This window comes from Azospirillum sp. B21, from assembly GCF_008364825.1.
In the GTDB taxonomy this organism is placed as follows: domain Bacteria; phylum Pseudomonadota; class Alphaproteobacteria; order Azospirillales; family Azospirillaceae; genus Azospirillum.
Genome location: NZ_VTTO01000001.1, coordinates 440837 through 498241, shown reverse-complemented (window position 1 = coordinate 498241; position 57405 = coordinate 440837). Strand labels below are relative to the sequence as shown.

At 67.2% G+C, this 57405-nt stretch carries 48 protein-coding genes (1 of these 48 running past the window's edge); 28 read left to right on the top strand and 20 right to left on the bottom strand.

Going from position 1 to position 57405, the window contains the following annotated elements:
* The 3 genes from FZ983_RS35165 to oxlT all read left to right on the top strand — a co-directional run.
* Positions 1-98: the 3' end of a pseudouridine synthase gene (locus tag FZ983_RS35165; protein WP_149222009.1), read on the top strand. 1324 nt of this gene lie to the left of the window's left edge; 98 of the gene's 1422 nt are visible here — the last part of the coding sequence; the start codon falls outside the window, past its left edge; it ends in the stop codon at positions 96-98.
* On the top strand, positions 79-639 hold the full coding sequence (gene rsmD, locus FZ983_RS02375) for a 16S rRNA (guanine(966)-N(2))-methyltransferase RsmD (RefSeq protein ID WP_149222008.1): 561 nt from the start codon (positions 79-81) through the stop codon (positions 637-639). Before FZ983_RS35165 ends, rsmD begins: the two co-directional genes overlap by 20 nt.
* Before the next feature lie 661 nt (positions 640-1300).
* Positions 1301-2644: an oxalate/formate MFS antiporter gene (oxlT, locus tag FZ983_RS02370; RefSeq protein ID WP_149222007.1), complete on the top strand. Its 1344-nt coding sequence runs from the start codon at positions 1301-1303 to the stop codon at positions 2642-2644.
* 112 nt (positions 2645-2756) lie between these two features.
* Here the strand turns inward: oxlT and FZ983_RS02365 are convergent, their stop codons facing one another.
* A complete protein-coding gene (locus tag FZ983_RS02365) occupies positions 2757-2978 on the bottom strand; it encodes a hypothetical protein (RefSeq protein ID WP_149222006.1) in 222 nt (73 codons plus the stop codon).
* 355 nt (positions 2979-3333) lie between these two features.
* On the opposite strand from FZ983_RS02365, the gene FZ983_RS02360 reads away from it, so the two are divergent.
* The gene (locus FZ983_RS02360) at positions 3334-5019 is read left to right on the top strand and encodes an alpha-amylase family protein (protein WP_149222005.1); all 1686 of its coding nucleotides are present in this window, start codon (positions 3334-3336) and stop codon (positions 5017-5019) included.
* On the opposite strand, the gene FZ983_RS02355 is transcribed toward FZ983_RS02360, so the two are convergent.
* Positions 5016-5423 carry a helix-turn-helix domain-containing protein gene (locus tag FZ983_RS02355; RefSeq protein ID WP_149222004.1) on the bottom strand — a complete coding sequence of 136 codons (408 nt, stop codon included), beginning with the start codon at positions 5421-5423 and terminating at the stop codon, positions 5016-5018. The genes FZ983_RS02360 and FZ983_RS02355 overlap by 4 nt on opposite strands.
* 132 nt (positions 5424-5555) lie before the next feature.
* On the opposite strand from FZ983_RS02355, the gene FZ983_RS02350 reads away from it, so the two are divergent.
* Complete coding sequence (locus FZ983_RS02350) at positions 5556-6167, top strand: NAD(P)-dependent oxidoreductase (RefSeq protein ID WP_149222003.1); 612 nt, start codon at positions 5556-5558, stop codon at positions 6165-6167.
* A gap of 111 nt (positions 6168-6278) precedes the next feature.
* Here FZ983_RS02350 and FZ983_RS02345 read toward each other — a convergent pair whose 3' ends face one another.
* From FZ983_RS02345 to FZ983_RS02330, 4 genes are all read right to left on the bottom strand, one after another.
* Complete coding sequence (locus FZ983_RS02345) at positions 6279-7934, bottom strand: DUF262 domain-containing protein (RefSeq protein ID WP_188092229.1); 1656 nt, start codon at positions 7932-7934, stop codon at positions 6279-6281.
* A gap of 305 nt (positions 7935-8239) precedes the next feature.
* Complete coding sequence (gene mutL, locus FZ983_RS02340; RefSeq protein ID WP_149222001.1) at positions 8240-10138, bottom strand: DNA mismatch repair endonuclease MutL; 1899 nt, start codon at positions 10136-10138, stop codon at positions 8240-8242.
* A 60-nt stretch (positions 10139-10198) separates the two neighbouring features.
* Positions 10199-10564, bottom strand: a complete 366-nt coding sequence (locus FZ983_RS02335; RefSeq protein ID WP_149222000.1) for a hypothetical protein — start codon at positions 10562-10564, stop codon at positions 10199-10201.
* A gap of 214 nt (positions 10565-10778) precedes the next feature.
* Positions 10779-11219 carry a YccF domain-containing protein gene (locus FZ983_RS02330; RefSeq protein ID WP_149221999.1) on the bottom strand — a complete coding sequence of 147 codons (441 nt, stop codon included), beginning with the start codon at positions 11217-11219 and terminating at the stop codon, positions 10779-10781.
* A 187-nt stretch (positions 11220-11406) separates the two neighbouring features.
* On the opposite strand from FZ983_RS02330, the gene FZ983_RS02325 reads away from it, so the two are divergent.
* Both FZ983_RS02325 and FZ983_RS02320 read left to right on the top strand, forming a co-directional pair.
* Complete coding sequence (locus FZ983_RS02325; protein ID WP_247883536.1) at positions 11407-12039, top strand: hypothetical protein; 633 nt, start codon at positions 11407-11409, stop codon at positions 12037-12039.
* A gap of 234 nt (positions 12040-12273) precedes the next feature.
* Positions 12274-12987 (top strand): alpha/beta hydrolase, encoded by a 714-nt coding sequence (locus tag FZ983_RS02320; protein WP_149221998.1) that lies wholly within the window; start codon positions 12274-12276, stop codon positions 12985-12987.
* 137 nt (positions 12988-13124) lie between these two features.
* Here FZ983_RS02320 and FZ983_RS02315 read toward each other — a convergent pair whose 3' ends face one another.
* Positions 13125-13799, bottom strand: a complete 675-nt coding sequence (locus tag FZ983_RS02315) for a response regulator transcription factor (protein WP_149221997.1) — start codon at positions 13797-13799, stop codon at positions 13125-13127.
* A 303-nt stretch (positions 13800-14102) separates the two neighbouring features.
* Entirely contained in the window at positions 14103-14783 is a 681-nt protein-coding gene (locus FZ983_RS02310) for a response regulator transcription factor (protein ID WP_149221996.1), read from the bottom strand.
* A gap of 583 nt (positions 14784-15366) precedes the next feature.
* On the opposite strand from FZ983_RS02310, the gene FZ983_RS34575 reads away from it, so the two are divergent.
* The 11 genes from FZ983_RS34575 to FZ983_RS02250 all read left to right on the top strand — a co-directional run bounded on the left by FZ983_RS34575 (position 15367) and on the right by FZ983_RS02250 (position 32333).
* On the top strand, positions 15367-18810 hold the full coding sequence (locus tag FZ983_RS34575) for a UvrD-helicase domain-containing protein (RefSeq protein WP_247883535.1): 3444 nt from the start codon (positions 15367-15369) through the stop codon (positions 18808-18810).
* Between the two features lie 118 nt (positions 18811-18928).
* Positions 18929-20125 (top strand): hypothetical protein, encoded by a 1197-nt coding sequence (locus tag FZ983_RS02295; protein WP_149221995.1) that lies wholly within the window; start codon positions 18929-18931, stop codon positions 20123-20125.
* Between the two features lie 105 nt (positions 20126-20230).
* Positions 20231-21121, top strand: a complete 891-nt coding sequence (locus FZ983_RS02290) for a 50S ribosomal protein L11 methyltransferase (RefSeq protein ID WP_149221994.1) — start codon at positions 20231-20233, stop codon at positions 21119-21121.
* A gap of 80 nt (positions 21122-21201) precedes the next feature.
* Positions 21202-21675: a TerB family tellurite resistance protein gene (locus tag FZ983_RS02285; RefSeq protein WP_149221993.1), complete on the top strand. Its 474-nt coding sequence runs from the start codon at positions 21202-21204 to the stop codon at positions 21673-21675.
* A 254-nt stretch (positions 21676-21929) separates the two neighbouring features.
* On the top strand, positions 21930-23981 hold the full coding sequence (locus tag FZ983_RS02280) for a M24 family metallopeptidase (RefSeq protein ID WP_149221992.1): 2052 nt from the start codon (positions 21930-21932) through the stop codon (positions 23979-23981).
* A gap of 245 nt (positions 23982-24226) precedes the next feature.
* Positions 24227-24592, top strand: a complete 366-nt coding sequence (locus FZ983_RS02275; protein ID WP_012974572.1) for a chemotaxis response regulator CheY — start codon at positions 24227-24229, stop codon at positions 24590-24592.
* Between the two features lie 116 nt (positions 24593-24708).
* Positions 24709-25809, top strand: coding sequence for a protein phosphatase CheZ (locus FZ983_RS02270; protein ID WP_149221991.1), 1101 nt, complete (start codon positions 24709-24711; stop codon positions 25807-25809).
* Positions 25810-26019: 210 nt separating this feature from the next.
* The gene (locus tag FZ983_RS02265) at positions 26020-26745 is read left to right on the top strand and encodes a protein phosphatase CheZ (RefSeq protein WP_247883534.1); all 726 of its coding nucleotides are present in this window, start codon (positions 26020-26022) and stop codon (positions 26743-26745) included.
* Positions 26746-26899: 154 nt separating this feature from the next.
* Positions 26900-27715 (top strand): outer membrane protein assembly factor BamD, encoded by an 816-nt coding sequence (locus FZ983_RS02260; protein ID WP_149221989.1) that lies wholly within the window; start codon positions 26900-26902, stop codon positions 27713-27715.
* An 8-nt stretch (positions 27716-27723) separates the two neighbouring features.
* A complete protein-coding gene (gene recN / locus FZ983_RS02255; protein WP_149222444.1) occupies positions 27724-29400 on the top strand; it encodes a DNA repair protein RecN in 1677 nt (558 codons plus the stop codon).
* Positions 29401-29783: 383 nt separating this feature from the next.
* Positions 29784-32333: an HWE histidine kinase domain-containing protein gene (locus FZ983_RS02250; protein ID WP_149221988.1), complete on the top strand. Its 2550-nt coding sequence runs from the start codon at positions 29784-29786 to the stop codon at positions 32331-32333.
* Between the two features lie 132 nt (positions 32334-32465).
* Here FZ983_RS02250 and FZ983_RS02245 read toward each other — a convergent pair whose 3' ends face one another.
* From FZ983_RS02245 to FZ983_RS02235, 3 genes are read right to left on the bottom strand one after another with little or no spacing between them, the layout of a single operon-like run.
* A complete protein-coding gene (locus tag FZ983_RS02245) occupies positions 32466-33230 on the bottom strand; it encodes an RNA methyltransferase (RefSeq protein ID WP_149221987.1) in 765 nt (254 codons plus the stop codon).
* Between the two features lie 57 nt (positions 33231-33287).
* Positions 33288-33845, bottom strand: coding sequence for a GNAT family N-acetyltransferase (locus FZ983_RS02240; RefSeq protein WP_149221986.1), 558 nt, complete (start codon positions 33843-33845; stop codon positions 33288-33290).
* Positions 33842-35008 carry a murein transglycosylase A gene (locus tag FZ983_RS02235; protein WP_149221985.1) on the bottom strand — a complete coding sequence of 389 codons (1167 nt, stop codon included), beginning with the start codon at positions 35006-35008 and terminating at the stop codon, positions 33842-33844. The genes FZ983_RS02240 and FZ983_RS02235 overlap by 4 nt, the downstream gene beginning before the upstream one ends.
* A gap of 364 nt (positions 35009-35372) precedes the next feature.
* Between FZ983_RS02235 and FZ983_RS02230 the strand changes: the two genes are divergently transcribed.
* From FZ983_RS02230 to FZ983_RS02215, 4 genes are all read left to right on the top strand, one after another.
* Positions 35373-36770: an RsmB/NOP family class I SAM-dependent RNA methyltransferase gene (locus FZ983_RS02230; RefSeq protein ID WP_149221984.1), complete on the top strand. Its 1398-nt coding sequence runs from the start codon at positions 35373-35375 to the stop codon at positions 36768-36770.
* 310 nt (positions 36771-37080) lie between these two features.
* A complete protein-coding gene (locus FZ983_RS02225) occupies positions 37081-38589 on the top strand; it encodes a leucyl aminopeptidase (RefSeq protein WP_149221983.1) in 1509 nt (502 codons plus the stop codon).
* Positions 38590-38621: 32 nt separating this feature from the next.
* Complete coding sequence (locus FZ983_RS02220; protein ID WP_149221982.1) at positions 38622-39071, top strand: DNA polymerase III subunit chi; 450 nt, start codon at positions 38622-38624, stop codon at positions 39069-39071.
* 107 nt (positions 39072-39178) lie between these two features.
* The gene (locus FZ983_RS02215; RefSeq protein ID WP_149221981.1) at positions 39179-40396 is read left to right on the top strand and encodes an ATP-binding protein; all 1218 of its coding nucleotides are present in this window, start codon (positions 39179-39181) and stop codon (positions 40394-40396) included.
* Between the two features lie 156 nt (positions 40397-40552).
* Here the strand turns inward: FZ983_RS02215 and FZ983_RS02210 are convergent, their stop codons facing one another.
* Entirely contained in the window at positions 40553-41320 is a 768-nt protein-coding gene (locus FZ983_RS02210; protein WP_149221980.1) for a class II glutamine amidotransferase, read from the bottom strand.
* Positions 41321-41469: 149 nt separating this feature from the next.
* Positions 41470-42525 (bottom strand): DUF2125 domain-containing protein, encoded by a 1056-nt coding sequence (locus FZ983_RS02205; RefSeq protein ID WP_149221979.1) that lies wholly within the window; start codon positions 42523-42525, stop codon positions 41470-41472.
* 102 nt (positions 42526-42627) lie between these two features.
* On the opposite strand from FZ983_RS02205, the gene FZ983_RS02200 reads away from it, so the two are divergent.
* The 3 genes from FZ983_RS02200 (at position 42628) to FZ983_RS02190 (ending at position 47100) form a co-directional block, all read left to right on the top strand.
* Positions 42628-43233, top strand: a complete 606-nt coding sequence (locus FZ983_RS02200; protein WP_149221978.1) for a gamma-glutamylcyclotransferase — start codon at positions 42628-42630, stop codon at positions 43231-43233.
* Positions 43234-43414: 181 nt separating this feature from the next.
* A complete protein-coding gene (locus FZ983_RS02195; protein ID WP_149221977.1) occupies positions 43415-45094 on the top strand; it encodes a cache domain-containing protein in 1680 nt (559 codons plus the stop codon).
* 44 nt (positions 45095-45138) lie between these two features.
* Positions 45139-47100, top strand: coding sequence for a M1 family aminopeptidase (locus tag FZ983_RS02190; RefSeq protein ID WP_149221976.1), 1962 nt, complete (start codon positions 45139-45141; stop codon positions 47098-47100).
* Between the two features lie 210 nt (positions 47101-47310).
* Here FZ983_RS02190 and FZ983_RS02185 read toward each other — a convergent pair whose 3' ends face one another.
* The 4 genes from FZ983_RS02185 to pdeM form a co-directional block, all read right to left on the bottom strand.
* A complete protein-coding gene (locus FZ983_RS02185; RefSeq protein ID WP_149221975.1) occupies positions 47311-48501 on the bottom strand; it encodes a GTP-binding protein in 1191 nt (396 codons plus the stop codon).
* The gene (locus FZ983_RS02180) at positions 48471-48941 is read right to left on the bottom strand and encodes a Fur family transcriptional regulator (protein ID WP_149221974.1); all 471 of its coding nucleotides are present in this window, start codon (positions 48939-48941) and stop codon (positions 48471-48473) included. The genes FZ983_RS02185 and FZ983_RS02180 overlap by 31 nt, the downstream gene beginning before the upstream one ends.
* 280 nt (positions 48942-49221) lie before the next feature.
* On the bottom strand, positions 49222-50703 hold the full coding sequence (locus tag FZ983_RS02175; protein WP_149221973.1) for a deoxyribodipyrimidine photo-lyase: 1482 nt from the start codon (positions 50701-50703) through the stop codon (positions 49222-49224).
* 67 nt (positions 50704-50770) lie between these two features.
* A complete protein-coding gene (gene pdeM / locus FZ983_RS02170; RefSeq protein WP_149221972.1) occupies positions 50771-51508 on the bottom strand; it encodes a ligase-associated DNA damage response endonuclease PdeM in 738 nt (245 codons plus the stop codon).
* A gap of 124 nt (positions 51509-51632) precedes the next feature.
* Between pdeM and FZ983_RS02165 the strand changes: the two genes are divergently transcribed.
* A complete protein-coding gene (locus FZ983_RS02165; RefSeq protein WP_085089807.1) occupies positions 51633-52016 on the top strand; it encodes a 2Fe-2S iron-sulfur cluster-binding protein in 384 nt (127 codons plus the stop codon).
* A gap of 23 nt (positions 52017-52039) precedes the next feature.
* On the opposite strand, the gene FZ983_RS02160 is transcribed toward FZ983_RS02165, so the two are convergent.
* The 3 genes from FZ983_RS02160 to rpsU all read right to left on the bottom strand — a co-directional run bounded on the left by FZ983_RS02160 (position 52040) and on the right by rpsU (position 55839).
* Positions 52040-54541: a ligase-associated DNA damage response DEXH box helicase gene (locus FZ983_RS02160; protein WP_149221971.1), complete on the bottom strand. Its 2502-nt coding sequence runs from the start codon at positions 54539-54541 to the stop codon at positions 52040-52042.
* A gap of 55 nt (positions 54542-54596) precedes the next feature.
* A complete protein-coding gene (gene panB / locus FZ983_RS02155; RefSeq protein WP_149221970.1) occupies positions 54597-55430 on the bottom strand; it encodes a 3-methyl-2-oxobutanoate hydroxymethyltransferase in 834 nt (277 codons plus the stop codon).
* 205 nt (positions 55431-55635) lie between these two features.
* Positions 55636-55839 carry a 30S ribosomal protein S21 gene (gene rpsU, locus FZ983_RS02150; protein ID WP_012974546.1) on the bottom strand — a complete coding sequence of 68 codons (204 nt, stop codon included), beginning with the start codon at positions 55837-55839 and terminating at the stop codon, positions 55636-55638.
* A 204-nt stretch (positions 55840-56043) separates the two neighbouring features.
* Here rpsU and def point away from each other — a divergent pair, with 204 nt between their 5' ends.
* Both def and FZ983_RS02140 read left to right on the top strand, forming a co-directional pair.
* Positions 56044-56595, top strand: a complete 552-nt coding sequence (gene def, locus FZ983_RS02145; RefSeq protein WP_149221969.1) for a peptide deformylase — start codon at positions 56044-56046, stop codon at positions 56593-56595.
* A gap of 24 nt (positions 56596-56619) precedes the next feature.
* Positions 56620-57315, top strand: coding sequence for a COQ9 family protein (locus tag FZ983_RS02140; protein ID WP_149221968.1), 696 nt, complete (start codon positions 56620-56622; stop codon positions 57313-57315).
* The last annotated feature ends 90 nt before the right edge of the window (positions 57316-57405 follow it).

Here is a 57405-nt window from a genome sequence, read left to right as displayed (position 1 = left end):
CGCCAAAGGGTGGACCGAAGGCCGGCGGCGCCGGCGACAGGTCGGGCGGCGGTGCCGGCGGACGGACGGAGCGCCCGCGTGCGGATCGTCGGCGGTAAGCACCGCGGCCGCAGTCTGGTGGCGCCGGGCGGGCGTGACACCCGCCCCACCACCGACCGCACCCGGCAAGCCATCTTCAACATCCTGGCCCATGCCGACTGGGCGCCCGAGTTCGAGGGCGCCGCGGTCGTCGATGCCTTTTGCGGAACCGGTGCGCTGGGGCTGGAGGCCCTGTCGCGCGGGGCCGCCTGGTGCGGTTTCCTCGACATGGGCCGGCCGGCGCTGGACGCCGTGCGCGCCAATGTCGATGCCCTGCGCGAGACCGACAATGCATGGATCCTGCGCGCCGACGCAACCAAGCCGCCGCCGGCCCCGCGGTCCTGCATGCTGGCCTTCCTCGATCCGCCCTATGGCCAGGATCTGGCGCCGCGTGCGCTGGACGGGTTGTTGAAGGCCGGCTGGCTGGCCGACGGCGCTCTTGCCGTGGTCGAGGTGGCCGACCGTGATCCCCTGCCTCTGTCCGACGCCTTCATCGCCGTCGATGAGCGCCGCTACGGCGATACCCGCGTCGCTTTCCTGACGGTCCGCCGCGCGGCCTGACCTCCGCCAGGGCGGCTTTTTCTTTTCCCGCCCGGCTGCCCGCCTCGCCTTCCCCAAGCCTGAGTTTCATTTTTCGCGCCCGCGGCCGATGGCCGGGTCGGGCGAACGCCGCGCAATCCAAGGCGGTTCCCGGTGTTTTTCCATCATACGGAAAGCCCGAATGGACTGTTGAGTTCCAAAACAATCCGAGTAAAAGATTATGTGTCGCCGATGCGGTTCCTCTATGGAAACGGCGGCATCTATCTATCTCCTAAGACTGCACACCCTCGTTCGAGGGGGCCGTGCAGGTACCGGCACGGCTTCTTTTTACAGGATGTGCGTCGCACTGAGTGATCGGACACAAGAACCGATGTGGACCGGACATTCTGAGCGGCACAAGGCGTAAGTTTTACTTGGACAGTACGTGTGCATACGGCGTCGGACCGTTCGTCCGGGTCTTTCTGTCCCCGGTTTTGGCATACCAGATTACATATCTGGCATGCCAAAACCGGGACAATCGAACTCCGAGCGATTGTCGGCATCCGCGCCGAGTTCCGGAATGGAACCGTCAGCAAGAGCGGTCCGTCCGGGTCATTCCGCAATCGTGATTGGTGTGCCGGTCCCCGGGAGAGGGGCCGTACCACCGGCTCAGGCAAGATCATTGGGAGGCACGATGGCTCATATGAATTCACAACCGGCGGCGGCAAAGGCGCCGGTATCCGATACAGTCCGCTGGATGCAGATCGTCGTCGGCATCGTTTGCATGGTGGCTGCGGCCAACATCCAGTACGCCTGGACGCTGTTCGTCCCGGAAATCCAGGCGACCCACGGCTGGACGCGCGCTTCGATCCAGACCGCCTTCACCATCTTCGTCGTCGTGCAGACCTGGCTGACGCCGATCGAGGGCTACTTCATCGACAAGTACGGCCCCCGCGTGATCGTCGGCGCCGGCGGCTTCTTCACCGGCCTGTCCTGGGTCATCGACAGCTATGCCGGCTCGCTCAGCATGTTGTATGTCGGCTCGGCCATCGGCGGCATCGGCGTCGGCTGCGTCTATGCGACCTGCGTCAACAACGCGCTGAAGTGGTTCCCGGAAAAGCGCGGTCTGGCGGTCGGCCTGACGGCGGGCGGCTATGGCGCCGGCTCTGCTCTCACCATCCTGCCGATTTCCGCGATGATCCACAGCAGCGGCTATCAGACCACCTTCTTCTGGTTCGGCCTGCTGCAGGGCGCGATCATCATCGCCGCCGCCTTCTTCCTGCGCATGCCGCAGAAGGAGCACGTCAAGGCCTCCACCAAGGTCGCCCAGACCCGCCGCGACTACACGCTGGGCGAAGCCATCCGCACCCCGGTGTTCTGGGTGATGTGGGCGATGTTCATCGGCACCGTCACCGGCGGCCTGATGGCTGTGGCCCAGCTGGGCGTCATCGCCCACGATCTGGGCGTGAAGGAAGCGCCGGTCAGTGTCCTCGGCATCACCATGGCGGCTCTGCCCTTCGCCCTGATGCTGGACCGCGTGATGAACGGCATCTCCCGTCCGCTGTTCGGCTTCATCTCGGATCACATCGGCCGTGAGGCGACCATGTTCGTCGCCTTCACCCTGGAAGGCCTGGGCATCATCATGCTCAGCAAGTTCGGCCACGACCCGATGATGTTCCTGATCCTCAGCGGCATGGTCTTCCTGGCCTGGGGTGAAGTGTACAGCCTGTTCAGCGCCACCTCGGCCGACACCTTCGGCACCAAGCATGCCGGCAAGATCTACGGCGTCCTCTACTGCGCCAAGGGTGTCGCCGCCCTGCTGGTCCCGCTGGGCAACCTGCTGATGGAAGCCACCGGCACCTGGGCGACCGTGCTGTACGTCACCGCCACCATGGACCTCACCGCCGCGGCCTGTGCGCTGCTGGTCCTCAAGCCGATGTTGGCCCGCCACCATGCCCGCAACGAAGAACTGGCACGTCGGGAGGAGCAGAGCGCAGCCGCCCGCACGGTCCCGGTCGGGGCGGCAGCGGGTACCGCCAACGGCTGAAGGGCCGAAGGCCAGGAGCACAAGCGTAAGGGATCGGCCTGAGGGGTCGACTTAGGAGAAGAAAAAGACAGGCGACGGGCCGGGGACGCGACGAGCGATCCCGGCCCGTCCGTCATTCAAGCCAGAAGGGACGATCCTCGCCCTTTTCGGTCCCGGGCTTCTTCTGGGGCGTTTGCTGGAAGCGGTCGGAGGTGAACAGGATGGTCTCCTCCTCGGTCTCCTCCTTCTCCGGCTCGATCACGGTGAAGCCGCCCCAGCCGCTGGCAGCCATGTAGACGGCGTGGCCGATCATGCCGGTCAGCGCGAGGAACAGAAGGGCCTGGGTCTCGATCATGGCGGGGCATCCTTATCGTAAGGGAGGGGCTAGGGGAGGGCCAAGGTAGGGGGGTTCGACAAGGGACAACAGCGCATGACGCCGAAAAGCATCGGTCGCGGACGATGGCGTCCAACGGCCAAGCCAGGGCCATGCTGTAACGCAACATAAGCAAACTGGCATACCTTCGCAAAAAGTTTTGCATACCAGATACCGGATGCCTGACCTGCAACTTTGCCGCAGTGCTACCGCCCCAAATGGTCAGTCCCTTCCGCAACATTGCCCCGCAACCAAAGTGGCCTTGCCGCTGTTGCCCGCCTGTCGATCCCGGATCGGGACGGCGATCGCCACCGGCACGAGGCGGGACGGAACGGCCATGATCGGGGACCTCTGGTACAAGAATGCGGTGATCTACAATCTGTCGCTGTCGACCTTCATGGACGCCAGCGGCGACGGCATCGGCGATTTCCAGGGGCTGCTGCGCCGGCTGGACTATCTGCACGGGCTGGGCGTGACCTGCATTTGGCTGGGGCCGTTCCAGACCTCGCCGATGAAGGACGACGGCTATGACGTCGCCGACTACTACACGGTTGATCCGCGATACGGCACGCTGGGCGACTTCGTGGAGTTCACCCATGCCTGCGAGCAGCGCGGCATCCGGGTGATCATCGATCTGGTGATCAACCATACCTCCGACGAGCATCCCTGGTTCAAGGCGGCCCGCAGCGATCCGAACAGCAAGTATCGCGACTGGTATGTCTGGTCGGACAAGAAGCCGGCGAATGCCGACACCGGCATGGTCTTTCCCGGCGTGCAGAAATCGACCTGGACCTATGACCGCGAGGCGAAGGCCTGGTACTTCCACCGCTTCTACAAATTCCAGCCCGACCTGAACACCGCCAACCCGGAGGTGCATACCGAGCTGCTGAAGATCATGGGTTTCTGGATCCAACTGGGCGTCGCCGGATTCCGCATGGACGCCGTACCCTTCATCATCGCGGAGAAGGGGGCGGACGTGACCAAGCCGCGGGAACAGTTCGGCATGCTGCGCAGCTTCCGTGAATTCGTGCAGTGGCGCCGCGGCGATGCCGTTCTGCTGGCGGAGGCGAACATCCTGCCGGAGGACGACCTGGAGTATTTCGGCGCCGACGGTGACCGCTGCCACATGGTGTTCAATTTCCAGGTCAACCAGAACCTGTTCTATGCGCTGGCCACCGCCGACACCGCGCCGCTGGTGAAGGCTCTGAAGGTGACGAAGCCGCGCCCGGCCACCGCCCAATGGGGCTGCTTCCTGCGCAACCATGACGAACTGGATCTCGGCCGCCTGACCGAGGAGCAGCGTCAGGCCGTTTTCACCGCCTTCGGGCCTGACAAATGCATGCAGCTCTACGACCGCGGCATCCGGCGGCGGCTGGCGCCGATGCTGCACGACGACCGGCGGCGGATCGAGCTGGCCTACAGCCTGATGTTCACCCTGCCGGGGACGCCGGTCATCCGCTATGGCGACGAGATCGGCATGGGCGACGACCTGTCGCTGCCGGAACGCAACTGCGCGCGCACGCCGATGCAATGGTCGGACGAACCGCATGGCGGCTTCACCAAGTCGGATGAACCGGAAATCCCGGTGATCACCGGCGGCGTCTTCGGCTATGAGCGGGTCAACGCCGCGGTGCAGCGCCGCGACCCCGAATCGATGCTGAACTGGACCGAACGCATCATCCGCATGCGCAAGGAATGCCCCGAGATCGGGTGGGGCGACTTTCAAATCCTGAAGACCGGCCGGCCGGAGGTGCTGGCGCTGCGCTATGACTGGCGCAACAACGGGGTGGTGGTCCTGCACAACCTGTCGGACAAGCCCTGCGAGATCGTGCTGGACGTTGAGGGCCACGGCGAGACCTGCCGGCTGGTCAACCTGTTGTCGGAGGACCACAGCGAGCCCGACGGCGAGGGCCGCCACCATCTGGTGCTGGAGGCCTACGGCTATCGCTGGTTCCGTGTCGGCGGGCTGGACTACCTGCTGCGGCGGACGGAGGCGGAGGAAAAGCCGGACAAACCGGTTTAAGCGACGTCCAGCCGGGCCGGGGCGTCGCTCTCGTCCCGGTCATAGGCGGCGCGCGATTCCAGCACCTGGGCGATGTGGGTCTCGGCCCACACCCGCAGCGGCACCAGCGTTTCGGCCAGCGTGGCCCCCAGCGGGGTGATGGCGTATTCGACGGTGACCGGCACGGTGGCGAACACCTTGCGGCTGACCAGCCCGTCACGCTCCAGGCTTTTCAGGGTCTGCGACAGCATCTTCTGCGAGATGCCCTCGATCTCCCGGCGCAGCTGGTTGAAGCGCATCGGTCCGCCTTCCAGCAATCCCAGGATCAGCACCGTCCATTTGTCGGCGATGCGGTCGAGCGCCTGCCGCGTCGGGCAGCCGGAGGCATAGGCGTTGCCATCCTGATCGGTTGCGCAGTGATGCATGGGTCATCCCCCGACGGAAAGCCGCCCGCGGTTACGCGCAGGTGACCATGTAACGAAAAGGTGCCTTCTTTACACCAGATTTCCAAAGCGGCATCAAGTCACCATTGGAAACCTAGTGAGAGGACACCCGCCATGAACGTCGCCATCATCGGCGCTGCCGGCCGCGCAGGCAGCCGCATCCAGGCCGAACTGCTCCGCCGCGGCCACACCGTCACTGCCATCGTCCGCGATCCGTCCAAGGTCGCCGCCGCCCCCGGCCTGACGGTGAAGACCGGCGACGCCAACGACGCCGAGACGCTGGCCCCGCTGCTGGCCGGCCATGACGCGGTGGTCAGCGCCGTGATGTTCCTGATGGGCGACGCCGACAGCCTGATCGGCGCGGTGAAGGCGTCGGGCGCGCCGCGCTATCTGGTGGTCGGCGGCGCCGGCAGCCTGGAGGTAGCGCCGGGCGTGCGCGTGCTCGACCTGCCGGAATTCCCCGAGGCCTACCGCGCCGAAGCCACCAAGGGCGCCGAGTTCCTCGACCGCCTGAAGGCCGAGTCCGACCTCAATTGGACCTTCCTGTCGCCGTCGGCCGAGTTCGTTCTGGGCGAGCGGACCGGCAAGTTCCGGGTGGGTGACGACGCGCTGCTGGCGGACGCGAGCGGCCGCAGCTGGATTTCCTACGAGGACTTCGCCGTGGCGCTGGTCGACGAGATCGAGACGCCGAAGCACGAGCGCAAGCGGTTCACGGTGGGGTACTGAGGGGAGGCGTCAGAGGCGGAGCGACAGCAGGGGCGCCAGTTTGGCAAGCACCTGCTGGAGCTCGACCTCAAAAACTTGGTAATTGATAGGTGATTCTGAGTATTTAAAAGCTTAGCTTTCCTCTTGAGCTTCTTCTTCTTTTTGCTGATTTAGCATTCCATCTGCGGATGGCACCAGTGATGCGATATGATTGCTTAAAACGGCCCTTCTGCTTCTTTTAAACATTTCAATATTGTTTTCGAGGAGAGAATCCAAGCATTGTTCATCCATTAAATGTGTACGCAAGATTTCGAGCAACCCTTCTCTACCGTGCACTGTTTCAAGTGCGCCAAAGTATTTAGACGGGTGTTGATTTGACTTTTCTGAATTAGAAGTGATGAGGGTCCGGTTTAGAATCGAATTGTCGTTGAATCCTGCCCGAGGAAAGATGTGATCGTCTTGAAGTTTAGTTAGGTCGTGAGTGGCCTGCTTTCCGCTTTTGAAGTCAGATGCGCCATATAGCAAAATCTGGCACAGGATACCTCTGTATGTAGCGCTAGATTTAGATGTCACGAATAGGTCTACTGATTGATGGTTGAACTTTCTGATGAACTCCGGAGCGGGTGATCTCTCCGACAGCCAGTCTCGCATGCGTGTGCAATCACTGAATGTTGTAGAATTTACTGCTTCATTGTATCGATTACCAAAAACGGAAGCCCAGTACCATTCCGACACTTTTGCATAGTCAGGAGCTGTTCCTCTCGTGCCATTCTCTAGGTGCCAAAGAATAACGGCTAGAGGGATTATAATGGTTTTGAATGGTGCAAACCTCTTGAAGTCAGCTGCTCCAAACCCTCCTGATGTCGACGTAATCATCCGATAAGCTTGATCAAGGCACTCGCAAGCGTCTTTCCAATCTTCTGAAAATGTGTCTGAACTGAGGTGAAGTATGTTTGATTTTGTTATCTCTTTTCCTTGCATAAGGCATATAGTTCTCAGAATGAATTCTGATGGTATGCCAACATCGTCCTGCGCAAATAAATATGACTCTTGAGACGCCTCAACCAAATCTCGTAACTTAATATCCTTTCTGATCAGGCGAGCTGTTAATAGGTCCGTAATATTCAGCGGCATGCCAGTTCTATTAATTCTTTCAAATATTTCAACTACCTTATCTATCGGTGTGCCACGCTTAAGCTCGACCATCTGAATTTTAAATTGATTAAAATTATTTACAATATTGAAGATCTCAGTGAATTTTTCAGCCCATTTGCTTTTGTTAACGCGCGCCATTAGTGTTGATGCGTCGGGGAACTCTCTAAAATGTATGTAGTCCTCGCCAGAATAACGTGCTGCATCACGTTTGTTCGTGACTGCATACCCGATAACAGCATCGTCCCATTTTTTCAGAAGCGCATTCGGAATGTGTAGAACAAAACGATAGGGGCTTTTTCTCCCAAACAAAGGAAGATCTGGTTCATAGAGCGCGTAGAAAATAGCGGAGCATCTTTGCTGACCGTCAAGTAACAGTTTTACTATTGATCGTGCCTCTACGGTAGGAAACCTACTCTCAACCCCATATATCAACCGAATAGCAAAATCTGTTGTCTCAACTAAATCATCCATGTAGAGCATGGTTCCAACGTAATAATCAGCTAAAGCTGATATCAGCAAATCCTTGATGTCTTCTACTTTCCAAACAAAATCTCTTTGGAAGTCTGGAAGGACAACGCGCCCATTAACTACGTCTTCCATTAAGCTAGAAATCGAAGGGCTTTGGATATCCAATTTCATCTCCTTAGGAAATTTTTGTAATACTGCTTATGCTCAGTCGTGCTTGACTTGTGCTTCATCAACTAATGAAGGCGCTGCCTTCACTATAGCTCTGTGATCGACAGGCCGCTATGCGAAAGGGCTATGAGAAGTGCAGCTTTTCTTCCTTTTAAGTAAAACCAAAAATAATTGTTCGGTATGATTTCCGTCTTTCGTCATTAATCATGAAAATGCAACAATGTGCGGTGAGTTTTCAGGTGTTGTGCAATAGAAGTTACCAAATATATATTTATATATCGCTATTTTTCATTTTCTGATTTCTACCTCCGCCCAAACAGCCTCTCAATATCCGCCAGCTTCAACTCCACATAGGTCGGCCGCCCGTGGTTGCACTGCCCGCTGTGCGGGGTCGCTTCCATCTGGCGCAGCAGGGCGTTCATCTCGTCCACGCTCAGAGTGCGGCCGGCGCGGACGCTGCCGTGGCAGGCCATGGTCGCGCAGACCTCCTCCAACCGCTCCTTCAGCGACAAGGCGTCGCCCAGTTCGGACAGTTCCTCGGCAAGGTCGCGGATCAGGTTCTTTACGTCGGACTGGCCGAGAAGGGCCGGAACCTCGCGCACCATCACGCAGCCATGGCCGAAGCCCTCGATCACCAGACCGAGTTCGGCCAGCTCGGCGCTGCGGGCCAGCAGGCGGTTGGCGGAGGGCTCGTCCAGCTCGATCAGTTCGGGGATCAGCAGGGCCTGACGCTTCACGCCGCCTTCCAGCAGGGCGGCCTTCATCCGTTCATAGACCAGCCGCTCATGGGCGGCGTGCTGGTCGACGATGACGATGCCCTCGCGGGTCTGCGCCACGATGTAGGTGGTGTGGACCTGCGCCCGCGCCGCGCCCAACGGATGGCTGTCGGGGGGAGGCTCCGGCTTGTGGGCGCGGTATTCCGGCGGGCGGGCCGAGGGGGCGAAGCCGTTGCCGAAGCCGCTGAGACGGCCCTGCAGCGGCGGCAGCCCCGTCTGGGTCGGCGCCTGGAAGGCGGCGGAACGCTCCGCCAGTCCGCGCGGCACGGTGGCCGGCGTGTAGGAGCCGCCCCAGCTGTTGCCCGAACCGCCGCCGGAGCGGCCGTAGGGCAGGGGGGAGGGGGTGAAGCCGCTGTCGGTCTCGCCGGACTGCTCGGGCCTCAGGGCGCCCAGCGTAGCGAGGCCGACGGTGGTGGAGGCGCGGTGGCCGGCCTCGGCCAGCGCGTGCTTCAGCGATCCGACGATCAGGCCGCGCACCAGACCCTGGTCGCGGAAGCGCACCTCGGCCTTGGCCGGGTGGACGTTCACGTCGACCTCCTGCGGGTCGATGTCCAGGAACAGCGCCAGCATCGGGTGGCGGTCGCGCGGCAGGAAATCGGCATAGGCGGCGCGCACCGCGCCGACCATCAGCTTGTCGCGCACCGGGCGGCCGTTGACGAACAGGTGCTGGTGCTTGGCGGTTGGGCGGTGCAGGGTCGGCAGGCCGATCCAGCCGGCCAGCGTCACGCCCTCGCGCGCCGCCGTCACTGGAACGGCGTTCTCCTGGAAATCGCGGCCCATCAGCGCGCCCAGCCGGGTCAGCCGGGCGTCGAGCAGGTCGCCCTGCGCCGCGCTCAGCCGCAATCCGCCGCGTCCGCCGTCGCTGAGCGTGAAGGCGACGCCGGGATGGGCCATCGCCAAACGTTCCAGGCAATCGGCGATGTGGTCGTATTCGGTGCGCGAGGCCTTGAGGAACTTCAGCCGGGCCGGTACGGCGGCGAACAGGTCGCGCACCTCGATCCTCGTGCCCTGGGCCAGCGCCGCCGGCTGCGGCGACCCCTTGGCGCCGGCATCGACCGTCAGGCTCCAGGCGCTGTCGGCGCCGCGGGCGCGGCTGGTGATGGTCAGGCAGCTGACGGCGCCGATGGAGGGCAGCGCCTCCCCCCGGAAGCCGAGGGAGCGGATGTCGAGCAGATCGTCGCCCGGCAGCTTGGAGGTGGCATGGCGTTCGACCGCCAGCACCAGCTCGTCCGCGGTCATGCCGCAGCCGTCGTCGGTGACGGCGATCAGCGACTTGCCGCCGTCGCGCGCGACCACGTCGATGCGGGTCGCGCCGGCGTCGATGGCGTTCTCCACCAGCTCCTTCACGGCGGCGGCGGGACGTTCGACCACCTCGCCGGCGGCGATGCGGTTGACGAGCGTTTCAGGGAGGAGACGGATCGGCATGCCCATAGATATAGTGGCAGCCGGCGCCCGGCACCACCATCTTCGGGCATATTCGCGCGCTTACAGGCCCTTCAGGGCCTTCATGTACTCGATCAGCTTGCGTTCGTAGAAGGGCTGGGGCGACTGGAAGCGGGCGACGAGGCCGGCCTCCTCCGTCAGCTTCACCACCATGCCGATGCAGGAAACATCCACCGGATCGCCGCCAAGGTCGAATTGCAGGCGGAAATCGAACTTCTGCTTGGCGATCAGGTCGCCGTCATAGGGGCGGATGCGAAAGGAGCCGAGGACGAATTCCTCCGGCACATACTCGTGGTGGTCGATGACGATGGTCGGCGGAGCGGACGGGCGCTCCTTCTGCGGCCCGGCGCTGGGTTTCGCGTCGCCGGTCGCCTTGTTGCCCCCGGAAAAGATCGACAGCCAAGACATGAAGAGCGATGTCCCCTCGTTCCGGAAGCCTGAAACCACGCCGACATATTTCCACAGTTTCGGGGGCATATCCTTTAGTAACGGTTAATGACCCAGGCATCGGTTACGGCGGCGTAACTTTGCCGCCGTCAAAACGACCATACCGCATATGGAACGCGGGAACGGTAGGGGGGCGTCCTGCCGCGACGTTCGCCCCCGGCCGATCGGCGGACCGTCAGATCCGGCCCAGCATGCGGCGGCGGTCGGCGTCGTCGGCCGGCACGATTTCGGTCCCGACCGGCCAGAGCGCCAGCAGGGCCAGCTTCAGATGCGCCCAGGCGAAGGGCAGGCCGATGATGGTGATGGCGAGACCCACCGCGGCGATCAGATGGCCGGCGGCCAGCCACCAACCGGCCAGCACGAACCACACCACGTTGCCGATGAAGCCCAGGGCGCCGGTGCCCATGTCTTCGCGTCCGCGGAACTCATCCCGGCGTACGGCGGTTTGTCCAAAGGGAAGCAAGGTGTACTGGGCGATGGTCAGGGCGGACCGGGCCCAGGGCAGGCCGATGATGGACAGGGCCATCAGGACCGCGGCCAGAAGCCAGCCGAGCGCCATCCAGATGCCGCCCGTGATCAACCACAGCGCATTGAGGAGAAGACTGAGCAGAGGCATGACACGAACCCTCCCTTTCGCCGCAGATGTGGGGACGGTCCCGGCCGTGGACCAGAGGGGCGGCTTTCGATTGCGAAACCAGCCGCAACGATGGGGCACCCCGTCCGGCGACGCGAAAGAGGGGGAGGTTCATGCAATCCATGCCTTGAACCGGATCCGCAGGGTCCACAGATCCGGTAGAGGCATCATGACGACGCGTCCGGACGGGTCCTCCGCCGACAGCACCGCCGGCGGGCCGCCCGTTTTCCGGACCATACGGATCGGAGGCCGCATGAACGAGGCTTTGAACACCGACCCCGGCGCCGATGCGCCGAACATGCCGCGCGAGGGCGAATCGCTGTCGCCGGTGGTCGCCGCCATCCTCGGCACCGCCGTCGCGGCGGCAACCAAGCGCGGCAGCGGCGGCGACGTCGTCCGCGGGCTGATCGCCGGCCTGCGCGTCCTGCGCGCCACCGTCGAGGAAGAGGCCGGGTACACCATGGCCGCCGCGGTCGACAACGCCATCCGCACCCGCCTGCTGGCCGACAACCTGTCGCGCCTGCGCGTCAGCGGGGAAAAGCCGACGGCCATCCCGCTGCCCGATCCCGGGCCGGGCACCAGCGCCGCCGCCGCCATCTTCGAAAGCGCGGCCGAGTCCTGCCTGACCGTCAACGCCCACGCCGAGGACAACGGGCCGCTGGAGCATGCCGTCTTCGCCTTCACCGCGCAGTTGCTGCAACAGCTGGGCGGGGCGCCGGAATGGCGGAGCCTGGCGGGCGAACTGCGCCGCCCGATGGCGGTGGCGCCGGACGGCGAGGAGATGGAGGTGACGCTGCATTGAGCAGCGTTCGACAGCACCGGCCAAAAAAGCAGCACCGGCAAGTAATGGAATTTGGTTTGCTTTTGAGCCGTTTCGGCGGCGGCTGAAACCTTTTGCGGGCAAGGTGGCTCTTGGGGCCGCTTTAAGGGTTTTGCCCGATTTATCGTACGGGACGACTTGCGTTCGGCTTCGTTAGGGTTGGCTTCGGCGGTGGGAACGTCCCATCGCGGAACGCCAGCACCGGGGAACCCGAACGTGTTCTTTCACACCCAGCCCTCCACCGTCCGCACCGGACGGGCAGAGTCCGTCCGCTTCGCGGTGAATGGCCCGACGTCGGACCGGATGGATGCCGGCATCGGTGTTGGCACGGCCGGCGACCGCACGGCGGACCGGGCGGGCGATCCGATGGGCCGGCGGGTGATCTTCCTTCATCCCGGCAAGGGGGCCTGGTGGCGCCTGCTCGACCATGTCCCGTCGGGGCAGGAATGGCTGACCTTGCCCGCCTCCGCCTCAGCGCGGCTGTCGTCGATGCTGGTGGAGCGGGGCGGCCGGCGACCGGTGCTGGTGGCGAGCGCGGTGACGGCGCCGCTCGCCATCGTGGCGGCGCTGGATTTTCCGGATCAGGTCGGCGGCGTGATGATCGTCGACGATGTCGGGGCCGATTCGCCGCTGCGGCGGCGCTGGAATGCCCTGTCCGCCTGTTTCGGCCGGGCGCGGCCCATGGACCTGACCGACCGCCTCGGCGAGTTGGAGGCGGAACTGCCGGCGGTTCGGGTGCCGGTGACCCTGATGCAGGGAAGCGAACCGGCGGAGCTGTTCGCCCGCCTGGAAAGCCGGCTGACCGGCTGCCGGACGCTGACCGTCGTCGCGGTGCCCGATGCCGTTGCCATCCGCCCGCGCACCCATGCCGCCGAACTGCGCGGCGCTTTGCTGGCCCTGGTCTCCGCGGTGGAGCGGGCGCAGCGGTAGGGACCGCGCCCAATGATGCATGTTTGTCGGCCGTCATTCCCGCGAAGGCGGGAATCCAGCCGACTCAGCAACTGAATTGCGGAGTTTCCCGGATCCTCGCCTTCTCAGGCATGACCGTGGAAGTAACGCTTAAAAGTTTAAAGGCTCTGCGCCGTCAGTGCGGCCTGCGTGCGGTTGCGCACGCCCAGATGCCGCAGGATGGCGGTGACGTGGACCTTCACCGTGCCTTCCGTCAGCCCCAGCTCATGGGCGATCTGCTTGTTGGACTTGCCGTCGCGCAGACGGGCCAGAACGTCGCGCTGGCGCGGTGTCAGCTGGTCGCCGCCGTTGCCGTTGCCCAGCGCCGCGGACTCGTCCGTCTGGTCGCCGGCAGAGCCGCCGCCATAGCCGCCCTGCATCTGATCGACGCGGTCGCCGCCGCGGATCGCCTGTTCGGGAAGATAGATGCCGCCGGCAAGCACCAGTTGCAGCGCGCCCAGCAGCACCTTGGCGCTGGAGGATTTCGGGATGTAGCCGGCCGCACCGTTCTCCAGCGCGGCCAGAAGGTCGGAGCGCTTCTCCGATCCCGACACCACCACCAGCAGGGCCTTGGGCAGGCTGACATGGATGTCGCCCAGCGCCGAGAATCCGGTCCAGCCCGGCATCCCGAGATCAAGCAGGATCAGGTCGAAGGGTCTCGTTCCGTCGCAGAGCGCCCGCACCTCGTCATAGGTGCTGGCCTCGAAAAAGGTCATGTCGGCGTCGAATTGCGCCAGCAGGCGGCGCAGACCGTCTCGGAACAACAGGTGATCGTCGGCGATCAGCACGTTCATCGCGGGCATTTCCAGGAAGGTTGCGGCGATGGCACACCGGGATGGCGTCATCGGCCCGGACGTTCACATAGGCACGGTCATTCTGACGCTGTAGTTCGCTTTTCGTCTTAGACCGCTTCCTCTATGCCCGCGCCTTTCGCGTCCGAAACGGGGGCGTCAATCGCCGCACGATACCGGAATCGGAAACGGCGCCGCGCCGCCCCGCCGACCGCCGACCCCGGATGGAAGGGGCGGGCGGCCAGGACGGATAGCGGGCGAGACCTTGCGAAACGCTGGACTAGGATGAGGATCCGACGGCGGCTGTCAGACCGTGGCGGCGACGCCGGTCTCGGCGGCCTGGTCGCCGATGCCGTTGTTCAGCGCCCAGATGGCGGCCTGGGTGCGGTTGGACGCGTTGATCTTGCGCAGCAGGCTCTTCAGGTGAACCTTCACGGTGGCTTCCGTGATGCTCAGGTGGTTGGCGATCATCTTGTTGCTGTTGCCGTTCAGCAGGCAGCGCAGGATCTGCACCTCACGCTGGGACAGGCCCTTGCGGCGGGTCGGCAGCTCGGCGCCCATGTCCTCGGTGCGGCCGTTGACCAGCAGTTCGGCCAGATGGGTCGGGAACACCTTCTCGCCCATCATCACCAGCTTCAGCGACTGCATCAGCGCCTCGCAGGCGATGTCCTTCAGCAGGTAGCCGCCGGCGCCGGCGCCCAGCGCGGCAGACAGCCGGCGGGTTTCCAGGTCGTTGGTCAGAATGACGATCCGGATCGAAGGATGGCCCTCGCGCAACGTGCGCATCGCCTCGACTTCCTCGTCGGCACCGCTCGGCAGATCGATCAGGATCAGGTCGGGGGTGGTGCCGCTGCCGAGCGCCGTCAGACCCTCGCGCAGGCTGCCGGCCTCGCCGACGACGTTGAAAGGCGTGCCCTCGAAAAGGCGCTTCATGCCTTCACGGAAAAGCTTGTTGGCATCGATGAGGAAAACGTTGATGGCATCCATGGTCTCAGCCCGCCTTTTGTTCCGTTCCGATCAAAGTGGCGCCGATTGGCGCTTCCGAGGCATCCCCGACCGCTCGCTCTCGCGTCCGGCCCGCTCCCCCCTCAGGGTGTGGGGTGCCTCGTTGTGATCCATAGATACCCCCGATTTGCGCGGCGCAAAATTTCGCTTAGGTAAATTTCGCGTCGAGCAATGGGCATATGCCGTAAGACCGGATAAGACAAGATGCGGACATAATTCGAACTTTGATGGTCGGGCGGAATAACGGCCTGTGACAGAAAAGGGGAAATCGTTAACCACGGGCCTCTGACTTGGTCATGTTTCTCAGTTGCAATATGGTGGGACTTCGACCCCGGCCGGCATAGGCCGCGCGAGGATTGCGCCCCTGCCCGATGGTTGGAGTCCTATGTCCTGAACGCCCGCCCTTCGGCCTAGGTTCGGTCGCGCAACCGCGCAATCCCGAATGGGAGACGCGGTCTGTCGCAGGGTTCGTGCCGGGGCGCTCTGTGCTATATACGTTCCAACCGCAAGACAGCATTCCCATGCTTGAGCCGATTTTTCTTCTTTTCCCCAAGCCGGGCCGCCCATGTCAGACGCGTACGACGACGATCCGTTGAGCCATGCCGCTCCCCCCGCCGCCGCTTCGGCCACGGGCTTTCCAAGCGCGGCGCAGCGCTTCGCCTATCTGGACGGGCTGAACCCGACCCAGCGGGCGGCGGTGGAGGCGCTGGACGGGCCGGTGCTGGTCCTGGCGGGCGCCGGCACCGGCAAGACGCGGGTGCTGACCACCCGGCTGGCCCATCTGCTGATGACGCGCCGCGCCGCCGCTTTCCAGATCCTGGCTGTCACCTTCACCAACAAGGCCGCCCGCGAGATGCGCGAGCGTGTCGCCCATCTGGTGGGGATCGAGCCGGAAGGCTGGTGGCTCGGCACCTTCCATGCGCTGGCCGCGCGCATTCTGCGCCGCCATGCCGAACTGGTCGGGCTGAAGTCGAACTTCACCATCCTCGATACCGACGATCAGGTGCGGCTGATCAAGCAGCTTCTGGCGGCCGAGAACATCGATTCCAAGAAATGGCCGCCCCGGCAGGTTCTTGGCGCCATCGAACGCTGGAAGGACCGCGGCCTGACCCCCGACCGTCTCGCCGACGCCGACGGCGGCGATGTGGCCGGCGGCCGCGTGGTGGCGATCTACCGTGCCTATCAGGAGCGCCTGCGCACGCTCAACGCCTGCGACTTCGGCGACCTGCTGCTGCACAACCTCGCCATCTTCCAGAACCATCCCGACGTTCTGGCGGAGTATCACCGAAAGTTCAAATATCTTCTGGTGGACGAGTATCAGGACACCAACGTCGCGCAGTATCTGTGGCTGAGGATACTGTCCCAGGCCCACAAGAATATTTGCTGCGTCGGTGACGAGGACCAGTGCCTGATCGCGGGCACGCCGGTCACCATGGCCGATGGCAGCCGGCGGCCCGTCGAAGAGATCCGGGCCGGTGATGCCGTCCTGTCGAACTACGGCAGTGGCGACCTCCGGCCGGCCCTGGTCGCGCGGACCCATGCCAAGGAGTATCGCGGCGAGGTGGTGGTCATCCGCACCAGCGCCGGGCGCCGCATCGTCAGCACGCCGGAGCACGTCCATTTCGCCGGCTATCGGCTGGGGCTGACGCCTCAGACCTATTTCACCTACCTGATGCACAAGGAGGGGATCGGCTGGCGGCTCGGGACGTCGCAGGTCTATACCGCCGGACAGGTCAAGCCGATGGTCGGGTTCATGCAGCGCCTGCTCCAGGAGCGGGCCGATGCGCTGTGGATCGTCGCGACGCATGCCAGCGAGAACGATGCGCGGGCCGACGAATACATAACCTCGTTGCGGTATCGGATTCCGACCCTGCCGTTCGTCCCGCGCAAGGGCAGGTCGGAGAACGGGCTGGTTCAGGATGCCGGCTATCTGTCGAAGGTCTTTGCGTCCTTCGACACCGATGCGAGCGCCGCGCGCCTTCTGGCCGACCGCGGTCTGCCGGCGGATCATCCGCACCACCGCCCGCGCTCGCGCAATGCCAGCCGGCGCAATGTCGTGGTGACGCTCTGCGGCGACCGGCGCGGTGCGACGCCGATGCACCGGATTTCCATCGTCGGCAATGACGAACCGGGGAGCATTGCGCTGAAGGAACTCGGCTTCAGCGTGCGCGGTGCGAAGGCGGGCTCCGACAGCTGGCGCGTGGAAACGGCAAACAAGGATTACGGTCAGTTGATGGGCGAGGCGGAGCGGATCCGCAGCGCATTCGGTTCGGCGAACCTGATCCGCGTGGCGCGGCTGGGGACCAACCAGGGCGATGTGACGGAAGCGAACTCCCTTCCGTTCACGCCGGCCGCTTCGGTGCTTCCGGGCATGGCGATGTTCGCGGAGGATGGCAGCTACGATATCGTCGCCTCGGTGGAGCGGCAGTTCCACGAAGGGACGGTCCACGATCTGGATATCGAGTCGACGCACAACTTCTCCGCCGACGGCATCTTCACCCACAACTCGATCTACGCCTGGCGCGGTGCGGAGATCGGCAACATCCTGCGCTTCGAGACCGACTTCCCCGGCGCGACCATCATCAAGCTGGAACAGAACTACCGTTCCACCGGCCACATCCTGGCGGCGGCATCCGGCCTGATCGCCAACAACCAGGGCAGGCTGGGCAAGACGCTGTGGACCGAAGCCGACGGTGGCGAGCCGGTCAAGGTCAAGGCGGTGTGGGACGGCGAGGAGGAGGCGCGCTGGGTCGGCGAGGAGATCGAGGCGCTGCAGCGCAAGGGCACGTCCCTGGCGCAGATCGCAGTGCTGGTCCGCGCCGGCTTCCAGACCCGCGAGTTCGAAGAACGCTTCATCACGCTCGGCCTGCCTTACAAGGTGCTGGGCGGGCCGCGTTTCTACGAGCGGCAGGAAATCCGCGACGCGATGGCCTATTTCCGCGTGGTCAATTCCGGCGACGACGATCTCGCCTTCGAACGCATCGTCAACCTGCCCAAGCGCGGCGTCGGCCCGGCGGCGATGCAGACCCTCTACACCGCGGCGCGGGCGCAAGGCATCTCGCTGACCGAGGCCGGCTGGGCGCTGACCGAGACGGACGAGCTGAAGCCGAAGCTGCGCGCCACCCTGCGCGGGCTTCTGCAGGATTTCTTCCGCTGGCGGACACTGATGGCGACGGTGCCGCACACCGAACTTGCCCGCACCATCCTGGACGAGTCCGGCTATACCCGCATGTGGCAGGAGGACAAGACGCCCGAGGCCCCCGGCCGGCTGGAGAACCTGAAGGAACTGATCACCGCCATGGCGGAGTTCGAGAACCTGCCGGGCTTCCTGGAACATGTCGCGCTGGTGATGGAGAATGCCGAGGCCGCCGGGATCGAGCAGGTCACGGTGATGACGCTGCACGGGGCCAAGGGGCTGGAGTTCGACCATGTCTTCCTGCCGGGCTGGGAGGAGGGCGTGTTCCCCAACCAGCGCGCGCTGGACGAGACCGGCATCGCCGGGCTGGAGGAGGAGCGGCGGCTGGCCTATGTCGGCCTGACCCGCGCGCGCCGCCGCGCCTATGTCAGCCATGCCGCCAACCGTAGGCTCTATGGCAACTGGGTCAGCGCCGTGCCGTCCCGCTTCGTCGAGGAAATCCCGCAGGACAATGTCGAGACAGAGGCCGCCAACGGCCTGTTCGCCGGCAGCGGCGGGCGCGGCAGCTTCGGCGGAGGCTTCGGCGGCGGGGCGGGTGGCTATGGCGGGAGCGCCGGGGGCTTCCAGTTCCGCGGCTCCACCCGGCAGGCGCCGGCGCCCAAGACGATCACGCTGGACCAGGGCGCCTATGCCGTGGCGCCGCGGCCGCGACCCGATGCGCCCTTCGCCAAGGGCGCGCGCGTCTTCCATCAAAAATTCGGTTACGGCACCGTCGTCGCCGTGTCGGAGGACAAGCTGGAGATCGATTTCGACCATTCCGGTGCCAAGAAGGTGATGGACAGCTTCGTCGTGCCTGCCGACAAGGCGAGCTGAGGGGGGCGGGCAGAAAGAAGGCGGTTGACGGTTTGCCGCACTGTGACGGCCGTCACAGCCGCGGCCTCCGCCGCCGGCCAGTATTGCAGCATTGCAACGGAGCCGGAGGTCTTCCGCCGTGTTCGGAACGGGCAGCGTCAGTTACGAGGTGCAGAGCCGCCGCGAGGGACGCTGGCTCATCGAAGGCGCCTATACCGATCAGGAGGCCGCCTTGTCGGCCGCCCGCTCCCAGCTGGCCGCCTCCGGGGTGGAGGAGGCGAAGGTGGTGAAGTTCCGCACCATCGCCGGCCTGTCTCTGGAAACGGTGATCCTGCACAAGACCGCGCCCCAGGCCGCGCGCAAGGGCCTGACCCTGGGCGGCACGGCGGAAGGGGCGCCGCTCTGCCGCAAGCCGGACGATTTGCGCGGTTTCGAAAGCCGGGTGGTCATCGGCAGGCTGCTGCGCCCCTATCTGGACGCCCAGCGCATCACCCCGACCGAACTGCTGCATTCCTGGCCACTGTTCCGCCGCCTGGAGGAGCAGGGCGCGCTGCTGGGTGCCGCCATCCATGCGGTGGCCCGCCACCATGCCGATCTCCACGGCGTGTCGCATGCCGCCCGCGCCCGCGAACTGCGGCAGATGGTGGAGGCGGTCGTCGCCACCGCCCGCGATGCGCTGGCCGAACGGCGCCGGCTGCCGCGCTTCGATGCCGCCGACCTGCCCGGCACCAGCAACAGGATCGAGGAGTCGGTGGGGGAGGCGGGGCATGATACGCTGTTCCTGATCCTGCTATGCCAGCAGCTGGAAGGCGGCGGACCGCTGGCCGGCAAGCTGGAACTGCTGCTGGCGATGATCGACGACGATGTGTGGCCGCGGCATCTTGACCTGCTGGACGCGGTGATCGCCGACATCATGGGCTCCGCCGACACGATGAAGGACCTGCTGGGTGCGCAGCCCAGCCTGCATGCCGGGCTCTGCGCGCTGGCCGACGCGCTGTTCGACCGCGATCCCGACCCGGCGCTGGCGCCCATGGCCGCGTCGCTGCGCCAGGTCTGCCGCCTCGCCCTGCAGGGCCGCGCGCCGCAGAGCCGGGCCGTCCTGCTGGAGCGGCTGCGCCAGAGTGTTGTCGGCGACCAGCCGCTCGACCGGCGCGACGCGAAGGCGGAAGGGGTGCTGACCCGCGACCTTGCCGACCGGCTGAAGGGGGCGGACGGCGCGCTGCTCGGCGGGGCGGCGATGGAGAAGGCGTTGGAGCGCCGCCTGGTGCGCCACCGTCAGTCGGTCCTGCGCGCCCAGGGCATGCACGACATCGCCGACCGGCTGTCGGGGCGGTAGAAGCGCACGGATAAGGGTTCCCCATTATCTGGAATCCTTGGTCTCTTTCCGGCTTGATGCTAAAAACGCCGCTTCTTCTCGCGTCGTCGTCGGAAAGCCCCTGTCATGTCGCAAACCCCGCTCTGGCGCATCGCGCTGGTCGTCCCCGAAGCCCATGCGCCCGCTTTCGCCGAGGCGGTGGGCGACCATGCCGATGCGGTGTCGACCTTCGAACTGGAGGAGGGCGGCAACTGGCTGGTCGAGGCGACGCTGTACGGCGCCCCGGACGAGGCGCGGCTGCAGTCGCGCGTCGCCGTGCTGGCCAAGGCGCTGGGGATCGATGAGCCGCGGCTGGCGATCGAAAACCTGCCCCCCATCGACTGGGTTTCGCACAGCTACCAGGGCTTCCCGCCGATTCGCGCCGGCCGCTTCTTCGTCCACGGCTCCCACCATGAGGGCATCGTGCCGGCCGGCAGCATCCCGCTTCTGGTGGACGCCGCCACCGCCTTCGGCACGGGCGAGCATGGGTCGACCAACGGCTGCCTGCAGGCGCTCGACCGGCTGTCGCGCCATCTGAAGCTGCCGCGCGGCGGCCGGCGCGGCGCGCTCGACATGGGCTGCGGCTCCGGCATCCTGGCGCTGGCGGTTGCCAAGCGCTGGCGCGTGCCGGTGACCGCCGTCGACATCGATGCGGAGGCCGTGCGCGTCACCCGCATCAACGCGGCGCTGAACGGGCAGAAGGGCATGATCCGCGCCCAGGGCGGCGACGGCTACCACACCCGCATCGTCGGCCGGCACAAGCCATACACCCTGATCACCGCCAACATCCTGGCTCGTCCGCTGTCGCGCATGGCGCCGCAGCTGCGCCGCCACCTGAAGAAAGGTGGCTATGCGGTGCTGGCCGGCCTGCTGAACCGGCAGGAGCGCCACGTCATCCAGGCCCACCGCAACCAGGGCCTTCGGCTTGTCGCGCGCATCCCGGTCGGGGAATGGACCACTCTTGTGGTGAAGCGTTAATCCAGCGGCCGTTGGAACCAAAGGGCCGGGTTGCGACTTCCCCTAGGGACGATGTTCCGACATTCACCTGGGGAGCCACCATGCTGAACCGCATCCGGTCCTTGTTCGCAGGCGACGACGACGGCACCGAGCCGGGCGAGGACGCCCTGCAGGCCGCCGCCGCCGCCCTGATGGTCGAGGCCGCGCGCACCGACGACACCATCACCCAGGCGGAGCGCGACCGCATCATCTCCGTCGCGCAACGCCACTTCCACCTGAACGAGGAGGAGGCGCAGGACCTGCTGTCCGCCGCCGTGTTCGACACCGAGGACGTGTCGCCTTACCACCACTATGTCAGCATCATCATGAACCGCTGCCCGCCCGGCCGTCGTGTCTGGATCATCGAGATGCTGTGGGAGGTCGCCTACGCCGACGGCGTGCTGAACGACCTGGAGGCCAGCCTGCTGCGCCGCATCGGCGGCCTGCTGCATGTGTCCGACATCGAGCGCGGCGAGGCCCGCAAGCGCGTGCTGGAGCGGCTGGGGCTGCCGGACGATGCGGGGTTGCCGGTTTAGAGACGAATTCTTGTGAGGTAGACCCCCACCCTAACCCTCCCCCGCTGGGCAGGGGAGGGGATTAAGTGCTGATGCCGGAAGGTGGCGGCAGTCCCTCCCCCGCCCAGCGGGGGAGGATAGGTGGGGGTCTAACTCCGCATCTCCAAACCTGCCCCCCATCCCAACCGGCATAGCCGCCACCCCGCCGCTTGCGCATGCCCGGCCGGGTGCCTAGCCTGGGGCCACAGGCTTCACCCTTCCGAGGAACACGTTCCGTGTCCAGCGCGACTCCCTCCGGCGCTTATCGTGGCGACGACGCCCTTGCGACCCTGTTGACCGAGGCCGGGACCGGCCGCTCCCCCGCGGATGTCCGCGCGCTGCTGGCCGGCGTGCTGGCGGCGCCGGAGGGGGAGGACCCGGCGGCGTGGCTGGTGCTGGTGGGCGAGACCCTGCCGCCGGCCTTGGCCGAACAGCTCCAGGCGCTGAAGGCGGTGCTGGCGGCGGAGGTACCGCCCGCGCGGCCCGGTCCGGCGCAGCGGCTGGCCGATCTGCGCGCCGCGCTGAAGCGCCGGGAACTCGACGGCTTCATCGTTCCGCGCGGCGACGAGCATCAGGGCGAATATGTGCCGCCGCGCGCCCAGCGGCTGGGCTGGCTGACCGGCTTCACCGGTTCCGCCGGCAACGCGGTGGTGACATCCGACCGCGCCGCGATCTTCGTCGACGGCCGCTACACCCTGCAGGTCCGCAGCGAGGTGGCGTCCGACCTGTATGAATACAAGCATCTCGTCGAAGATCCGCTGACCGACTGGATCGTCGCGGCATTGCCGGAAGGCGGGCGTTTCGGCTTCGATCCCTGGCTGCACACCATCGGCTGGGTGGAGAAGACCCGCGCCGCTCTGGAACGCGCCGGCATCCTGCTGATCGCCTGCGAGGACAATCCGCTCGATTCGGTGTGGCAGGGCCAGCCGCCGGCCCCTCTCACCCCCGTGGTGCCGCAGGACGAGGCGTTGGCCGGCGAAAGCTCCGCCGACAAGCGGGCCCGGCTGGCCGACGAGCTGGGGCAGTCGGGGATCGCCGCCGCGGTGCTGACCCAGCCGGACAGCATCGCCTGGTTGCTGAACATCCGCGGTGCCGATGTGCCCTGCACGCCGCTGCCGCTTTCCTTCGCGATTCTGTCGGCCGATGCGTCGGTGGACCTGTTCCTCGATCCGCGCAAGCTGGCACCGCAGACCCGCGCCCATTTGGGCAATCAGGTGCGGGTGCGGCCGGTTGAGGAGTTCGGGCCGGCGCTGGACGCTGTCGCCCGCGGCTCCGCCCGCGTGCTGGCCGACCCGACCTGCACCTCGGCCTGGATCGTCGACCGGCTGCATCTGGCGGGTGCGAAGGTGGAGCGCGACGGCGATCCCTGCGCCTTGCCCAAGGCCTGCAAGAATCCGGCGGAACTGGCCGGCACCCGCGCCGCCCACACCCGCGACGGCGCCGCCATCGTCCGTTTCCTGCACTGGTTCTCCGAAGAGGCGCCGAAGGGCGGGCTGACCGAGTTGGCGGTGGTGGAGCGGCTGCTGGCCTTTCGGCGGGAGAGTGAGCGGTTCCGTGGCGTCAGCTTCGACACCATCGCCGGGGCCGGTCCGAACGGCGCCATCGTCCATTACCGCGTGACGCCGGAGACCGACCGCCGGCTGGAGCCGGGCAGCCTGTTCCTGCTGGACAGCGGCGCGCAGTATCTGGACGGCACCACCGACGTCACCCGCACGCTGGCGGTCGGCGAGCTTGATCCGGCACTGGCCGCGGAGATGCGCGACCGCTTTACCCGCGTGCTGAAGGGCCACATCGCGCTGTCCACCGCACGCTTTCCGCGCGGCACCACCGGTTCGCAGCTGGATGCGCTGGCGCGTCTGCCGCTGTGGCAGGCGGGGCTGGATTACGACCACGGCACCGGCCACGGCGTCGGCAGCTTCCTGTCGGTGCATGAGGGGCCGCAGCGCATTTCCAAGGTCGGCAACACGGTGGCCCTGCAGCCGGGCATGATCCTGTCCAACGAGCCAGGCTATTACAAGACCGGCGCCTACGGCATCCGCATCGAGAACCTGATCGTCGTACAGCCGGTGGAGCCGCAGGGCGCGCTTGCCGGCGCGGAGCGCCCGATTCTGCAGTTCGAGCCGCTGACCCTGGTGCCGATTGACCGCTCGGCAATCGAGCGCGCGCTGCTGTCCGATGCGGAGACCGCCTGGATCGATGCCTACCATGCGCGGGTGCGCGAGTCGCTGTCTCCTCTGCTGGACGAGGAGGTCCGCCGCTGGCTCGCCGGGGCGACGGCGCCGCTGTGATGGGAGCCGGCGGCTGTATCAAATCATGGCGAAGTGCTGGGGACAGCCCTGATTCGGCAAGATGGTGTCGCGCGTGGTAACACGTTCTTTACCAGGCTGATGCAGTGTGTCCCAAGGGGATGACTTTTGGCGGCAGTTAGGGCACTACAGTCGGCATCACTTCCCGGATTACGGCGCAGCCCCCGCGCCGGGTGGGCGTAACGGCCGGTCAGACACCGGCAACGGATTATTGCGGAGACGTCTAGATGAAGATCCTCGTCGTCGATGATTACGCCACCATGCGGCGCATCGTGCGGAACCTGTTGACCCAGATCGGCTACACCGACATCGACGAGGCCGGCGACGGTGTGTCGGCGCTGGCGAAGCTGCGTGAGAGCAAGTTCGGCCTCATCATTTCCGACTGGAACATGGAGCCGATGACCGGCCTCCAGCTGCTGAAGGAAATCCGCGCCGACGCGAAGCTGGCGGCGACGCCCTTCATCATGGTCACCGCCGAAAGCAAGACCGAGAACGTGATCGCCGCCAAGCAGGCCGGCGTGAACAACTACATCGTCAAGCCTTTCAACGCCGACACGCTGAAGCAGAAGATCCAGGCCGTCATCGGCGGCTGAGCCCCGCAAGGGGCGATCGAAGCGTATCGTGACCGGTCCGGGTGGGCGGCGGCACATGCCGCCCGGCGCCCGGTCCTTGGGGCGGCTGGCGAATCCAGTTTGGGGAGTGGACCGGTTTGGAGCAGCTTCCGCAGCTGTCCGATGAGGAGTTCGAGCAGATCGAGGACGCCATCGCCCGATCGGCGAAGGGAAGGGCGTTCCTGCGGCGGCTCCACCGGCGGTCCCTCGGGGCCGCGACGGAGGAAGTGCGCGCGATGCTCCAGGAGTTCCGCGACTCCTGGAACCGGCAGAACGATGCGGTGGAGGCCGGCAAGCATGTCGGCGTCCTGCGCCGCGAGCTGATGGAAATGGCGGCGTCGATCGAACAGGCGCGGCGGGAGGTTGCGGCACTGCGGCCCCCCGACGGGTCGGGCGACAAGATCCTCTCCGCCACGAACGAACTCGATGCCATCGTCATCTCGACCGAACGCGCATCCTTCGAAATCCTGAATGCGGCCGAACGGCTGATGGATCTGGCGGGCAAGCTGCGCGCGAGCGGGGCCGATCCGACGATGTGCGGCGAGATCGACACGCAGGTGAACGACATCTTCACCGCCTGTTCCTTCCAGGATCTGACCGGCCAGCGCACCAGCAAGGTGGTCAACGCGCTCCGCTACATCGAGCAGCGCGTCATGGCCATGATCAGCATCTGGGGCGAGGATGGGCTGGCCGGCATCGTCGTCAAGGAAGAGCAGACCGACAGCCGGCCGGACGCGCATCTGCTGAACGGTCCGCAGTTGGACGGCCACGGCGTCAGCCAAGCCGATGTCGACAGCATGTTCGACAGCCCGGTTGCCGCGCCGGTGCCCGCACCCGCGCCACCTCCGCCCCCGCCGCCGGCCCCGGCGAAGGCGAGCCAAGCCGACATCGACAGCATGTTCGACGCGCCGGCACCTGCTGCCGCACCGGTACAGTCGAGCCAGGCCGACATCGACAGCATGTTCGACGCGCCGGCGCCCGCCGCCGCACCGGTACAGTCGAGCCAGGCCGACATCGACAGCATGTTCGACAGCCCGGCTCCGGCGCCCGCTCCGGCGAAGAAACCGGTGCCGAAGCCGCCCGGCGCGGCGCCGAAGGCCAAGGCCGCTCCCAAGCCCGCCGCACCGCCCCCGCCGCCCGCGGCGGCGGAGCCACCGGCGCCGCTCGATCAGGCGGCCATCGACGCTCTCTTCGGATAGGGCGGGGAAGCCGCGCCGGCCCGTCCGGACGATCTCTTCCCTTTAGGTTTCCCCCGATTGACCCGCCCGGCAGGCCGATGGCCCCATGCGGCGCGGTTGACGGCTCCAGAACGCAGACCCGCTACGCAACCAGACATTCCACCACCCGACATATTCACCACCCAGGCCACAGGCGGCCGTTTCCGAGAGGCGGGACCGAGGATGAAGCAGATGACCAAGCCCTTCATGGCCGAGCTTCAGAAGGCCCGCAAATCCGGGCACCCGTTCCAGGCGCTGATCGAAGACGGTGCCGCCGCAGCGGCGCTGCCGGTGCCGGCCCAGGTGGTCCAGGCCGACAACACCGAGGTGCTGCGCGCCATCGGCGACCTGGGCGCCAAGCTGGACCGCTTCCTGACCATGGACGCGGCGCAGATCGACCAGATCCAGGTGGAGATTGCCGACATCTCCGGCCGCATCAAGGCGACCAAGGTGGAGATGGCGGCCATCCGCCACCCGCTGGCCGGCGACGACAAGTTCCAGCAGGCCAGCCAGGAACTGAGCGCCGTCGTCGCCGCGACGGAGGCCGCGACCAACACCATCATGGCCTGCGCCGAAGAGCTGGAAGAGGTGGTGTCGGAGCTGAAGTCGTCCCTGCCGGAGGGCTATCACAACGACCGCGTCAACGACATGGTCGACGTGATCGTCCGCATCTACGAGGCCTGCAACTTTCAGGATCTGACCGGCCAGCGCATCACCAAGGTCGTCCGCGCCATGTCCTTCATCGAGGAGCGCGTCGACGCCATGATGGGCCTGTGGAACAAGCGGGAGTTCGAGGCGATGCCGCTGCCGCCGTCCGTCACGAAGAAGGACGAGGACCTGGACCTGCACGGCCCGGCCGAAGCGACCCCCGACAGCGGCAACATCAGCCAGGCCGACATCGACGCGCTGTTCGGGTAAGCGAATCAAGGCCCTTCTCCCCGCGAGGGGAGAGGGGCTTGACCGTATTTGCGCCCTCAAATCCGATTGCCCGGCCCACCCCCGCGTTACCGCTTGCGGCGCCCTCACCCCGGCGTGCTATACAGGGGCAACTTCGAAAGCGCCCAAGACGACGATGCTTCCTCGCCCGTACCGCCTGCCGCTGACGGCCATCCTTCTGTCCGCCGCCCTGACCGCCTGCTCCTCCACCAAGGAGGACGCGTATGTCGAACGTCCGGCCGACCAGCTTCTGTCGGAAGCCGACGCGGCGATGCGCGAGGAGTCCTTCAAGAAGGCCGCAAAGCTCTACGACGAGGTGGAGCGCCAGCATCCCTATTCGGATTCGGCCAGCAAGGCGCAGCTTCTTGCCGCCTACGCCCACTATCAGGATCTGAAGTACGACGACGCCATCCTGGCGCTCGACCGCTTCATCCAGCTTCATCCGGGCAGCCCGGATGTCGACTACGCCTATTACATGCGGGCGCTGTGCTATTACGAGCAGATCACCGATGTGCGCCGCGACCAGCGGATGACCCGGCAGGCGCTCGACGCCCTGTCGGAGGTGGTGCGCCGTTTCCCGGACAGCAAATATGCCCGCGACGCCAAGCTGAAGATCGACCTGACCAACGACCACCTTGCCGGCAAGGAAATGGAGGTCGGTCGCTTCTATCTGCGTCAGCATCAGTACACCGCCGCGATCAACCGCTTCCGTGTCGTCGTTGAAAACTACCAGACCACGTCCCATGTGGCGGAGGCGCTGCACCGGCTGGTGGAGTGCTATCTGGCGCTGGGCGTGACCGACGAGGCGAAGGCCGCCGCGGCCGTGCTTGGCCACAACTTTCCCGGCAGCGAATGGTACACGGACAGCTACGCACTGCTGGTGGACGCCAATCTGCGTCCCGAGCGAAACGAGAAGTCGTGGATCAGCAAAGCCTGGAACTCCCTGTTCTAGGCCGCTCCATGCTCGTGTCGCTGACGATCCGGGACGTTGTCCTGATCGAGCGGCTGAGCCTGTCCTTCCGCAAGGGCCTGTGCGCCCTGACCGGCGAGACCGGCGCCGGAAAGTCGATCCTGCTCGACGCGCTGGGGCTTGCCCTCGGCGCGCGGGCCGATTCCGGTCTGGTGCGCCATGGCGCCGATCAGGCCTCCGTCACCGCGGAATTCGAGCTGTCCGGCGACCACCCCGCCTTCGCCATCCTGAAGGAACAGGGGTTGGACGCCGATTCCGGTGACGGCTCGCTGGTGATCCGCCGCACCGTCAACACCGACGGGCGCAGCCGCGCCTGGGTCAACGACCAGCCGGTCGGCGTCGGCCTGCTGAAGTCGCTCGGCGCCGAACTGGTCGAGGTCCATGGGCAATTCGACACCCACGGCCTGCTGAACCCGCAGACCCACCGTAGCGTGCTGGACGCTTATGCCGGACTGTCGGCCCAAGCGGCGCAGGTCGCAGCTGCCCACCGCGCCTGGAGGCAGGTCGAGGACGCGCGCCATTCAGCCGCCGCCGACATCGCCCGCGCCCGCTCCGAAGAGGAATATCTCCGCCACGCCGTGGCCGAGTTGGACGCGCTCGCCCCGAAGGCCGGCGAGGAGGAGGAACTGTCGGAGACCCGCGCGGTGCTGATGCACCGGGAAAAGCTGGTCGACGGCATGAACGCCGCCTATGCGGAGCTTTCGGGCGACCGCGGTGTCGAACGGGCGCTGTCCTCCGCCATCCGCACGCTGAGCCGCATCGCCGACCGGGCCGGCGGCACGCTGGACCCAGTGATCGCAGCGCTCGACCGTGCCGCGACCGAGGCGGGGGAAGCCATCGCCGCCCTGCAGGCCGTCTCCAGCGGCGTCGACATGGATCCGCGGGCGCTGGAAAAGCTGGAGGAGCGGCTGTTCGCGCTCCGCGCCGCCGCCCGCAAGCATGGCGTGGATGTCGACGCCTTGGCGCCTCTGCGCGAGGAGATGGCAGGCCGCCTGCTGCTGATCGAGGATCAGGGCGACCTGCTGGCCAAGCTGGCGAAGGAGGCGGAGCAGGCCCGCACCACCTTCCACAAGGCTGCCGAGGCGCTGAGCGCCGCCCGCCGCGAGGCCGCCGGCAGGCTGGACGTCGCGGTTGCCGGCGAGCTGGCACCGCTGAAGATGGAAAAGGCCAAGTTCCGTACGCTGGTCGAGCCGCTCGACGAGGCGGAATGGAACGCGTCCGGCATCGACCGCGTCGCCTTCCAGGTCGCGACCAACCCCGGATCCCCGCCGGGTGCGCTGAACAAGATCGCGTCGGGCGGCGAGCTGGCGCGCTTCATGCTGGCGCTGAAGGTGGTGCTGGCCCAGACCTCCACCGTCGGCACGCTGGTGTTCGACGAGGTTGACACCGGCATCGGCGGCGCCGTCGCCGCGGCGGTTGGCGAGCGGCTGGAAACGCTGGGCCATGGCCTGCAGGTGCTGGTCGTCACCCACAGCCCGCAGGTCGCGGCGCGTGGCGCCGTGCACCTGAAGGTCCAGAAGTCGCAGAAGGGCGAGCAGGTCACCACCGGCGTCGCCGAACTGGATGGCGACGAGCGGCGTGAGGAGATCGCCCGCATGCTGTCTGGCGCCACCGTCACCGCAGAAGCCCGCGCGGCGGCAGACAGCCTGATCGCCGGCCGCGGCTGATCCTCTTTTTCCAGTCCGATCATCCGCAAGCCGGGAGTCCGCCGTCAGGCCTGGACTCCCGGCTTGCTTCCTTGCGCATCCTCTCCGTCGTACCGGCGAACAGTTGCGGCGCTGACGATCCGTGGTTGTGGGTGAGTGTCCGGAAATCCGAATTGCAATTCGCAGAATGACTGTTTGCTGGGCAAAATCATGCGCAGTACGCTTCACAAATTATCCTATGTTAAGTTAACGCGCCTTAATAAGAACATAGGAATAGCCATTTTGGAGCGTTGCGGCGCTCCATTGTCCTGCCTAAATTGTTGTCCACATCCCTTGGCAGGGCGTGACAAACGCCACTGGTCTAGCTTCCGCTCGAGGTCGCGTTTGTCAGAAGTCTTTGCTCGATGAGCGGCCCGGTTCCTTCGGGGTCTGTCGACCTCACCGATTGTGACCGGGAGCCCATCCACCAGCTGGGTCTCATCCAGCCCACTGGTTTCCTGATCGCCGTAACGGCCGATTGGATCGTCCTGCACGCCTCCGCCAACACCGGCCGCTGGCTGGGGGTGGAGCCCGAGGATTTGCTCGGCACGCCGCTGTCGCGCGCGGTCAACGCGGACGCACTGCACACCATCCGCGGCAGGCTGCAGGTCGCCCATATCAACGGCAGCGTCGAACGTGCCTTCGGCGTTCATCTGTCGGAAACCGCCCCGGTCTGCGACGTCGCCGTGCATCTCTCCGGCTCCACCATCGTGATCGAGGCGGAACCCAGCGAGGGCGAGGGACCGCAGGATTCCGGATCGCTGCTGCGCTCCATGATCGGGCGGGTCCAGAACACCCGCGGCTTCGACGCCTTCTGCCGCGAGACGGCGCGCCAGATGCGGGCGCTGACCGGCTTCGACCGGGTGATGGTCTACCGCTTCGACTCCGATGGGGCGGGAGAGGTGATCGCGGAATCGGCGGTGCACGGCATCGGCAGCTTCCTCGGCCAGCGCTATCCGGCCTCGGACATCCCGCAGCAGGCCCGGCGGCTGTACGAGCGCAACTGGCTGCGATGCATCGCCGATGTGAACGCGCCGCCGGTGCCGGTGATCCCGGCGCTCGACCCCACCGGCCAGCCGCTGGACCTGTCGCTCAGCCTGCTGCGCAGCGTCTCGCTGATCCATGTCGAATATCTGCGCAACATGGGGGTCGGCGCCTCGCTGTCGGTGTCGATCCTGCGGCACGGCAAGCTGTGGGGACTGTTCGCCTGCCACCACCGGCAGGCCCGCTCGCTGTCCTTCGAACGGCGCACCACCGCCGAACTGTTCGGACAGATGGTCTCGCTCCTGCTTGAAGGACGGGAGCGCGAGCAGGAGGACCAGCGAGAGGCGCAGGTGCGCCGTGCCCATGTCCGCATCATGTCGATGCTGGCCGACAGCGAATCGCCGCTGGACAGCCTCGTCACCTTCGCCACCGAGCTGCGCATGCTGATCCAGTGCGACGGCTTCGCCTGCTGCATCGACGGCCAGCTGCATATGGAAGGCGAGACGCCGACCCGGGAGGAGACGCAGGGCGTCATGCGCTTCCTGCACCGGACGCCGCCCAGCAAGGTCTATTTCACCGACCAGTTGGGAACCGTCCATCCGCCGGCCCGCGACTTTACCGAACGCGCCTGCGGCCTGCTCGCCATCCCGGTGTCGCGCACGCCGCGCGATTATCTGGTCTTCTTCCGCAAGGAACTGGTCCGCACCGTCACCTGGGGCGGCGACCCGTCGAAACCGGCGCAGTATGGTCCCAACGGTCCGCGCCTGACCCCGCGCAAGAGCTTCGAAGCCTGGAAGGAGACCGTGCGCGGCCGGTCGCAGCCCTGGAGCGATCTGGATCAGCGCAGCGCCGAATCCTTGCGGGTGACGCTGCTGGAGGTGGTCCTGCGGCTGGCCGACGTCGCCGGGCGCACCCGCAAGGAGGCGACAGAGCGGCAGGAGTTGCTGATCGCCGAATTGAACCACCGGGTCCGCAACATCCTCAGCCTCGTCCGCGCGCTGGTGCGCCAGAGCGAGAGCGGGGCGGAAACGGTGCAGCAGTTCGCCGCCATCGTCGCCGGCCGCATCGAGGCGCTGGCCCGCGCCCATGACCAGATCACTGCCGACAATTGGGGACCGGCCTCTCTCCGCGCGCTGATCGCGGCGGAAATCGGCGCCTATCTGTCGTCCAAGAGCGAGCGGGTGCGATTGACCGGCCCGGAGGTGCTGTTGGCTCCCCAGGCCTTTTCCGTCTTCGCTCTGGTGGTGCATGAACTGACGACCAATTCGGCGAAATACGGCGCGCTCAGCGACAGCGGCGGCTGGGTCGAGGCGGACTGGTCGATCGACGAGGGTGGGCGGCTGCTGATTGAGTGGCAGGAGAATGGCGGCCCGCCGGTGCGCGCGCCCTCGCGGACCGGCTTCGGCACCACGGTGATCGAACGCTCCGTCCCGCACGACCTGCGGGGCGAGGCCGAGGTGACCTATGCGCTGTCGGGCCTGCGGGCGCGCTTCATGATCCCGGCCCAGTATGTCACCGTCGCCGACAGCCTGCCCGGCGGCGGCCGGACCAGCCTGCCGGTGCCGGCGGCGGACTTCTCCATCGACGGCCCGGTGCTGTTGCTGGAGGACAACATGATCATCGCCATGGCGACGGAGGACGTGCTGCTGAGTTTCGGTGCCAGCCGCGTCAACACCGCTGCCGGCGTCCGCCATGCCCTGCGCCTGCTCGACGACGATCCGCCGGTGGTCGGGGTGCTTGACATCAACCTCGGCAACGAGACCTCGGTGGCTGTGGCCGACCGGCTCCGGGAATTGGGCATCCCCTTCGTGTTTGCGACCGGATATGGCGAGTCCGCCGCGGTGCCGGAGCGGTTTGCGGATGTGCCGGTGCTCAAGAAGCCCTATGGGTCGGATCAGGTGGTGCAGGTGCTGGCTTCGGTGATGGGGTAGGGGGGCGTCGGCTGACGATTGCCCCCTCCCCAACCCTCCCCCGCTTTGCGGGAGAGGGAGTTGAGCGCAAGGGCGGCGGAGTTCCCTCTCCCACCAAAGGTGGGGGAGGGTTAGGGAGGGGGCATCCGAAGCCTACCCCTTAACGGCTGCATACCGCGCGAACAGCGCCACGCTGACCGCCACCGTGGCATTCAGCGACTCCACCGCGCCTGTCGTCGGCACCGACAGCCGTGTCGCCGGGCAGTCCGTCGGCACGCCCTGGCCTTCCTCGCCCAGGATCAACCGCATGTCCGCCGGCCAGTCGAAGCGGGTCAGATCCTCGCCTCCGCCATCCAGCGCATAGAGCGGTCCCGCCGCCTCGTTCACCGCTGCCCAGCGCGGGCCGCGCAGCAGTGTCAGCGCGAACTGGGCGTTGGACGCCGCGCGCAGGCATTTGGGGTGGAAGGGATGCGCCGCCCCCTCCAGCAGCACGATCCGCGACACGCCGAAGGCGGCGGCACTGCGCAGCAACGCGCCCAGGTTGCTCGGGTCGCCGAGCGCGCACAGAAGCTCCAAGCCCTGCGGCGGCTGCGACAGGTCGATGGCCGGCATCTTCGGCACCGCGCCGACCAGCAGCGGGAAACCGGTGCCCGACACGTCCAGCGTGCGGAACAGGGATGGTGCCAACTGCACCGGCTCCACCCCCGGCGGCAGGCGCCAGCCCGCGATCTGGGCGGGGTCGGTGAACAGGATGCGCTCGAAGCGGTCGGGATGCTGGCGCAGCGCCTCCGGCACCGTCTTCAGCCCGGCCAGCAGGAACTTGCCGTTCTTCTTCAGCCCGCGGCTTTCCAGCGCCGATTCCCACAGCTTGAACTGCGGGTTCTGCGGGCTTTCGATCAGCAGGGGCGGGCGGGTCATGGCAACAGGCTTTCCGGCAAGAGGATGCCCCTGCCTAGCACAGCCGTGCCGCCAAAGTCAGGCCTTCAGGTTCCGGCCCAGGAACAGCAACGGCCCGCGTTGGCAGGCGTCGATGAAGCCGGCGCGCTGGTAGAACTCGACATTGCGGGCGAAGACGGCGGTGACCAGATGCACGCCGGGCAGGCCGTCAGCCCGGCAATCCTCGGCGAAGCGGTCGACCAGCCGTCGGCCCAGCCCGTGCTCTCGCCAGCCCGGCCGGACATTGACATGGAAATGGGCGGGGTAGGCGGCGAAACGGTCGGCGAAGACCTCGTATTTCGGGATGCGTCGGGCAAGCTCGGGCGTGCCTGCGCTGTCCTTGCAGCCGGTGAGGTAGCCCACCACCAGCCCGTCCGCCGTCACTGCCATCCAGATGTCCCGCGGCGCGTCGGCCACATACCAGCCGGTCCAGGTGGCGAGGAAGGCGGCGCGATCCGCTTCCGATGCGAATTCGGTCCGGGTGGTGGAGGCGAAGAAGATCTCCTCCAGCGCGGCCTGCGCCGCCTCCCGGTCGGGCAGGGCGGTCAGCCGTTCCAGCCGGATGTCGCCGCCAGCCGTCATCGCATCCGCGGTCATCGCCGCTGGGCGGTTTCGACCGACAGGTTGCGCGGAGCCAGCATGGTGTAGCGGCCGCGCGCCTTCATCACGCCGGCCCCTTCCTCCGCCTGCCGGCCGTGGCCCCAGAACAGGTCGCCGCGCACCGGGCCCTTGATGGCGCCGCCGGTGTCCTGCGCCACCACCAGCCGGTTGATGGCACCGCCCGGCACCGGGGCGTCGCGCACCTCAAGCCACAGCGGCACACCCAGCGGGATATGCTCCGCATCCACCGCAAGGCTGCGGCCGGGCGTCAGCTCCATGTTGCGGGCGCCGCGGGCGCCGACCTCGGGCTTCACCTTGAAGAAGACGTAGGAGGGGTTGAGGTTCATCACCCGCTGGGCCTCGGCCGGATGGTCCTTCAGCCAGCGGCGGATCAGCTGCAAGGACATCTGCTCCGGCGTGGCGTCGCCGCGGTCGATGATATGGCGACCGATGGGGTAATAGCTATGGCCGTTCTGGCCGCCGTAATGGATGCCGACCACCGACCCGTCGGACATGATCGCCCGGCCGGAGCCCTGGATTTCCAGGAAGAAGGCGTCGACCGGGTCGTCCACCCACATCAGCTCCAGCCCCTTGCCCTTCAGCGCGCCGGCTTCGATCCGGGCGCGGCTGGGCAGTCCGTGCTTGCCGCGCGGCGGCATGCGGTAGAGCGGGACGTTGTAGCGCTCGGTGCGCGTCCAGCTGCCGCGGAGTTCGATTTCGTAATAGCCGGTGAACAGGCCGTCCTCGCCGTTGGCGACATCGCGCGGGGCAAAGAAGGCCTCGAAGAAGCGGCGCGCCGCTTCGCTGTCGCCCGTCGGCAGATCACGGGCGGCGGCGCAGATGGCGCGCCAGTCGTCGGTGGTGCCGGCGGCGCGCAACTGCCCCAGCGGCTTGCCCGGCGGCTGGTTCCTCACCCAGCCGCAGGTGCGCTGCACGGCGGGAACCGCCTGGGCATGGTCGTCGTCGATCCAGCCGGCGAGATGGCGGAAATCGGGTGCCACCTGATCGAGCGTCGGGCGCTGCGCCGTCGGGCGCTGCCCCTCGACCATCGGGGTGGTTCCGGCGCAGGCCGCCAGCGTCGCCAGAAGGCCCGCGACCAGCGAAGCCCGTCCGGCCTGCTTCAAGACACGCGCACACGCCACCCCAATCGCAGCCGCCATCGCGCACTCCGCCGTAAAAATCCGTCATGTCCGTCGAAGACCCCGCCGCCCGCCGGCCACAGGGCCGGTCAGGTCACGACAAGGTCACATCACCCGTTCGTTTGTGCCGGTGGTTACCCCGAGTCGTCAATATCCAACCTGCACTTTCGGATAGGTCGCGGCCGGTTGTTACGGGGGAGGGGAAACGGACCGCCTCCGAGTCGCCGTCTGGGCAGCCGCGCGGCGGCGAAGCGTGACAGCGCGCGGCAAACGCGGTATCGACAGCCCATACGCGAAGGACCGCCCGAAATCCGGATCATCGACCCGGAACATGCCGGCCCCGGTCCTGTTCGCCGCCATGAGACACCCCAAGGGACCAGACGCCATGACACCCGCCGCCCGCCTCCAGGCGGTCATCGATCTGCTGACCGAGATCGACGAGACCCCTCGCCCCGCCGACGCGGTGATGAGCGCCTATTTCCGCAACCGCCGCTACATCGGGTCGAAGGATCGCACCGCCGTCGCCCAGATGGCCTACGCGATCCTGCGGCGCCACGCGCGGCTCGGCTGGTGGATCGAGTGGGCGGGCTACGAGCGCGCCACCCCGCGCGCCCGCGTGCTGGCCTATCTGCTGCTGGAGGAGAACCGCAACGCCGGTGTGGTGCTGGAGATGTTCAGCGGCGGCAAGTTCGCCCCCGCCCGCCTGACCGACGACGAACTGGCGATGGTCGGCAAGCTGGAAAGCCACACCATGGACCACCCCGACATGCCGGAAACGGTGCGGGTGGAGTGTCCGGAATGGGCGGAGGCGGCGATGCGCGCCTCGCTCGGCGACCGATTCGGGGTGGAGATGGAGAAGCTGCTGGAGGCGGCGCCGCTCGACCTGCGCATCAACCCGCTGAAGGCGAACCAGCAGAGTGCCATCAAGGCGCTGGCCAAGGCGCAGATCACGGCGGAGACCACGCGCTGGTCGCCGCTCGGCCTGCGGGTGAAGGGCCGGCCGCCGTTGGGCAGCGTCGATGCCTTCAAGGACGGTCTGGTCGAAATCCAGGACGAGGGCTCGCAGTTGGTTGCACTGGCCGTCGCGCCGAAGCCCGGCCATCAGGTGGTCGATTTCTGCGCCGGGGCCGGGGGCAAGACGCTGGCGGTCGCCGCGCTGATGAAGAACAAGGGCCGCGTCGTCGCCTGCGACGTGCTGGACAAGCGCCTGAAGCGCGCCGCCGAGCGGTTCCGCCGCGCCGGCCTGCACAACATCGAGGCGCACCCGCTGACCAGCGAGCGCGATCCCTGGGTGAAGCGCCACAAGCGCAAGTTCGACCGCGTGCTGGTGGACGCTCCCTGCTCCGGCACCGGCACCTGGCGCCGCAACCCGGACGCCCGCTGGCGCCAGCTGGGTCCGGGGCTGGAGCAGCTGCTGCCGCTTCAGGCCAACATCCTGGACAGCGCCGCGCGTCTGGTGAAGCCGGGCGGCCGGCTGATCTACGCCACCTGCTCCATGCTGCATGACGAGAACGAGGCGCAGGTCGAAGCCTTCCTGCAGACCCACCACGACTTCATCGTCAAGCCGGTTTCCGAGGTGTGGGCGGAGGAAGAGGCCGGCGCGCCGCCGGTCGAGGGTCCGTACCTGCGCCTGACGCCGGCCAAGCACGATACCGACGGCTTCTTCGCCGCCGTGCTGGAACGCCGCGCGGAAGAGACGGTGTCGGAGGAGAGCGTGTCCGACGTCGGGCTGGAGCAGGGCGAGGTCGATCCGGTCGAGCTGGGCAAGGCGATCGATGCGTGAGTGATTGGGGGCGTTAGACCCCCACCTATCCTCCCCCGCGGGGCGGGGGAGGGACTGCCGCCGCTCTCCCGCATAAGCACTTACCCCCTCCCCCGCCCAGCTCTCGCACAAAGCTGTGCTTTGTGCTGACGCGACAGGCGGACCGTAGGTCCGCTGAGAGCAGGGGAGGGTTGGGGTGGGGGCCTAACGCCGCAAAGCGCCGACACCCCCCGCCCTTGACAGCCGGGGTGGCGCGCTCCTTATCGGTGGGGTAGGCTTTCCGCCGCCGAATTCGTCCGGGCATATCCGCCCCACCTCCCAAGAGGACCAGATGAAGTTCTCCTTCGCCAAGCCGTCCCTGCCTGCCTCCGGCGTGCTCGCCGTGACCGTCGCCGCCGACCGCGGTCTCGGCCCGCTCGGGCGCGAGCTCGATCAGAAGACCGGCGGGGCGCTGGCCCGCGCCATGGCCGCCGGCCGCTTCAACGGCAAGAAGGACGAGACGCTGACGCTGCTCGCCCCGGCCGGGACCGAGTTGGACCGCATCCTGCTGGTCGGCATCGGCAAGGGTGCCGATCTGACCGACCTGATCCTGCAGTCCGCCGGCGGTGCCATCGCCGTCGCCCTGGACAAGGCCACCGAAGAAGCGGCGCTGCTGGTCGAGCTGCCCGACGGCGCCACGCAGTCGCCCGCCGCCGCGGCGGCCGAGATCGCCTTCGGTGCGCAGCTGCGCTCTTACAAGTTCGACAAGTACCGGACCAACGACCGGAAGGCCGACAAGAAGGAGCCGAAGCCCAGCCTGCGCAAGCTGACGCTGCTGGTCGAGGATGACGGCGCGGCCAAGGCCGCCTTCAAGAAGCTGGACACGCTGGCCGACGCCATCCGCTTCACCCGCGATCTGGTGTCGGAGCCGGCCAACGTCATCTATCCGGAAACCCTCGCCGAGAAGACGAAGGAACTGGAGCAGTTCGGCGTCGAGGTCGAGATCCTCGACCAGAAGAAGCTGAAGAAGATTGGCATGGGCGCTCTGCTGGGTGTCGCCCAGGGCAGCGCCTTCGAGCCGCGCGTGGTCGTCATGCGCTGGAACGGCAACCCGGATGCCGACGACAAGCGCCCGGTCGCCTTCATCGGCAAGGGCGTGACCTTCGACAGCGGCGGCATCTCGATCAAGGGTGCGGCCGGCATGGAAGACATGAAGTGGGACATGGGTGGCTCCGCCACCGTGATCGGCACCATGTACGCGCTCGCCGCCCGCAAGGCGAAGGTCAACGCCATCGGCATCGTCGGTCTGGTGGAGAACATGCCGTCCGGCACGGCGCAGCGTCCGGGCGACATCGTCACCTCGCTGTCGGGCCAGACCATCGAGGTCATCAACACCGACGCCGAAGGCCGTCTGGTGCTGGCCGACTGCCTGTGGTACGCGCAGGACGTCTACAAGCCCAAGCTGATGATCGACCTGGCCACCCTGACCGGCGCCGTCATCGTGGCGCTGGGTCACGAGCATGCCGGCCTGTTCGCCAACGACGACGACCTCGCCATGAACCTGACGGCCGCCGGCCTGAAGGTGGGCCAGCCGGTGTGGCGCATGCCGCTGGGCGACGCCTATGACAAGGAAATCGACTCGCCGGCCGCCGACATGAAGAACACCGGGTCGGGCGGCGGCGCCGGCAGCATCGTCGGCGCGCAGTTCCTGAAGCGCTTCGTCAACGACGTGCCGTGGGCGCACATCGACATCGCCGGTGTCGCCTGGGCGAAGAAGGACGGTGCGACCGTGCCGAAGGGCGCTTCCGCCTTCGGCGTGCGCCTGCTCGACCGCTTCGTGGCGGACTTCCACGAGGCTTGATGGCAGAGGGTTGATGTGTGCGTGAAGGGGCCATGACCGAAGTCCGCTTCTACCACCTGCAACGGCGCACGATGGAGCAGGCGCTGCCCAAGATCCTGGAGAAGGTTCTTGAGCGGAGCTGGCGCGCCGTCGTGCTCGCCGGTTCGCCGGAGCGGGTGGACATGCTGAACCAGCATCTGTGGACCTACGATCCCGGCTCCTTCCTGCCGCACGGGGCGGCGCGCGACGGCTTCGCCGACAAGCAGCCGGTGTGGCTGACCGATGCCGACGAGAACCCCAATGGCGCCACCGTGCTGGTCACGGTGGACGGCTGCGTCAGCGACCGGATGGACAGCTACGACCTCGTCTGCGACCTGTTCGACGGCAATGACGACGAGGCTGTGCTTGCCGCCCGCCAGCGCTGGAAGGCCTGCAAGGCGGCCGGCCACGCCCTGACCTATTGGCAGCAGACCGAGCGTGGCGGCTGGGAAAAGCGGGCCTGACCGCCACGGCTCCGCAGGCTGCCTTTCCTGATCATTTCATTTGCATTTGATCCGTTCAGAGGCAAATCTGAATGCCCGTGTGGATGGTCAAAGGTGCAAGCTCCCCAATGAACAGGAGCCAGTTCGACCCGGCGCTCGCCCAGCAGGTCAGGGACGCCAGCATCCTGATCGTGGACGACAACCAGTCCAACGTCGATCTTCTGCGCGAAATCCTCGGTCACGATGGCTATACCCGGGTTCTCGGCGAGACCGATCCGCGCAAGGTGCCTGATCTCTGCGCGGCCGAGGCGTTCGACCTGCTGCTGATCGACATTCGCATGCCGCACATGAGCGGCTTCGAACTGATGGAGCGGCTGAAGCCCATCTTCGGCGACGATTACGTGCCGGTGCTGGTGCTGACCGCCCAGACCGACCAGGAAACCCGGCGCAAGTCGCTGGAGTTGGGCGCCAACGACTTCCTGACCAAGCCCTTCATCGCCTGGGAACTGCTGCACCGCGTCCGCAACATGGTGGAGATCCGCAAGCTCTACCGCCGCGCCGCAGAGCAGAACCGCGAGCTGGAGCGGCGGGTGTCGGAACGCACGGCCGAACTGTCGGACGCGCTGGAGGCGGCGCGCAAGGCCGATCGCGCCAAGCTGGATTTCCTGGCGGTGGTCAGCCACGAATTGCGCACGCCGCTGAACTCCATCATCGGCTTCGCCGACGTGCTGGCGGGGGAGGGGATGGGCAAGCTGGGCCATCCCGACTATCTGGAATATGTGAAGCTGATCGAGGACAGCGGCCGGTCGCTGCTGACCATGGTCAACAACATCCTGGACTACACCCGCGGCTCGACCGGCTCGATCGAGATCCAGGAGAGCGACGTCGATGTCCCCCAGCTGCTGGCCGGCTGCGCCGACCTGCTGTTGCCTAAGGCGGTGGGCAAGCAGCTGGCGGTGACGGTGCATCCCTGTCCGGCCTTCCGCATGCGCATCGACCGCCGCCGGCTGCGCGAGATGGTGCTGAACCTGCTGGACAACGCGGTGAAGTTCACCCAGCCCGGCGGCCATGTGGCGCTGGTGGTGGAGGAGCGCGACAATTTTGTCGGCGTGACCGTGCGCGACGATGGCCCCGGCATCCCGGCCGAGTTGATGGGCCGCATCTTCAACCCCTTCACCCAGGCCGAACGCTCGCTGATCCGCCAGCATGAGGGCGTCGGGCTGGGCCTGCCCATCGTCCGGCGCTTCGCCGAACTGCATGGCGGCGGTGTGGACGTAGACAGTGCGCCGGGCCGGGGAACGGCGGTGACGATCCTGCTGCCGAAGGAACGGTTGCTGGGGGGGTGAGGGGTGTAGGAGCCTTGCGACGTTAGACCCCCACCTTAATCCTCCCCCGCTGGGCGGGGGAGGAGACTGCCGCTGAGCGCCGACAAAGGTCCAATCCCTCCCCCGCCCAGCGGGGGAGGATAGGTGGGGGTCTAAGCCTGCAAGGAACCACCCCCCTCAATGAAACGTGAACATCTCCGGTGCCGCGCCGATGCGTGCGACCAGCCCGCCGCCGGGCGGGACCGGGCGCCATTGGTCCCGCTGGGAATCAACCGGCTCCGACACCACGATCAGGCCGTTGTCGCCGCGCCGCCAGTACAGGCTGGGCGGTTTGTCGTCCGATGCCCAGCGCACGGCCCACACCCGCTCGCCGTCGGTCCAGGTCGCGGTGAAACGCAGGGGAGAGGTGATGTGCAGCGCCCGCATCTCGTCGCGGATGGCGTGCAGGACGCGTTGGAAGGCGCCGACCGAATCCCGCTCCAACCCCTGGCCGAGGGCGGCGAGGAAGATCGCCTCGCTGTCGGTGGTGCCGGTGCGGACGCCGTACAGCTCGTCCGGGATCATCGCCTCCACCTTGCGGCGCAGGCGGGGCCAGTCGCCCACTTGCCCATTGTGCATGAACAGGAAGCGCCCGGCCTTGAAGGGGTGGCAGTTGGCCCGGCTCACCGCCGTGCCGGTGGCGGCCCGGACATGGGCGAAGAACAGGTGGGAGCGGACATGGCTGCAGATCGACTGCAGGTTTTCGTCCGACCAGGCCGGGCGGATCTCGCAATAGCGGCCGGGCTCGGTCCGCTCGCTGTACCAGCCGACGCCGAAACCGTCGCCGTTGGTCTCGGTCTTCGCCTCGGCGGCGTGCATGGACTGTTCGATCAGGGAATGGCAGGGCGTGCAGACCAGCGTTTCCAGGAACACAGGTTCGCCACAATAGGCAAGGAACCGACACATCGACCGACGCACCATGGCAGCCGCGACAGGAACTGCGTCAATTTGACCCGATGCGGGGTGTGAAACAAGGGGGCGGAGTCACGGAACCGTCACGCCGCCCGTCGGGTGTTGCATTTCCGCCGGTTCGGCGCGGGCGTGCCCCGCTTTTGTCACCAGACGACCCTGGGCAAGGCGGCGACGCGCAACGGGCCGACGAACAGGGCGCGGTCCTGCACGGTAACGGGGGCGGTGACCACCGGCTCGCCGTTCGGGCCGGTCGGGCGGGCCAGCATGGTCAGGACGGTGCGGGCGATGGCGGCCTCGTTCGGGCGCATCATCGGCTTCACCGCGTCGAGGATCGCCGGCGCTCCGCGGATTTCGGCGGTCAGCGCCGCCTGCGGCTGCAACTGCGTGTCCAACGCCAGCGTGCCGGACAGCACCGCTCCCAGCGGTCCCCAGTCCAGCGCCAGCCGATCGACCTCCACCGTGCCGCCGTCGCGGCTCCAGGCCGACAGGCTGGCCGGTTCGGGGCGGGGCGGGGTGCCCATGACGCGCAAGGTCAGCTCCGTCCGCTTCACCTCGCGGCCCAGCGTGGGCAGCAAGTCGTCGGGAAGGGTCAGGCCGTCGGCGGACAGGGTCAGCGTCAGGCCGGCGGTGGTTCGTTCGGCCGGCGGCTGGTCCGGCTGAGCGGCGGCGATATCCAATGCTGCGACCGGCACCGCCTGTCCGGCAACCTGCGCGGTCAGACCGGTGAAGCGCAGGGCCAGCCGCTCCAGCGTGCCCGACATCCGCATGGTCACGTCGCCGCTGCCGCCCTGCGGGGCCAGGATGTCGATCGCCGGCTGGCCGGGCTGCACCACCGACAGGCGCTGTTCGCCGGAAAGGGTAAGGGCGATCTGGGTGGGGTTCCAGGGAGCCGCCTCCGCCACCAGGCGCGTGCCCTGCCATTCGGCGCCGCGGGTGGCCAGATGCGGCGTCTCCAACTCGGCCCGCAGGGCGAAGGGAAAGCCGCCGACGGTCAGCCCGCCATGTTCCACCACCGCCCCGTTGTCGCGCTGTGCGGTGACCCAGTCCTCCAAGCCGCTGCGCACGGCGCGGGCCGCCTGCCACCACCACAGGGTATAGACGACGGCCGGCAGCAGCAGGACCATCAGCAGCAGAATTATGGCGATCCTGCGCCCGGTCAGCAGGCGGCGCGGCGCGGAAGTGGTGGCGGTGGGTCGCATCGGTGGCATGTCCGTTCCATCTCCGTACCCTTATAGCGAGCCCGGAAGGCGCATGCTAGGTTTGGGCATCGCCGATTCGCCCCCGGACATCTTTCATTCTCAATGGCTCCCGATTCGCAGCTTCCGCGTCCCGCCTGGTCCGCCGACATCGCGGTCGAACCCGGCAGCGACCTCTGGGTGTTCGGCTATGGCTCCCTGATGTGGAACCCCGGCTTTCCCTTTGCCGAGCGGCATGCGGCGACGCTGCCGGGCTATCACCGCAGCTTCTGCGTCGCCTCCCACCGCTACCGCGGCACGCCGGAGCGGCCGGGGCTGGTGCTGGGGCTCGACCGTGGCGGCTCCTGCCGCGGCATCGTCTTCCGGGTGGCGGCGGCGGACGTGCCCGTGGCGCTCGACTATCTGTGGGAGCGGGAGATGGACAACCGCGTCTATCTGCCGAAGATGCTGCAGGTGCGCCTGCGCGGTGGCCGCTCGGCCGAGGGGTTGGAGACGGTGCGCGCCTGCTGCTTCGTCGTCGACCGCAGCCATCCCCAATATTGTAAAGGCATGGACGAGGCTGCGGTCGTTTGTCGCATCGCCGGCTGCTGCGGCCAGCGCGGACCCAACGTCGATTACCTCGCGAACACAGTCCGACATCTGGACGAACTAGGGATTCGCGATGAAAGGTTGTCAAAGTTGTATGATTTGGTGCGGCGTTATCCGGGTTGATCTATGACCGAACAACGCCCTGTCGAGTCTTTGTGGCAAATGTGATCATTTGCTCCGAACTTTGTGTCGTCTTGTAATGTGGCGACGAACTTTGTCCGCGCATTGTGTCTGAATTGTACGGTTTTGACACTGACCAACCGAATCCATAGACTTCGAACTGTCTATCCGGGAGGTCGTTTGAATGCGAAACATCAGCATAAGAAAAAAGTTCCTCACCATATCCGCAGTCATGCTCTGCGCAATCATTGGTATCGCAACGATCCTTCTATCTTCTCTTCGTGATACCCAAGAGGAAACAAGCCGGGAAAGGGTTCAGTCCATCGTCGAGGTGGCGATCGGTACGATCAAAGACTTCGAGATGCGTGCAGCCAAGGGGGAGATGTCCTTGGACGCCGCCCGCCTCGCGGCGCGGAACGCAATCCGCGCGATGCGGTACGATGGAGACGAATATCTGTTCGTCACAGACTTGGACTCGCGTATCGAAGTCCACGGCGGGCAGCCGCAGATCGAAGGACAGAATCTCGGAGGGTTCAAAGACCCGAACGGCGTTCCCTTCGCGCAGCTTCTGGTGGAGCAAGCCAGCAGGGGCGGCGGCTACGTCTCCTATTCCTGGCCCAAGGCAGGGCAGACGGTGCCCAGCCCAAAGATCGCCTATGCGCAGATGACGCCTGGCTGGAAGTGGGTGGTCGGCACCGGCGTCTATATCGACAACATCGAGGCCGATTTCCGCCGCCATGCGATCGAGGCCGCTCTGTTCGGCGGCGTACTGGGGGTCGGTGCGCTGCTGTTGTCGCTATGGATCGCCCGGTCGATCACGCAGCCCTTGTCGCGGCTGACCGCGGCGATGCGCCGGCTGGCCAACGACGACCTGGACGTGGAGGTCACCGACGGCGGGCGGCGCGACGAGATCGGGCAAATCGCGGTGACGGTCGGCATCTTCAAGGAGCGTGGGCTGGAGAACCGCCGGCTGCGCGCCGAGCAGGAGGAGATGCGCGTGAAGGCGGAGGCGGAACGGGTCGCCCTGCTGTCGAAGCTGGCCGACGGCTTCGAGCGGTCGATCGGCGAGGTGGTGCGGCAGGTGACGGCGTCGGCCGGAACCATGCGCCAGACCGCCCAGGCGCTGACGTCCAGCACCGCCACCGCGACGACCCGCAGCACGGCCGCCGCCCAGGCCGCGGAAGAGGCGGCGGTCAGCGTCAACACCGTCGCCGGCGCGACCGAGGAACTGTCCAGCTCCATCGGCGAGATCGGCCGGCAGGTCAGCGCCTCCAACGATGTGGCGAACCAAGCGGTCGCCGAGGCGACCAAGACCAACGAGGTGATGAACGGGCTGGTCCGTGCCGCCAACGAGGTGGGCGAGGTGGTGAACCTCATCAATTCTATCGCCGGGCAGACCAACCTGCTGGCGCTGAACGCCACCATCGAGGCCGCGCGTGCCGGCGAGCATGGCAAGGGCTTCGCCGTCGTGGCAAGCGAGGTGAAGGGGCTGGCCAACCAGACCGCCCGCGCCACCGAGGACATCCAGAGGAAGATCGCGGAAATCCAGCAGGCGACCAACGTGGCGGTGGTGGCGATCCGCGACATCGGCCATGTCATCGGCGAGATGACCAGCATCTCCAGCGCCATCGCCGCCGCGGTGGAACAGCAGGGGGCGGCGACGCGCGACATTTCCGCCAACGTCCATCAGGCGGCGCAAGGTGCGCAGGCGGTCTCCGCCAACGTCGCGGTGGCCAGCGAGGCGACGACCGACGCCGGCACCAAGGCCGACGAGATGCTGGGCGAATCCGGCCGGCTGACCAGCGTCGCCGACCGGCTGCGCGGCGAAGTCGACGGCTTCCTGGCAAGCATCCGCGCCGCGTAAGGCAGCGCTGGCGCAGCGGTCGTCCACGGCCCATCTTGAGGGGCATGACGACCCTGCGCATCCGGGCCCCAGTCCTTGGGGCCCTGGCGGGGGCGGCGCTGGTCCTGGGCGTGGTCGCCCCGGCCGGCGCCGCACCGCTTCACCACGACGTCGACCTGACGCTCGACCCTGCCGCCGGCGTGCTGGAGGTGGTGGACCGGCTGAATCTGCCGGCCGGGGCGCAGTCGCTGCAGCTCGACCCCGCCCTGACCCTGCACGAGGTGCGGGTGGGCGACCGCGTTGTTCCCGCCGACCGGCGCAGTAACCGGCTGCGGCTGGTGGTGCCGGAGGGAGGCGGACAGGTGACCTTCCGCTATGGCGGGCGGCTACCGGGCTTCACCGCCGGGACCGGGGTGGCGTTGGACCGGGAGGGCGCCTTCCTGCCGGGGCAGGGCGGCTGGCTACCCGACCTGGTAGCCGATGGGGACGAGCCGCCCAGCTGGCGGCTGTCGGTGCGGGTGCCGGCACCCTACGTCGCAATCGCCACCGGCCGGCTGGTGGAGGAGGGGCGCGACGCCACCGGCTACCGCGCGGTGTTCGAGGAAACCCGCAGCGTGGAGGAGCCGTCCGTCTTCGCCGGCCCATGGACGGTGGAGGAGCGGATGGCCGGGGCCCTGCGCCTGCGGCTCTACCGCCATCCGGAGCAGACCGGGCTGGCCGACGGCTATCTCGCCCTGTCGGAGCAGGCGATCGCCGCCGGTGCCGCCCGCATCGGCGCCTATCCCTTCGACGGCTTCAGCATCGTGTCGGTTCCGCCTCCGGTGGGGCTGGGCTTTCCGGGGCTGACCGCCATCGGCCGTTCCGTTCTGCCGCTTCCCTTCATCCGCAGCCAGTCGCTGACCCACGAGATCATGCACAACTGGTGGGGCAACGGCGTGCGCGTGGGGAGCGGCGGCAACTGGGCGGAAGGGCTGACCACCTACATGGCCGATTACGCCGCCGCACGCCACCGCGGCGCCGACGCGGCGCGGGCGATGCGGCTGGACTGGTTGCGCGACTATGCCGCCCTGCCGGCCGAGCGCGACCGCCCGCTGACGGAATTCCTGTCGAAGACGCATGACGCCGCGCAGATCGTCGGCTACGGCAAGGCGGCGATGCTGTTCCACATGCTGGAGGCGGAGATCGGCCGTGACGCCTTCGACGCCGGCATCCGGCGCTTCTGGAGCGACCACGCCTTCCGCGATGCCGGCTGGTCCGACCTGCGCCGCGCCTTCGAGGCGGCGTCCGGCCGCGATCTCGGCGGGCTGTTCGCGCAATGGCTGGAGCGGCGGGGAGCGCCGTTGCTGACGCTTGTCGATGCCCGTGCCGATGGTGACGGCGTGCTGCTGACGCTGCGGCAGGAGGCCGACAAGCCCTATGCCCTGACCGTGCCGGTGCGGCTGGAGACGGCGGCGGGGGTGGAGGAGCGCAGTGTCCGTTTCGACGCGAAGGAGGCGACACTGCGCGTGCCGGCCGGTGCGGCGGTGCGGGTGGTGTCCGTCGATCCCGATTTCGACCTGTTCCGCCGTTTGGCTCCGGGCGAGGCGCCGCCGATCCTGCGCGACGTCACCCTGCGCCCCGCTGCCGAGCGGGTGATCGCCGCCGATGGCGACGCGGCAGAGGCGGCGCGGGCGCTGGCCGGCCGGTTGATGGACGGCGCGGGGAGGGAGAGCGGCGGAGGCACTGCACCGGTGTTGCTGGTCGGGACCGACGCGGCGGTGGCGTGGGAACTGGAGAGGCGCGGATTGGGGCCGGTGCCGGCGGAACTGGCCGGGCGCGGCAGTGCGCGGGTGTGGGTGCCGCGCGCGGCCGACGGGCGGACGGCGCTGGTGGTGTCGGGCTCGGACGCTGCGGCACTGCAGGCGCTGGTCCGGCCGCTGCCGCATTATGGACGGCAGAGCTGGTTGGTGTTCGAGGGAGCGAAGGCTGTGGACCGCGGGGTGTGGGCGGTCGGCGACAGCCCGCTGCGGCGGGTGGTGGGGCGGTGAGGCGTCGGCTTCGAGTGCCCCCACCCCAACCCTCCCCTGCTCTCAGCGGACCTACGGTCCGCCTGTCGCGTCAGCACAAAGCGCAGCTTTGTGCGAGAGCTGGGCGGGGGAGGGGGTAAGTGCTTGTTTGGAAAGGCTGCGGCAGTCCCTCCCCCGCCCAGCGGGGGAGGATAGGTGGGGGTCTGACGTAGGCAAGTAAGAGGACCGCCTCTACTTCCCCTCACCCCAGACCAGCCCGTTGAACAGCGGCTCGATCACCGACTGGCCGACGTCGCGGGTGATGAAGACCAGCTTGGTACGGTGGTCGTCGCTGGGCCAGTCCTCCAGGCGGACGGGCGGGTGGAACATGTGCTGGACGCCGTGGACGACCACGGGCAGCTCGCTTTCCTGAACGTTCAGCAGACCCTTCACCCGCAGCAGGTTCTCGCCGGCCTGGGCGATCAGCGCCTCCATGAAGTCGACGAAGCCGTTCCACGGGATCGGCCGGTCGATCACCATGCAGAAGGCGCGGATATGGTCGTCATGGCGGTTGGCGTCGTGGTGATGGTGGTCATGGCCGCAGTCGGGACCGCAATGATCGCCATGGTCATGCTCGCCATGATCATGATGATCATGTTCGTGCCCGTGCTCGTGCCCATGATCGTGGTCATGGTGCTCATGCCCGTGCGCCTTGGCCTGTTCGTCGCGATAGGACTCCTCGCGCAGCCAGCGGGCGACGTCGGGGCTCTTTGTCTCGGGATTGTAGAGCCCGGCGTCGAACAGCCGCTTCGGGTCGATTTCGCCATGGGCGGCGGGCAGGACCGGGGCGGCCGGGTTGATGGCGGCGAGGCGCTGCATCAGGGCGGCCGTCGCCGCAGGGGTGGCGACGTCGGTCTTGGTCAGAACGATGCGGTCGGCGACGGCGGCCTGCTTGACGCTTTCCGGCTGGCGGTCGAGCTGGAGGGAGCCGTGCGCCGCGTCCACCGTGGCGATCACCCCGTCCAGGCGGAAACGGGCGGCCAGCAGCGGGTCCGACATCAGGGTGTGGATGATGGGTGCGGGATCGGCCAGCCCGGTCGTCTCCACCACCACCCGGTCGAAATCGGGGATCTCGCCCTTCACCCGCTTCAGGAACAGGTCGCGCAACGTGTCCACCAGATCGCCGCGGATGGTGCAGCACAGGCAGCCGCTGTCCATCAGCACCATGTTCTCCGACGCCTTGGCGACCAGCAGATGGTCCAGCCCGACCTCTCCGAACTCGTTGATGACGATGGCGGTGCGCGCCATGGCCGGGTTGCGCAGCAGCGCCTGCAGCAGGGTGGTCTTGCCGCTGCCGAGGAAGCCGGTCAGCACCGAGACGGGAAGGCGGGCGGGAGAGGCGGCGGGAGCGCTCAACGGGGTTTCTCCTGACAGGATTTGCACAGGCCGCGCACCTCGACGGTGGGGCGCTGGACATGGAAGCCGCGCTCGGCCGCCGCGGCGACGATCGCCGAGCCGACCCCTGGGTCGTCGATCTCGGCCGCATCGCCGCAGCCATCGCACACCAGGAACTGCCCGGAATGGGCGGCCCCCGGTGCTGCGCAGCCGACATAGGCGTTCAGCGATTCGATGCGGTGGACCAACCCCTGCTCGACCAGGAATTCCAACGCGCGGTAGACGGTCAGCGGCGCAGCCGCCTTGCCGTCCTGCTGGCTGAGGTCTTCCAGGATCGCATAGGCGCCGCGCGGCCGGTGGCTGGACCACACCAGCTCCAGCACGCGGCGGCGCAGCGCGGTCAGCCGCGCCCCCCGTTCGGTGCACAGGGCGTCGGCACGGGTCAGCGCATCGGCGATGCAGTGGGTATGGTCGTGAAGTGCGGACATGTGTGTTACTTTATAACATTGCGACCCACGACGCAACGCGCATGGAAAAGGCGGCCCCGCGGCTGGGGCCGCCTTCCCGAGTGGCGGTTGTTCTTTTTGGGGCCGGGCTCTTTGCAAGCCTGGACATGCATCGACCGCGGCGGAGCGGCCGGCGTCCTTATCGCTTCTGACCCGGAAGGCTGGGCGGGACAGGGCGGCCGCACCGGGCCGCTGGAGGCACAATAACGGCCGGGCGTGACCGTTTGCGGGCATGGCGGTGACGCTTCGGTGAAGATGACGGTCAGGACGCCGGCTCGATCCGCCGCTTGCGCTCGTTGTAGAGGGCCAGCGCACGGTCGCGGGCGGCGCCATGGTCGAGGATCGGCCGCGGGTAGTCGTCGCCCAGCCGGACGCCCGCCTGCCGCAGCACCTCGGTCGGGGCGGCCCAGGGCTGGTGGATCCAGCGCGGCGGCAGCCGGTCCAGTTCGGGGACGTAACGCCGGACGTAATCGCCTTGCGGATCGAACTTCTCGCCTTGCAGGACCGGATTGAAGACCCGGAAGAAGGGGGCGGCATCGGCGCCGCATCCCGCCACCCATTGCCAGTTGCCGGCATTCTGGGCCAGATCGGCATCGACCAGCGTGTCCCAGAACCAGCGCTCCCCTTCCTGCCAGGGCAGCAGCAGATCCTTGACCAGGAAGGAGGCGACGATCATCCGCACCCGGTTGTGCATCCAGCCGGTCTCCCACAGCTGGCGCATGCCGGCATCGACGATGGGGTAGCCGGTGCGCCCGCGCTGCCAGGCCCGCAATCCGGCGGCATCCTCGCGCCAGGGGAAATCGGCGAAGCGCGGATCAAGCGGGCGGTCGGGCAGTTCCGGCGCATGGTGGAGCAGATGATACTGGAACTCGCGCCAGCCGATTTCGCGCAGGAAAGCGTCGATGCCGGGCGCCAGCTCCGGCCGGGCGTCGGCGGCATGGCGGGCGGCGTGCCAGACCTGCCGCGGCCCGATCTCCCCGAAGGCGAGATGGGGCGACAGGGCGGAGGTGCCGGGGCGGTCCGGCCGATCGCGCTCCGTCGCATAGACCCCGACCGGCCCATCGAGGAAATCGGCGAGGTGGGACAGCGCCGCCGTCTCTCCCGGCACCCAGCGCTTGCGCAGGCCGGGAGCCCAATCCGGTTTGACCGGCAGCAGATCCCAAGCGTCGAGCGAATCGCTGGCCGGCGCCTTGTCCGGTGCCTTCAGGGCGGAGGGTGCGCGGGTGGGCAGCGGCGGGTTCAGTGTGGCCGACAGGTGACGCCAGAAGGGGGTGAAGACCTTGAAGGGACCGCCGCTCTTGTTGCGCACGGTCCAGGGTTCGGCCAGCAGGCCGGCGTTGAAGCTGCGGGCATCGACGCCGCGCGCCTTCAGCCGCTCCTTGATCGCGGTATCGCGGGCGGTCTGGGCGGGGGTGTAGCGGCGGTTCCACAGCACGCACTCCGCCCCCGTCTCAGCGATCAGCGCGTCGAGCACCGCCCCCGGCTCGCCCCGGCGCAGCACCAGCGGCGAGCCATGGCGGGCGCAGCAGGTGGCGAGCCGTTCCAGGCTGCCGTGCAGCCACCAGCGTTGCGCCCCGCCGAGCGTCCATGGATCGCAAGGGGGATCGCCGGTTTCCTCCTCCAGGATGTAGAGCGGGATGACCGGCGCGCCGCGCTCGGCGGAGGCCTGGGCGGCCGCCGTCAGCGCCGGGTTGTCGGCCAGACGGAGGTCGTTGCGGAACCAGACGATGATGGGGGCGGACATGCACGGCGCTCGGTTGGTCTACTCCGGACCAACCGATATAGGCCGCGCTCACGCTTCGGCCAGCGGGTCAGCGCGCGCGGTCCGGCGACAAACGGGCGCAGGGGAAGCGGTAGACCCGGCCGCGCACCGTCATCAGCACCTCGAATTGCCGCGCCAGCAGCCCGTCGAAGGCGGGATCCAGCACGTTCAGCCCGCCGGTGAAGCTGCCGAACGCCGGCAGGATCAGCTTGGCGCCGTCATGGGCGAAGCAGCGCTCGCGCACCCGCCGCCCGGCCAGCGCCAGCGCGGCAGCGGGGTGCAGGTGGCCCGACAGTTCCCCCACCGCGCCCGGCTGCGCCTCGTGCCGGAAGGTGAGCGGGCCGAGTGACAGTTCCGCCGCCACCCGGCCGCCGAGACCCTGCGGCGGTTCGGGGTCGTGGTTGCCGGTGATCCACACCCAATCGGCGACGGCGGCTGTCAGGCCGCGCAGCCGCTCCACGTCGGCCGGGTCCATCCGCTCCGCCGCGCGGCGGTCGTGGAAACTGTCGCCCAGGCACAGCACGCGCACCGGCCGCTCTCGCGCGATCAACTCGGCCAGCCGGTCGAGCGTCGCCCGCGTGTCGTATGGAGGCAGCATCCGGCCGCGCGCGGCGAAGGCGGACCCTTTTTCCAGATGGAGGTCGGCGACGGCGAGAATGCTCTCGGCAGGCCACAGCAGAGCCCCCGACGCGTCGGCCAGCAGATCGGCGCCGCGGAGGGTCAGGGCGGCGCGGCTGTCGTCGCCCTGACAGGCAGAGCCCTGAGCTTGGGAGGAAGGTGACAACATTCGTTTACCGGCGATCATCGAAAATGGCCAATATCCATGAAATTTCTATGGGCATGATGTTTGCAGCCGGACGGGCCGCCGTCGTGGAGGCATGGCGGATGACAACCATACCCGGAGGATACCCATGGCCACAGTGACCTTCACCGGCCTGAACATGCCCAAGGACATGACCGTCTACGCGGTCGCCGGCGATACCGGCACTCTGCTGGCGCTGGCGAAGAAGCACGACATCCCGATCCCGTTCCAGTGCCAGGACGGGGAGTGCGGATCCTGCCTCGTCAAGGTGACCTATCTGGACGGAAAGACTCCGATGGCCATCGATCTGACCGAAAAGGAGAAAGTCACCCTGTCCGTCAACGGCAAGCTGAACAGGGACCTGTTGGAGGCGGCCGAGAACGCCCACCGCCCGCCGCCCTACCGTTTGGCCTGCCAGTTCATCGTCCGTGACGAGACCATTCTTGTCGAGTTCAGCGGCGAGCCGGGAGTGGAACCGGAACTGCGCAAGTAACCTGCGAGCGGCATGGGGCGGTGTCACAACGACAACCGTCCCTGCTGCGGGCGCCCCGTGTCCGATTTCGCAGGCCGAGGCGCAGCCAGTTCCGGCATCGCCTCGGCGAGCAATTCGGCTTCGGCGGCGGCGAGCAGTTCGTCGGTGGCGCTGCCGTCCACCCGCTCGCGCCCGATCTCCAGGATCACCGGCACCGCCAGCGGGGAGATGCGGTCGAGGTCCTTGTGGGTGATGCGCCCGCGCACCCGCGCCAGGAAATCGGACAGGCGGCGGATGTCGGTCAGCCCGCCGGCCGCATCGGCCCGCGTCGCCCGCAGCAGCACATGGCCGGGGTCGTGCTTGCGCAGCACGTCATAGATCAGGTCGGAGGAGAAGGTGACCTGCCGACCGGTCTTCTCCTGCCCCGGATGACGGCGGTCGATCACCCCGGCGATCAGCGCCACGTTGCGGAAGGTCCGCCGCAGCATCGACGATTCGTCCATCCAGGCTTCCAGATCGTCGCCCAGCATGTCCTGGTCGAACAGCGCGTCCATGTCCGTGGGCGAGCGCAAGGACCACACCGCCAGCACATAGTCGGTGGCGACGAAGCCCAGCGGCCCCAGGCCGAAGCGCTCCATCCGGCGGGTCAGCAGCATGCCTAAGGTCTGGTGCGCGTTCCGCCCCTCGAAGGCATAGGCGACGAGGAAGCGCTTGCCGGCCTTGGGGAAGGTCTCCACCAGCAGCCCGTCGCGGTTGGGCAGGACCGAGCGGTAGCGCTGAAGCCGCAGCCATTCCTGCACATCCTCCGGCAGCCCGTCCCACCGGCGCGGATCGGCCAGCATGGCGCGCACGCGCTCGGCCAGATGGGTGGTCAGCGGCAACCGCCCGCCGGCATAGGCGGGCACCTTCGGGTCGCCGGTGCCGCCCTTGGCGACCTGCGCCTCCATCTCGCGCACGCCGAGGAACTTCAGCAGCTGGCCGGCGAACAGGAAGGTGTCACCGGGGGTCAGGCCCTGGATGAAATACTCCTCCACCTCGCCCAGCACCGGGCCGCGGTTCATGCGGACGCGCAGCAACGCTTCCTGGGTGATGGTGCCGACATTCATGCGGTACTGCCGCGCCACCGCCGGACCGGAGACCGACATCCGCCCGTCCTCGCGCAGCCTCAATCGCTGGAACCGTTCATAGGCGCCGAGCGCGTAGCCGCCGGTGGCGACGAAATCCAGCACGTCGTCGAACTCGTCGCGGGTCATCGCGGCATAGGGGGCGGCGGAGACCACCTCCTCATACAGCTCGTCCGCCAGGAAGGGGGCGGCGCAGGCCATGCCGAGCAGATGTTGGGCCAGCACATCCAGCCCACCCGGATGCGGCGCCTCGCCGTCCAGCGTGTGGTCGTGAACCGCCTCCAGCGCGGCGCGGCATTCCAGCACTTCGAACCGGTTGGCGGGGACCAGCAGGGCGCGGCTGGGCTCGTCCAGCCGGTGGTTGGCGCGGCCGATGCGCTGGACCAGCCGGCTCGACCCCTTGGGCGCGCCGATCTGCACCACGAGATCGACCGCCGCCCAGTCGATGCCGAGATCGAGCGAGGAGGTGGCGACCACCGCGCGCAGCTCCCCGCGCGCCATGGCGCCTTCGACCTTGCGGCGCTGCTCCACCGCCAGCGAGCCGTGGTGGAGCGCGATCGGTAGATTGTCGTCATTGACCCGCCACAAGGCCTGGAACACCAGCTCCGCCTGGGCGCGGGTGTTGACGAACAGCAGGGTGGTGCGCTGGCGGCGGACGCGCTCGTAGATTTCCTTCATGGCGTGCATCGCCATGTGACCGGCCCAGGGCACCCGCTCCTGCGAGGTCAGGATCTCGACCTCCGCCTGCGCGCCGGAGCGGCCCAGCACGAGGCGCACGTCGTCGGAGTCGCTTCCGTCATGCCGGCCGCGGCGCGACAGCCAGGCGAGCAGCCGCTCCGGCTCCGCCACCGTGGCCGACAGCCCGACGCGCCGGGCGGCGGGGGCGAGGCGCGACAGGCGGGCGAGCCCGAGGGCCAGCAGGTCGCCGCGCTTGGTGCCGGCCAGCGCATGCAACTCGTCGATGATGACGCAGCGGAGGTTGCGGAACAGCCGGTCGGCGTCGGTGTAGGACAGCAGCAGCGCCAGGCTTTCCGGCGTCGTCATCAGCATGTGCGGCGGATGGGTGCGCTGGCGCCTGCGCTTGGCCTCCGGCGTGTCGCCGGTGCGGGTTTCCGCCCGGATCGGCAGCCGCATCTCGGCGATGGGCTGTTCCAGATTGCGCTGGATATCGACCGTCAGCGCCTTCAGCGGTGAGATGTAGAGGGTGTGCAGGCCGTCGCGCGGCCGTTCCGCCAGTTCGATCAGCGAGGGCAGGAAGCCGGCCAGCGTCTTGCCGCCGCCGGTGGGCGCAATCAGCAGCGCGCTCTCCCCCCGCTCCGCCGCCTCGACCATGGCGACCTGATGCGGGTGCGGCGCCCAGCCGCGCGACCGGAACCAAGCTGCGACGTTGGGCGGGATCAGGGCAGGGGAGGGTGCATCCATGGCGGCCGGACTTTACCGGATCGCCTGGAACGGAGGAAGAACGAAGTAGAGGGCGTTAAACCGCTGCCGCCTTCTTCACGCCGAAGCAATGCTCCGGCCCCGGGAAGGTTCGGCTGCGCACCTCGGCGGCATAGGCCGCGGCGGCTTCGCTCACCGACTCGCCCAGATTGGCGTAGCGCTTGACGAATTTCGGCTGGAAGGCGCCGAACAGGCCGAGCATGTCGTCGGTGACGAGCACCTGCCCGTCGCAGGCCGGCGAGCCGCCGATGCCGATGGTGGGGATCGCCACCTCTTCGGTGATGCGGCGGGCGAGTTGCTCCATCGTGCCTTCGATCACCAGGGTGAAGGCGCCGGCCTCGGCGATCGCGCGGGCGTCGGCGGCGATCCGCTCCGCCGCCTCGGCATCGCGGCCGACCGCCTTGTAGCCGCCGAGCGTGTTGACCGACTGCGGCGTCAGCCCGACATGGCCCATCACCGGGATGCCGCGGGCGGTCAGGAAGGCCACCGTCTCCGCCATCTCCAGCCCGCCTTCCAACTTGACCGCCTGGGCGCCGGTTTCCGCCATCACGCGGGCAGACGCACGGAAGGCGGCCTCCTTGCTTTCCTGATAGCTGCCGAAGGGCAGGTCGACCACGACGCAGGCCCGTTCGGAGGCGCGGACCACGGCGGCGCCATGGGCGATCATCATGTCCAGCGTCACCGGCAGCGTGCTGTCCAGCCCATAGACCACCATGCCCAGCGAGTCGCCGACCAGCAGCAGGTCGACATGCGGATCGAGCAGCCGGGCCACCGGAGCGGTGTAGGCGGTCAGGCAGACGATGGGCTCGCCCCCCTTGCGGGCGCGCAGCGCCGGGACCGACTGACGGGCGGTGAGGTTGGACGCACTCATGATCGGGCCTTTCCGGTACTGGCTGCGGCGTAATGGCTCGCTGACCACTCAATACGCTTGCCCGGCGCACAGTCGGGCCACGCAGAATGGCGCAGATACACCAAAACCGCCCACGCGAAGATCGCGGGACGGTCGGGTGCAAGACACAAGGGGTCTTGGGCGCGCATCACACGCGCCCATCGCAGTCGCTAAGAGCGACCGACGATTAGTAGCCCTCGCGTTCCATCCGCTTGCGGAGCAGCTTGCGGGTGCGACGCACCGCTTCAGCCTTCTCACGCGCGCGCTTCTCCGAGGGCTTCTCGTAGTTACGGCGCAGCTTCATTTCACGGAAAATGCCCTCGCGCTGCATCTTCTTCTTGAGCGCGCGGAGGGCCTGATCGACGTTGTTATCTCGGACCAGAACTTGCACGTTAACCGTCACCCTTCCAAGTGAAGCATGTTGCGCAAAGGCAACAAATAGGCATGCGCGGCGGGCGCACCCCTTGTGTGGGCGCAGTGTGTAGCACGCCCCATCGCCTTTGTGAAGGGGTGTCTTCTGTCCGCAAGCATGAGCCGGGCAGGAACCCACAGGAAACGGTTGCTCCAGCCCCATCCACACTCCAGATATAGCGGCATGCCAGTGCTTCCAATCGCCCGAATGGGCAATCCCGTGCTCCGTAAGATCGCGGAGCCCATCGCCGACCCGACCGATCCTGCCGTCGCCCGGCTGGCGGCCGATATGATCGCCACCATGCTGGATGCCCCCGGAGTCGGATTGGCCGCGCCGCAGATATCGGAGTCGCGCCGGATCATCGTCTTCCGAGTCCCCGCCGACCGAGGTGAGGGGGAGGAGGTGGCGAACACCGTCCTAGTCAACCCGGTGATCGAGCCGCTGTCCGACGAGAAGATCCTAGGCTGGGAGGGTTGTCTGTCGATACCGGGTCTGCGCGGTCTGGTGCCGCGCTACGGGCGCATCCGCTATCGCGGTTACGGCCTGGACGGCGCCCGCATCGAACGCGAGGCGTCTGGGTTCCATGCCCGTGTGGTCCAGCATGAGGTCGACCACCTGGATGGCGTGCTCTATCTTGATCGTATGGACGATCTGCGGCTCCTCGTCTGCACCGAGGAGATGCATCATATCAACGCCGCGCTCGTCGCGGCCACGGACGCGCCGTCCCGGACCTGAGGGCGGGCGCAGGGAGAGTTGGCCATGAGCATCGACAAGCTTCGCGACGATATCCTGGTGGCGAGCCTGCCCAATGTGGTGTTCGACGGCTGGAGCCTGCAGGCCCTGCGCGACGGCACCCAGATGGCCGGCCACGAACCGTCCGCGCTGCTGCGGGCCTTCCCCGGCGGCGTGACCGACGCGGTGGAGCATTTCGCCGACTGGACCGACCGCCAGATGCTCGACCGGCTGGAGGCCCAGCCGCTCGCCGAGATGAAGGTGCGCGAACGCATCTCCCTCGCCGTCCGCACCTATTTCGAGGTGCTGGAGCCCTACCGCGAGGCCAAGCGCCGGCAGCTGTCATATCTGGCCATGCCGCAGAATGTGGCGCTCGGCTTGCGGCTGCTCTACCGCACGGTGGACGCCATGTGGTTCGCCGCCGGCGACACCTCCACCGACTACAACCACTATACCAAGCGGGCGCTGCTGTCGGCGGTGGTCAGTTCCTCCACCTTCTACTGGCTGGACGACCAGTCGGAAGGGCATGTGGAGACCCGCGCCTTCATCGACCGCCGGCTGGCCGACGTGATGGCGGTGGGCAAGGCGACCTCGTCGGTCGGCAAGATCGGCTCGATGCTGAACTTCTTCCCCAACCCCCTGCGCTTCGCCCGCCAGATGCGCCAGCGCACCACCAGCGCCCAGGCCAGCAACGCGACGGTACATATGGCGGAGAATATCTGAGGGGATGCGTGACTCTCCCTCTCCCCCCCGGGGAGAGGGTCGGGGTGAGGGGGATGCACTGCGTGCTTTTCCCGAGAATCCTCGCCGCGC

Coding starts and splice junctions, on each gene's coding strand:
- oxlT (WP_149222007.1), top strand. CDS start 1,301: ATGAATTCACAACCGGCGGCGGCAAAGGCGCCGGTATCCGATACAGTC.
- FZ983_RS02365 (WP_149222006.1), bottom strand. CDS start 2,978: ATGATCGAGACCCAGGCCCTTCTGTTCCTCGCGCTGACCGGCATGATC.
- FZ983_RS02360 (WP_149222005.1), top strand. CDS start 3,334: ATGATCGGGGACCTCTGGTACAAGAATGCGGTGATCTACAATCTGTCG.
- FZ983_RS02355 (WP_149222004.1), bottom strand. CDS start 5,423: ATGCATCACTGCGCAACCGATCAGGATGGCAACGCCTATGCCTCCGGC.
- FZ983_RS02350 (WP_149222003.1), top strand. CDS start 5,556: ATGAACGTCGCCATCATCGGCGCTGCCGGCCGCGCAGGCAGCCGCATC.
- mutL (WP_149222001.1), bottom strand. CDS start 10,138: ATGCCGATCCGTCTCCTCCCTGAAACGCTCGTCAACCGCATCGCCGCC.
- FZ983_RS02335 (WP_149222000.1), bottom strand. CDS start 10,564: ATGTCTTGGCTGTCGATCTTTTCCGGGGGCAACAAGGCGACCGGCGAC.
- FZ983_RS02330 (WP_149221999.1), bottom strand. CDS start 11,219: ATGCCTCTGCTCAGTCTTCTCCTCAATGCGCTGTGGTTGATCACGGGC.
- FZ983_RS02325 (WP_247883536.1), top strand. CDS start 11,407: ATGACGACGCGTCCGGACGGGTCCTCCGCCGACAGCACCGCCGGCGGG.
- FZ983_RS02315 (WP_149221997.1), bottom strand. CDS start 13,799: ATGAACGTGCTGATCGCCGACGATCACCTGTTGTTCCGAGACGGTCTG.
- FZ983_RS02310 (WP_149221996.1), bottom strand. CDS start 14,783: ATGGATGCCATCAACGTTTTCCTCATCGATGCCAACAAGCTTTTCCGT.
- FZ983_RS34575 (WP_247883535.1), top strand. CDS start 15,367: ATGTCAGACGCGTACGACGACGATCCGTTGAGCCATGCCGCTCCCCCC.
- FZ983_RS02290 (WP_149221994.1), top strand. CDS start 20,231: ATGTCGCAAACCCCGCTCTGGCGCATCGCGCTGGTCGTCCCCGAAGCC.
- FZ983_RS02285 (WP_149221993.1), top strand. CDS start 21,202: ATGCTGAACCGCATCCGGTCCTTGTTCGCAGGCGACGACGACGGCACC.
- FZ983_RS02275 (WP_012974572.1), top strand. CDS start 24,227: ATGAAGATCCTCGTCGTCGATGATTACGCCACCATGCGGCGCATCGTG.
- FZ983_RS02265 (WP_247883534.1), top strand. CDS start 26,020: ATGACCAAGCCCTTCATGGCCGAGCTTCAGAAGGCCCGCAAATCCGGG.
- FZ983_RS02260 (WP_149221989.1), top strand. CDS start 26,900: ATGCTTCCTCGCCCGTACCGCCTGCCGCTGACGGCCATCCTTCTGTCC.
- recN (WP_149222444.1), top strand. CDS start 27,724: ATGCTCGTGTCGCTGACGATCCGGGACGTTGTCCTGATCGAGCGGCTG.
- FZ983_RS02250 (WP_149221988.1), top strand. CDS start 29,784: ATGAGCGGCCCGGTTCCTTCGGGGTCTGTCGACCTCACCGATTGTGAC.
- FZ983_RS02245 (WP_149221987.1), bottom strand. CDS start 33,230: ATGACCCGCCCGCCCCTGCTGATCGAAAGCCCGCAGAACCCGCAGTTC.
- FZ983_RS02240 (WP_149221986.1), bottom strand. CDS start 33,845: ATGACCGCGGATGCGATGACGGCTGGCGGCGACATCCGGCTGGAACGG.
- FZ983_RS02235 (WP_149221985.1), bottom strand. CDS start 35,008: ATGGCGGCTGCGATTGGGGTGGCGTGTGCGCGTGTCTTGAAGCAGGCC.
- FZ983_RS02230 (WP_149221984.1), top strand. CDS start 35,373: ATGACACCCGCCGCCCGCCTCCAGGCGGTCATCGATCTGCTGACCGAG.
- FZ983_RS02225 (WP_149221983.1), top strand. CDS start 37,081: ATGAAGTTCTCCTTCGCCAAGCCGTCCCTGCCTGCCTCCGGCGTGCTC.
- FZ983_RS02220 (WP_149221982.1), top strand. CDS start 38,622: ATGACCGAAGTCCGCTTCTACCACCTGCAACGGCGCACGATGGAGCAG.
- FZ983_RS02215 (WP_149221981.1), top strand. CDS start 39,179: ATGAACAGGAGCCAGTTCGACCCGGCGCTCGCCCAGCAGGTCAGGGAC.
- FZ983_RS02210 (WP_149221980.1), bottom strand. CDS start 41,320: ATGTGTCGGTTCCTTGCCTATTGTGGCGAACCTGTGTTCCTGGAAACG.
- FZ983_RS02205 (WP_149221979.1), bottom strand. CDS start 42,525: ATGCGACCCACCGCCACCACTTCCGCGCCGCGCCGCCTGCTGACCGGG.
- FZ983_RS02200 (WP_149221978.1), top strand. CDS start 42,628: ATGGCTCCCGATTCGCAGCTTCCGCGTCCCGCCTGGTCCGCCGACATC.
- FZ983_RS02195 (WP_149221977.1), top strand. CDS start 43,415: ATGCGAAACATCAGCATAAGAAAAAAGTTCCTCACCATATCCGCAGTC.
- FZ983_RS02190 (WP_149221976.1), top strand. CDS start 45,139: ATGACGACCCTGCGCATCCGGGCCCCAGTCCTTGGGGCCCTGGCGGGG.
- FZ983_RS02180 (WP_149221974.1), bottom strand. CDS start 48,941: ATGTCCGCACTTCACGACCATACCCACTGCATCGCCGATGCGCTGACC.
- FZ983_RS02175 (WP_149221973.1), bottom strand. CDS start 50,703: ATGTCCGCCCCCATCATCGTCTGGTTCCGCAACGACCTCCGTCTGGCC.
- pdeM (WP_149221972.1), bottom strand. CDS start 51,508: ATGTTGTCACCTTCCTCCCAAGCTCAGGGCTCTGCCTGTCAGGGCGAC.
- FZ983_RS02165 (WP_085089807.1), top strand. CDS start 51,633: ATGGCCACAGTGACCTTCACCGGCCTGAACATGCCCAAGGACATGACC.
- FZ983_RS02160 (WP_149221971.1), bottom strand. CDS start 54,541: ATGGATGCACCCTCCCCTGCCCTGATCCCGCCCAACGTCGCAGCTTGG.
- panB (WP_149221970.1), bottom strand. CDS start 55,430: ATGAGTGCGTCCAACCTCACCGCCCGTCAGTCGGTCCCGGCGCTGCGC.
- def (WP_149221969.1), top strand. CDS start 56,044: ATGCCAGTGCTTCCAATCGCCCGAATGGGCAATCCCGTGCTCCGTAAG.
- FZ983_RS02140 (WP_149221968.1), top strand. CDS start 56,620: ATGAGCATCGACAAGCTTCGCGACGATATCCTGGTGGCGAGCCTGCCC.